Annotated in this window: 53 protein-coding genes (1 of these 53 running past the window's edge); 29 read left to right on the top strand and 24 right to left on the bottom strand. The window is 47.1% G+C overall.

Annotated features, from left to right (window positions below; translation table 11 throughout):
• The 3 genes in view from B2X00_RS09300 to B2X00_RS09290 are tightly spaced (at most 15 nt apart) and all read left to right on the top strand, a layout consistent with a single transcriptional unit that may run on beyond the window.
• Positions 1-1,520: the 3' portion of a prolyl oligopeptidase family serine peptidase gene (locus tag B2X00_RS09300; protein WP_290487280.1), read on the top strand. 658 nt of this gene lie to the left of the window's left edge; the window shows 1,520 of its 2,178 coding nt (coding positions 659-2,178); its start codon lies off the left edge, out of view; it ends in the stop codon at positions 1,518-1,520.
• 8 nt (positions 1,521-1,528) lie between these two features.
• Complete coding sequence (locus tag B2X00_RS09295; protein ID WP_290487279.1) at positions 1,529-1,816, top strand: PepSY domain-containing protein; 288 nt, start codon at positions 1,529-1,531, stop codon at positions 1,814-1,816.
• Positions 1,817-1,831: 15 nt separating this feature from the next.
• The gene (locus tag B2X00_RS09290) at positions 1,832-2,338 is read left to right on the top strand and encodes a cytochrome b/b6 domain-containing protein (protein WP_290487278.1); all 507 of its coding nucleotides are present in this window, start codon (positions 1,832-1,834) and stop codon (positions 2,336-2,338) included.
• Here the strand turns inward: B2X00_RS09290 and B2X00_RS09285 are convergent.
• The 9 genes from B2X00_RS09285 to B2X00_RS09245 all read right to left on the bottom strand — a co-directional run bounded on the left by B2X00_RS09285 (position 2,335) and on the right by B2X00_RS09245 (position 10,266).
• Positions 2,335-2,742 carry a SufE family protein gene (locus B2X00_RS09285; protein ID WP_006953982.1) on the bottom strand — a complete coding sequence of 136 codons (408 nt, stop codon included), beginning with the start codon at positions 2,740-2,742 and terminating at the stop codon, positions 2,335-2,337. The genes B2X00_RS09290 and B2X00_RS09285 overlap by 4 nt on opposite strands.
• 31 nt (positions 2,743-2,773) lie before the next feature.
• Positions 2,774-3,307: a putative Fe-S cluster assembly protein SufT gene (gene sufT / locus B2X00_RS09280; RefSeq protein ID WP_290487277.1), complete on the bottom strand. Its 534-nt coding sequence runs from the start codon at positions 3,305-3,307 to the stop codon at positions 2,774-2,776.
• 10 nt (positions 3,308-3,317) lie between these two features.
• Positions 3,318-3,677 carry a HesB/IscA family protein gene (locus B2X00_RS09275; RefSeq protein ID WP_006953979.1) on the bottom strand — a complete coding sequence of 120 codons (360 nt, stop codon included), beginning with the start codon at positions 3,675-3,677 and terminating at the stop codon, positions 3,318-3,320.
• Positions 3,678-3,693: 16 nt separating this feature from the next.
• Entirely contained in the window at positions 3,694-4,911 is a 1,218-nt protein-coding gene (locus B2X00_RS09270) for an aminotransferase class V-fold PLP-dependent enzyme (RefSeq protein WP_290487276.1), read from the bottom strand.
• Positions 4,908-6,155 (bottom strand): Fe-S cluster assembly protein SufD, encoded by a 1,248-nt coding sequence (gene sufD / locus B2X00_RS09265; RefSeq protein ID WP_290487275.1) that lies wholly within the window; start codon positions 6,153-6,155, stop codon positions 4,908-4,910. The genes B2X00_RS09270 and sufD overlap by 4 nt, the downstream gene beginning before the upstream one ends.
• Positions 6,152-6,913, bottom strand: a complete 762-nt coding sequence (gene sufC / locus B2X00_RS09260; RefSeq protein ID WP_290487274.1) for a Fe-S cluster assembly ATPase SufC — start codon at positions 6,911-6,913, stop codon at positions 6,152-6,154. The genes sufD and sufC overlap by 4 nt, the downstream gene beginning before the upstream one ends.
• A gap of 3 nt (positions 6,914-6,916) precedes the next feature.
• On the bottom strand, positions 6,917-8,353 hold the full coding sequence (sufB, locus tag B2X00_RS09255; RefSeq protein WP_290487273.1) for a Fe-S cluster assembly protein SufB: 1,437 nt from the start codon (positions 8,351-8,353) through the stop codon (positions 6,917-6,919).
• Positions 8,354-8,567: 214 nt separating this feature from the next.
• Entirely contained in the window at positions 8,568-9,200 is a 633-nt protein-coding gene (locus B2X00_RS09250; RefSeq protein WP_071462900.1) for a peroxiredoxin, read from the bottom strand.
• 16 nt (positions 9,201-9,216) lie between these two features.
• Complete coding sequence (locus B2X00_RS09245) at positions 9,217-10,266, bottom strand: isopenicillin N synthase family dioxygenase (RefSeq protein WP_290487272.1); 1,050 nt, start codon at positions 10,264-10,266, stop codon at positions 9,217-9,219.
• Positions 10,267-10,429: 163 nt separating this feature from the next.
• Between B2X00_RS09245 and B2X00_RS09240 the strand changes: the two genes are divergently transcribed.
• Entirely contained in the window at positions 10,430-12,076 is a 1,647-nt protein-coding gene (locus B2X00_RS09240; RefSeq protein ID WP_290487271.1) for a sensor domain-containing diguanylate cyclase, read from the top strand.
• Here B2X00_RS09240 and B2X00_RS09235 read toward each other — a convergent pair.
• Positions 12,073-12,882: a UDP-2,3-diacylglucosamine diphosphatase gene (locus B2X00_RS09235; RefSeq protein WP_290487270.1), complete on the bottom strand. Its 810-nt coding sequence runs from the start codon at positions 12,880-12,882 to the stop codon at positions 12,073-12,075. The genes B2X00_RS09240 and B2X00_RS09235 overlap by 4 nt on opposite strands.
• Before the next feature lie 160 nt (positions 12,883-13,042).
• Here B2X00_RS09235 and B2X00_RS09230 point away from each other — a divergent pair, with 160 nt between their 5' ends.
• The 5 genes from B2X00_RS09230 (at position 13,043) to B2X00_RS09210 (ending at position 20,034) form a co-directional block, all read left to right on the top strand.
• The gene (locus B2X00_RS09230; RefSeq protein WP_290487269.1) at positions 13,043-13,759 is read left to right on the top strand and encodes a YebC/PmpR family DNA-binding transcriptional regulator; all 717 of its coding nucleotides are present in this window, start codon (positions 13,043-13,045) and stop codon (positions 13,757-13,759) included.
• Positions 13,760-13,840: 81 nt separating this feature from the next.
• Positions 13,841-14,539 (top strand): OmpW/AlkL family protein, encoded by a 699-nt coding sequence (locus B2X00_RS09225; protein WP_290487268.1) that lies wholly within the window; start codon positions 13,841-13,843, stop codon positions 14,537-14,539.
• An 80-nt stretch (positions 14,540-14,619) separates the two neighbouring features.
• Complete coding sequence (gene ppk1 / locus B2X00_RS09220) at positions 14,620-16,686, top strand: polyphosphate kinase 1 (RefSeq protein WP_290487267.1); 2,067 nt, start codon at positions 14,620-14,622, stop codon at positions 16,684-16,686.
• Entirely contained in the window at positions 16,679-18,193 is a 1,515-nt protein-coding gene (locus B2X00_RS09215; RefSeq protein WP_290487266.1) for an exopolyphosphatase, read from the top strand. The genes ppk1 and B2X00_RS09215 overlap by 8 nt, the downstream gene beginning before the upstream one ends.
• 140 nt (positions 18,194-18,333) lie before the next feature.
• Complete coding sequence (locus tag B2X00_RS09210) at positions 18,334-20,034, top strand: bacteriohemerythrin (protein ID WP_290487265.1); 1,701 nt, start codon at positions 18,334-18,336, stop codon at positions 20,032-20,034.
• 24 nt (positions 20,035-20,058) lie between these two features.
• Here B2X00_RS09210 and B2X00_RS09205 read toward each other — a convergent pair whose 3' ends face one another.
• The 5 genes from B2X00_RS09205 to B2X00_RS09185 all read right to left on the bottom strand — a co-directional run bounded on the left by B2X00_RS09205 (position 20,059) and on the right by B2X00_RS09185 (position 24,489).
• Positions 20,059-21,231 (bottom strand): acyl-CoA dehydrogenase, encoded by a 1,173-nt coding sequence (locus B2X00_RS09205; RefSeq protein WP_290487264.1) that lies wholly within the window; start codon positions 21,229-21,231, stop codon positions 20,059-20,061.
• 17 nt (positions 21,232-21,248) lie between these two features.
• Complete coding sequence (locus tag B2X00_RS09200; RefSeq protein WP_253183604.1) at positions 21,249-21,938, bottom strand: helix-turn-helix domain-containing protein; 690 nt, start codon at positions 21,936-21,938, stop codon at positions 21,249-21,251.
• Positions 21,939-22,099: 161 nt separating this feature from the next.
• On the bottom strand, positions 22,100-23,455 hold the full coding sequence (hemN, locus tag B2X00_RS09195) for an oxygen-independent coproporphyrinogen III oxidase (protein WP_290487263.1): 1,356 nt from the start codon (positions 23,453-23,455) through the stop codon (positions 22,100-22,102).
• A 99-nt stretch (positions 23,456-23,554) separates the two neighbouring features.
• Positions 23,555-23,941 (bottom strand): YbaN family protein, encoded by a 387-nt coding sequence (locus tag B2X00_RS09190; protein WP_290487262.1) that lies wholly within the window; start codon positions 23,939-23,941, stop codon positions 23,555-23,557.
• A gap of 68 nt (positions 23,942-24,009) precedes the next feature.
• Positions 24,010-24,489 (bottom strand): DUF4870 domain-containing protein, encoded by a 480-nt coding sequence (locus B2X00_RS09185; protein WP_290487261.1) that lies wholly within the window; start codon positions 24,487-24,489, stop codon positions 24,010-24,012.
• Positions 24,490-24,579: 90 nt separating this feature from the next.
• Between B2X00_RS09185 and B2X00_RS09180 the strand changes: the two genes are divergently transcribed.
• From B2X00_RS09180 to B2X00_RS09155, 6 genes are read left to right on the top strand one after another with little or no spacing between them, the layout of a single operon-like run.
• On the top strand, positions 24,580-27,267 hold the full coding sequence (locus tag B2X00_RS09180; protein WP_290487260.1) for a M14 family zinc carboxypeptidase: 2,688 nt from the start codon (positions 24,580-24,582) through the stop codon (positions 27,265-27,267).
• A gap of 17 nt (positions 27,268-27,284) precedes the next feature.
• The gene (locus B2X00_RS09175) at positions 27,285-28,316 is read left to right on the top strand and encodes a GGDEF domain-containing protein (RefSeq protein ID WP_290487259.1); all 1,032 of its coding nucleotides are present in this window, start codon (positions 27,285-27,287) and stop codon (positions 28,314-28,316) included.
• Positions 28,316-28,969, top strand: a complete 654-nt coding sequence (locus tag B2X00_RS09170) for a potassium channel family protein (protein WP_071462912.1) — start codon at positions 28,316-28,318, stop codon at positions 28,967-28,969. Before B2X00_RS09175 ends, B2X00_RS09170 begins: the two co-directional genes overlap by 1 nt.
• A 1-nt stretch (position 28,970) precedes the next feature.
• Entirely contained in the window at positions 28,971-30,341 is a 1,371-nt protein-coding gene (locus B2X00_RS09165) for a TrkH family potassium uptake protein (RefSeq protein WP_290487258.1), read from the top strand.
• Between the two features lie 28 nt (positions 30,342-30,369).
• Positions 30,370-32,262 (top strand): methyl-accepting chemotaxis protein, encoded by a 1,893-nt coding sequence (locus B2X00_RS09160; protein WP_290487257.1) that lies wholly within the window; start codon positions 30,370-30,372, stop codon positions 32,260-32,262.
• A gap of 19 nt (positions 32,263-32,281) precedes the next feature.
• Entirely contained in the window at positions 32,282-32,719 is a 438-nt protein-coding gene (locus B2X00_RS09155) for a DUF4399 domain-containing protein (protein ID WP_071462915.1), read from the top strand.
• Here the strand turns inward: B2X00_RS09155 and dinB are convergent.
• Complete coding sequence (gene dinB, locus B2X00_RS09150; protein WP_290487309.1) at positions 32,716-33,777, bottom strand: DNA polymerase IV; 1,062 nt, start codon at positions 33,775-33,777, stop codon at positions 32,716-32,718. The genes B2X00_RS09155 and dinB overlap by 4 nt on opposite strands.
• A gap of 89 nt (positions 33,778-33,866) precedes the next feature.
• Here dinB and B2X00_RS09145 point away from each other — a divergent pair, with 89 nt between their 5' ends.
• Positions 33,867-34,292, top strand: a complete 426-nt coding sequence (locus B2X00_RS09145) for a c-type cytochrome (protein ID WP_083405040.1) — start codon at positions 33,867-33,869, stop codon at positions 34,290-34,292.
• Positions 34,293-34,484: 192 nt separating this feature from the next.
• Complete coding sequence (locus B2X00_RS09140; protein ID WP_290487256.1) at positions 34,485-37,085, top strand: sensor domain-containing phosphodiesterase; 2,601 nt, start codon at positions 34,485-34,487, stop codon at positions 37,083-37,085.
• On the opposite strand, the gene rep is transcribed toward B2X00_RS09140, so the two are convergent.
• Positions 37,082-39,103: a DNA helicase Rep gene (gene rep / locus B2X00_RS09135; RefSeq protein WP_370215638.1), complete on the bottom strand. Its 2,022-nt coding sequence runs from the start codon at positions 39,101-39,103 to the stop codon at positions 37,082-37,084. The genes B2X00_RS09140 and rep overlap by 4 nt on opposite strands.
• 95 nt (positions 39,104-39,198) lie before the next feature.
• Between rep and ubiK the strand changes: the two genes are divergently transcribed.
• The 3 genes from ubiK (at position 39,199) to B2X00_RS09120 (ending at position 41,826) form a co-directional block, all read left to right on the top strand.
• Positions 39,199-39,450 (top strand): ubiquinone biosynthesis accessory factor UbiK, encoded by a 252-nt coding sequence (ubiK, locus tag B2X00_RS09130; protein WP_290487254.1) that lies wholly within the window; start codon positions 39,199-39,201, stop codon positions 39,448-39,450.
• Between the two features lie 14 nt (positions 39,451-39,464).
• Positions 39,465-40,205, top strand: coding sequence for a ferredoxin--NADP reductase (locus tag B2X00_RS09125; RefSeq protein ID WP_290487253.1), 741 nt, complete (start codon positions 39,465-39,467; stop codon positions 40,203-40,205).
• A gap of 85 nt (positions 40,206-40,290) precedes the next feature.
• Complete coding sequence (locus B2X00_RS09120; RefSeq protein WP_290487252.1) at positions 40,291-41,826, top strand: YifB family Mg chelatase-like AAA ATPase; 1,536 nt, start codon at positions 40,291-40,293, stop codon at positions 41,824-41,826.
• Positions 41,827-41,835: 9 nt separating this feature from the next.
• Here B2X00_RS09120 and B2X00_RS09115 read toward each other — a convergent pair whose 3' ends face one another.
• The gene (locus B2X00_RS09115; RefSeq protein ID WP_290487251.1) at positions 41,836-44,259 is read right to left on the bottom strand and encodes an FtsX-like permease family protein; all 2,424 of its coding nucleotides are present in this window, start codon (positions 44,257-44,259) and stop codon (positions 41,836-41,838) included.
• Between the two features lies 1 nt (position 44,260).
• The gene (locus B2X00_RS09110) at positions 44,261-44,938 is read right to left on the bottom strand and encodes an ABC transporter ATP-binding protein (protein ID WP_290487250.1); all 678 of its coding nucleotides are present in this window, start codon (positions 44,936-44,938) and stop codon (positions 44,261-44,263) included.
• 178 nt (positions 44,939-45,116) lie between these two features.
• On the opposite strand from B2X00_RS09110, the gene B2X00_RS09105 reads away from it, so the two are divergent.
• Positions 45,117-45,824, top strand: coding sequence for a DUF5020 family protein (locus B2X00_RS09105; RefSeq protein WP_290487249.1), 708 nt, complete (start codon positions 45,117-45,119; stop codon positions 45,822-45,824).
• A 14-nt stretch (positions 45,825-45,838) separates the two neighbouring features.
• On the opposite strand, the gene B2X00_RS09100 is transcribed toward B2X00_RS09105, so the two are convergent.
• Together B2X00_RS09100 and ltaE are read right to left on the bottom strand one after the other, a co-directional pair.
• On the bottom strand, positions 45,839-47,755 hold the full coding sequence (locus B2X00_RS09100) for a methyl-accepting chemotaxis protein (protein WP_290487248.1): 1,917 nt from the start codon (positions 47,753-47,755) through the stop codon (positions 45,839-45,841).
• A 56-nt stretch (positions 47,756-47,811) separates the two neighbouring features.
• Positions 47,812-48,828, bottom strand: a complete 1,017-nt coding sequence (gene ltaE / locus B2X00_RS09095; protein ID WP_290487247.1) for a low-specificity L-threonine aldolase — start codon at positions 48,826-48,828, stop codon at positions 47,812-47,814.
• Positions 48,829-48,946: 118 nt separating this feature from the next.
• On the opposite strand from ltaE, the gene B2X00_RS09090 reads away from it, so the two are divergent.
• The 4 genes from B2X00_RS09090 (at position 48,947) to B2X00_RS09075 (ending at position 51,937) form a co-directional block, all read left to right on the top strand.
• Complete coding sequence (locus B2X00_RS09090; protein ID WP_290487246.1) at positions 48,947-49,912, top strand: cysteine synthase A; 966 nt, start codon at positions 48,947-48,949, stop codon at positions 49,910-49,912.
• A gap of 12 nt (positions 49,913-49,924) precedes the next feature.
• On the top strand, positions 49,925-51,097 hold the full coding sequence (locus tag B2X00_RS09085) for a trans-sulfuration enzyme family protein (RefSeq protein ID WP_290487245.1): 1,173 nt from the start codon (positions 49,925-49,927) through the stop codon (positions 51,095-51,097).
• A gap of 183 nt (positions 51,098-51,280) precedes the next feature.
• A complete protein-coding gene (locus B2X00_RS09080; protein ID WP_006953888.1) occupies positions 51,281-51,508 on the top strand; it encodes a hypothetical protein in 228 nt (75 codons plus the stop codon).
• Between the two features lie 6 nt (positions 51,509-51,514).
• Entirely contained in the window at positions 51,515-51,937 is a 423-nt protein-coding gene (locus B2X00_RS09075; RefSeq protein WP_286682204.1) for a VOC family protein, read from the top strand.
• Here B2X00_RS09075 and B2X00_RS09070 read toward each other — a convergent pair.
• Positions 51,934-52,881 carry a threonine ammonia-lyase gene (locus tag B2X00_RS09070; RefSeq protein WP_290487244.1) on the bottom strand — a complete coding sequence of 316 codons (948 nt, stop codon included), beginning with the start codon at positions 52,879-52,881 and terminating at the stop codon, positions 51,934-51,936. The genes B2X00_RS09075 and B2X00_RS09070 overlap by 4 nt on opposite strands.
• 34 nt (positions 52,882-52,915) lie before the next feature.
• Here B2X00_RS09070 and B2X00_RS09065 point away from each other — a divergent pair, with 34 nt between their 5' ends.
• Positions 52,916-53,527, top strand: a complete 612-nt coding sequence (locus B2X00_RS09065) for a YjaG family protein (RefSeq protein WP_290487243.1) — start codon at positions 52,916-52,918, stop codon at positions 53,525-53,527.
• On the opposite strand, the gene B2X00_RS09060 is transcribed toward B2X00_RS09065, so the two are convergent.
• On the bottom strand, positions 53,512-53,790 hold the full coding sequence (locus tag B2X00_RS09060; protein WP_006953882.1) for a DUF1145 domain-containing protein: 279 nt from the start codon (positions 53,788-53,790) through the stop codon (positions 53,512-53,514). The two genes, B2X00_RS09065 and B2X00_RS09060, sit on opposite strands and share 16 nt — an antisense overlap.
• A complete protein-coding gene (gene rsmD / locus B2X00_RS09055; protein WP_290487242.1) occupies positions 53,787-54,386 on the bottom strand; it encodes a 16S rRNA (guanine(966)-N(2))-methyltransferase RsmD in 600 nt (199 codons plus the stop codon). The genes B2X00_RS09060 and rsmD overlap by 4 nt, the downstream gene beginning before the upstream one ends.
• 109 nt (positions 54,387-54,495) lie before the next feature.
• On the opposite strand from rsmD, the gene ftsY reads away from it, so the two are divergent.
• The 3 genes from ftsY to ftsX are packed head-to-tail and all read left to right on the top strand — an operon-like array spanning position 54,496 to position 57,472.
• Entirely contained in the window at positions 54,496-55,788 is a 1,293-nt protein-coding gene (gene ftsY / locus B2X00_RS09050) for a signal recognition particle-docking protein FtsY (RefSeq protein ID WP_290487241.1), read from the top strand.
• A gap of 17 nt (positions 55,789-55,805) precedes the next feature.
• Complete coding sequence (ftsE, locus tag B2X00_RS09045; protein WP_290487240.1) at positions 55,806-56,483, top strand: cell division ATP-binding protein FtsE; 678 nt, start codon at positions 55,806-55,808, stop codon at positions 56,481-56,483.
• Positions 56,480-57,472 carry a permease-like cell division protein FtsX gene (ftsX, locus tag B2X00_RS09040; protein ID WP_006953878.1) on the top strand — a complete coding sequence of 331 codons (993 nt, stop codon included), beginning with the start codon at positions 56,480-56,482 and terminating at the stop codon, positions 57,470-57,472. Before ftsE ends, ftsX begins: the two co-directional genes overlap by 4 nt.
• Positions 57,473-57,671: the final 199 nt, after the last annotated feature.

Below are 57,671 nucleotides of genomic sequence, written 5' to 3'. Positions count from 1 at the left end.
GGTTCTACTATTCAAGCTATGATAAGCCGGAGGGTAGTGAGCTCTCGGCAAAAACTGACCAACATAAGCTGTATTACCACGAGTTAGGCACATCACAGAGCGATGACGAATTGGTATTTGGTGGTACGGACGCGCAGAAGCACCGCTATGTAGGTGGCTATGTGACAGACGACAATCAGTTTTTGGTGATCTCTGCCGCTAACTCAACATCAGGCAATAAACTCTTTATCAAAGACTTGAGCAAAGAGGATGCGCCTCTGGTCACTGTGGTTGACGACTATGACTCAGATGTGTCGGTGTTAGACAGTGAAGAAGGTAAACTCTTTATCGAGACCAATCGTGAGGCGCCTAACGGCCGTGTCGTAGTCGTTGATGCTGGAGCGCCACAAGAAGCGAATTGGAGCGACTTGATCCCTGAGACTGAGCACGTACTCAACCCAACCACCGGGGCAGGCTACATTTTCGCGGAATACATGGTGGACGCGGTCTCGCAAGTGAAGCAATTTGACTACCAAGGTAAAGAAATTCGTCAAATTGACTTACCGGGTGTCGGGAGTGCAGGTGGTTTTGGCGGTAAAGACGACGCTGAAACGTTGTACTACTCATTCACTAATTACAGCACGCCACAAACCATTTATGCTTTGAATCCAGATACGGGCGAATCAACCGTTTACGAAGAGTCCGGCGCGGATTTCGACTCCAGTAACTATGAGTCGAAGCAGGTGTTCTACACGTCTAAAGACGGTACTCAGGTGCCCATGATCATTACCTATAAAAAAGGTACGGAACTCGACGGTAGTAATCCAACGATTCTATATGGCTATGGTGGCTTTAATATCAGCTTAACGCCTTCGTTCAGCATCGCAAATGCGGCGTGGTTAGAAATGGGCGGTGTTTATGCCGTTGCTAACCTGCGCGGTGGTGGTGAGTATGGTAAGGCTTGGCACGACGCCGGTACGAAGATGCAAAAGCAGAACGTTTTTGACGACTTTATTGCTGCCGCAGAGTACTTGATTGATGAAGATTACACGTCAAAAGAAAAGCTTGCTATCCGTGGCGGTTCCAATGGTGGCTTGTTGGTTGGGGCAACGATGACACAACGTCCTGACTTGTTTGCGGTTGCTCTACCTGCCGTCGGCGTTTTGGATATGTTGCGTTATCATACCTTCACTGCTGGCGCAGGTTGGGCCTACGACTATGGTACAGCAGAGGACAGCAAAGAGATGTTCCAATACCTGCTGAACTACTCGCCCGTTCATAACGTAGAACAAGGTGTGGAGTATCCAGCAACATTGATTACTACAGGTGATCACGATGACCGTGTGGTACCTGCGCACTCATTTAAGTTTGCCGCAGAGTTGCAGGATAAAGCAGGTGGTAATGCACCGCAGCTGATCCGTATCGAAACAAACGCGGGACATGGTGCAGGCACGCCTGTATCGAAGACCATTGAGCAGTATTCGGATATTTTCGGCTTTACCCTATACCACATGGGTTATCAGTCGCTACCAAACGAATAGGAGGCGTAATGAGAGCAACATTGTTAGCTTCAATCGCTATCGCATCAGGCGCTTTATTATTAAGTGCCTGTAGTGCAGAAGAGTCACATACTCAGTGTACTTCTGCGCCACAGAGCGAATGGATGGACCAAGCTCAGTTTCAGCAAGGCCTGGAAGAGCAAGGTTATAAAATTAACGAGTTTAAAGTCACCGAAGGTCAGTGTTATGAGATCTATGGCTTTAACGCTGACGACCAAAAAGTAGAAATTTACTTTAATCCGGTTGATGGCAGCATCGTTAAACAAGAAATGGAATAAGGTACAGAGAGCGTTATGCAAATTTGGGACATCGGTATTCGTTTGTTTCATTGGAGCATAGCGCTCGTTTTTGTACTGAACTATTTCTTACTCGAGCCGGGTGAAACAGCCCATCAAATAGCTGGTTATTACGCATTTGCTTGGCTTATTTTCCGCGTTGTCTGGGGCTTTTTAGGGCCTCAACGAGCGAGGTTTAGTGACTTTCTTCCAACGCCCTCGCGCATTAAAACTCACTTCACACATTTAAAACAACGTCAGTTACCTCGAGACGCCGGGCACAATCCTCTAGGTGGAGTCGTTATCTTTCTGATGATGGTGTTATTGGCGTATCAAGCGACGACAGGATTTATGCTTGAGGAAGTGGACGCTTTTTATGGTAGTAGTGCGCTAGAGTATTTACACGAGCTGGGTGCGCACACTTTGTTTGCTTTAGTCTGTTTGCACGTCGTTGCTGTTATCTTTATACAATGGTGGGGGCGCATTCAATTAATACGCCCAATGATCACAGGTCGGCGCGACTAAGCGTTCTGTGCTATTGACTGAATCTTAGCGACAATCGCTTTAAGCCCATTACCACGGGTCGGCGTAATGTGATTTTCTAAATCCAGTTCTTTGAAGTAACCATCAATATCAAACGCTAAAATTTGCTCAGGTGTCTTATTGTGAAATGCCGCTAATACGAGTGTCAGTAAGCCTTGTACGATGACTGCGTCACTGTCCACTTGAAACAGTAAACGGCCGTCTTTTTGCTCAGCAATGAGCCACACGTTACTTTGACAACCCCGCACGATAAACTCGTCTTTACGAAGCGCCTCTGGGAGACCCGGCAAGCCCTTACCGAGGTCGATAATATACTGGTAGCGTTGCTCCCAATCATCTAAAAACTCGAGATCTTCAATGATTTCGTCAGTGCTGGGTAGATTCATCTTCAAGTCGACCTTTATTGATTGCAAACAATTAAAAGAATACGCCTGCTTCAAGCTGTGCTTCTTCGGACATCATGTCGCGCGACCACGGTGGATCAAATACCAAATTGACTTCAACTTTCTTCACATGGGGCACTAAACTTAGGCGATACTCGACATCACCGACGAGCACTGGGCCCATACCGCAACCGGGCGCCGTTAGCGTCATATCAATATCAATGCGTTGCGCATCTTGATCGATGTTGACGGCATAAATCAGCCCTAATGAGACTAAATTGATAGGGATCTCTGGATCGAAAATAGTCTCGAGTGCTTCCCATACTTGGGACTCACTAATCTGGCCATCAGCAGGCGGTTCGAAGTTAAGCGTCTGCGGCTTACGACCAATCGCATCGGCGTCTGTGCCGTCAATGCGCAACATGTTACCCATCCAAGTCACGGTGTAGTTGCCACCCAAGTCTTGGGTTATGTTGACGAATTCGCCTTTAGGAATAACCTTAATTTCGCCCGAGGGTACTTTGCGACATTTGACTTCGCGTTGGGTGGTGACCATTTTTTGTTGCATGAATCAGTACCTATTCCTGCACGCTGAAGCTTTCACCACAGCCACACTCATTAACCACATTGGGATTATTGAACTTCACCACACCATTAATGCCTTCTTTAACGTAATCAATTTCGGTATTACGAAGGACATCAACGGCATCTTTAGCAATCGCCACGGTGAGTGTGTCGTTAACTTGCACCAGTTCATCATCAGCCTCAGCTTCAGGAACCGCATTCAACACGTATGCATAGCCAGTACAACCGCTCATCTTGGTCGACAAGCGCAGTATCGCGCCAGGTTGATCAGCTAGTTTGCCCTCAAAATGCTTAATAGCGGTTGGGGTCATGCTAATGAGTTGTTGATTAGGTACAAAAGATTCGACAGACATAATTTACCTCCTGTCGTTACGCTAACATCATTTGTGCTTTTTTGATTGCACTAAACAAGCGATCGATGTCAGCTCGCGTATTATATATTGAGAACGATGCCCGCGCGGTGCCTGGCACGCCTAGCCGTTTCATCAAAGGCTGTGCACAGTGATCGCCGGTACGGATCGCCACGCCTTGTTTATCGAGGATAAATCCAACATCCGCTGGATGAGTGCCCTCTAGCACAAAACTCATCACGCCAATTTTATTTTTCGCGGTACCGATTAAGCGCATACCCTCAATGGTACTCGCACATTCGGTGGCGTAGGTCAGCAAATCTTGCTCATGCGCTAAAATCACATCAGCATCGAACTGCTGTAACCAACGCAAAGCAGCGGCAAGACCGATAACGCCAGCGATATTGGGGGTGCCAGCTTCCAACCGATTGGGTAATTCACCCCAGGTCGCATCTTGATAGGTGACTGTGGCAATCATCTCGCCACCGACCAACCACACAGGCCAGTCTTGTAGTAATTCGTAACGGCCCCACAGCGCGCCAACACCGGTTGGACCAAATACTTTATGACCTGAGAATACGTAAAAGTCGCAGCCGATTGCCTGCACGTCAACGGCGCCATGAGCAACCCCTTGAGCCCCATCAACTAACACCAATGCGTCTACCGCCTTGGCGATTTGGGTCAGCTCTTGAACAGAATTAATGGTGCCCAACGCATTAGAAATATGCGGGAACGCCACAAACGCTGTGCGCTCAGTGACGAGACCTTTAAATGCCGTGATATCAAGTTCGCCTGTATCATTAATTGGAGCGACCTTAAGTGTGGCTCCTGCCTTTTTACAAGCTTGCTGCCAGGTGACAAGGTTGGCATGGTGTTCCATTTCGGTCACCACCACTTCATCATCGGCTTTTAAGCGCTGTGCAACGCCGTTAGCAATCAAATTAATGCCTTCGGTGGTGCCTGAAGTCCAAATGACCTCTTCGGTACGTGAAGCGTTGAGATATTGCGCAACCACTTGACGCGCTTCCTCATAACGACGCGTCGCTTTATCCGATAAAAAATGCGCGCCACGGTGAACATTCGAATTATAGGTCGAATAGTATTCAACCAATGCATCGATAACCGCCTGCGGCTTTTGCGTGGTCGCTGCGTTATCGAGATACACTAACGGCTGACCATTAGCTTGTTCTTGCAGCACCGGAAACTGGGCACGAATTTGCTCCACATTCAGGCTCATGAGCGCTCCATCATGTCTTCAAAGCGCTGCTTCAGAATAGGCTGTAACCATTCGGCTAACGCTTCATTTGGCATGTCGAAAACCATCTCTTGCACGAAACCAAAGTTGAGCATCACCAAGGCTTTTTGCTTATCAATACCACGCGTTAACAAGTAGTACAGTGCTTCTTCATCTATTTCTGCGACGGTTGCACCGTGAGCACATTGCACGTCATCGGCGTAGATTTCGAGCTCGGGCTTGGTATTAATTTGCGCTCCGCGCGATAGCAGTAGGTTGCGGTTATTCAGCTCTGCTAGTGTTTTTTGCGCATCGCGATGAATGTGGATACGACCGTTAAATACAGCTTTCGCTTTATCGCCGATGATGCCGCGCGCATTTTCTTCAGTGGTACCATTAGGCATCGCGTGCTCAATGGTACTGTGTAGATCAAAATGCTCTTTCGGTGCTAACAAGTACGCGTTATTAAATTTCGCGTGCGCATGCTCACCTGCGTGAATAATATCCACGTCTAAGCGCGTAAGTTGCGAACCATAGCCAATCAACGTGCTGTTTAAACGGCTTTTGTTCGCGAGCTTAAAGTGACTGCCGCCGACATGAATCGCTTCACCCTGATGCAGTGCAAAACGATAATGCTCTAAACGTGCATTATCAGCAATATCATACTCAGCAAAGGCGGTATTCAAGCTATGACCTGTACCACTTCCGTGCTCGATTACCGTTGCTTTAGCATTCTCGCCTAAGCGAACCAGTACACGTGTGTGCGACTCAACGTTGTCGGTTGCAAAGTTCACAACACGGATAGGGCGCTCAATGGTTGCATTAGGCGCTACGTCGATAACGATTCCCTGTGTCGCGAGTACGTCATTAACCAGCCCAAATAAATGATGGCTCGGTTTTACCTGAGTAAAGACTTGTTCAGCGGTATCCGACTTATCCCTCAACGAGCGAATGGCTAAGCCTTCAGGTAGGTCCAACGTCGCCAAATCGCTGGTTAAGCGTCCGTCAACAAATACTAAATCGAGTGCATCGAGTCCTGCAATCGCGGGAGCTTCTGCTTGCGCACTGCTCTCGGTAGACAACGACAGGTCTTCCACAGCGTGCAACGATGTGTATCGCCACGCTTCAGTGCGACGTCCAGGCCAAGATTGTTCTTTCAGCTTGGCCAGTGCCTCCGCACGTACTGGTGATAACCAATCATCAACGGCGGCGGCACGTTCAATTACGTGGGCTAACCATTGACTCATGCTTCTTCTCCCTCATCTGCTTGACCGAGCCAAGCGTAACCCGATGCTTCAACCTCTTTGGCAAGCTCTGGGCCGCCACTCTTAACGATTTTACCCTGTGCCAAAATATGCACGTAGTCGGGTTCGATGAAATCAAGTAGGCGCTGATAGTGAGTTACAACGATGAAGCTACGTTCGCCGTCACGTTGGCTATTGACGCCGTTAGCGACCACTTGTAATGCGTCAACGTCGAGTCCCGAGTCTGATTCATCGAGAATCGCCAACTTGGGCTCTAGCATGATTAACTGCATGATTTCATTGCGTTTCTTCTCACCGCCGGAAAAACCTTCGTTGACACCACGCTTGAGGAAATCGAGCGGCAAGTTGACTTGTTTGCACGCTTCTTTCGCTTTCTTCAAAAACTCCGCCGAACTCAGTTCGTCTTCGCCACGCGCTTTACGCATTGCGTTAACAGACTCTTTCATGAACTCCATGTTGCTCACGCCAGGAATCTCGACAGGGTACTGAAATGCTAAGAAGAGACCTGCTTGGGCACGTTCTTCGACTTCCATCTCGAGCAGGTTTGCGCCTTTGAAGGTCACCTCACCTTGTTCCACTTCATAGCCATCACGACCCGACAATACGTAGCCTAATGTACTTTTACCAGCACCGTTGGGGCCCATGATTGCGTGCACTTCACCTGGTTTAATCTCTAAATTAAGCCCTTTGATAATGGTTTTTTCTTCGACGCGTGCATGTAGATCTTTGATCGTAAGCATTTATTACCCCACTGAACCTTCAAGACTGATTTCAAGCAACTTACCGGCTTCCACGGCGAACTCCATCGGAAGCTCGCGGAATACTTCTTTACAGAAGCCATTCACAATCATTGAGACTGCTTTTTCAGGGTCAAGGCCTCGTTGCTGACATAAAAAGAGTTGGTCATCGCTGACCTTAGATGTTGTTGCTTCGTGTTCAACAATCGCACTCGGATTGCTGCTTTCGATATACGGGAATGTATGCGCGCCGCACTTATCGCCAATGAGTAGCGAGTCACATTCAGTGAAGTTTCGTGCGCCTTCGGCACCTGGACCCATCCGTACCAAACCACGATAAGCATTGTTACTGTAGCCTGCTGAAATACCCTTAGAGATGATGGTCGACTTGGTGTTTTTACCCAAGTGAATCATCTTAGTGCCGGTATCGGCTTGTTGTTTGCCGCGAGTGAGCGCCACTGAATAGAATTCACCGACACTGTTATCACCTTTAAGGATACAACTTGGATATTTCCACGTGACAGCAGAACCTGTTTCAACTTGCGTCCAAGAGATCTTGGCATTTTTCTCGCACAGACCACGCTTGGTAACGAAGTTGTAGATGCCGCCTTTACCGTTTTCATCGCCTGGATACCAGTTTTGTACCGTTGAATATTTGATTTCGGCATCGTCTAAGGCGACCAGCTCTACTACTGCAGCGTGCAACTGATTCTCGTCGCGTTGCGGTGCCGTGCAACCTTCGAGGTAGCTCACATAACTGCCTTCTTCGGCAACGATCAACGTACGTTCAAATTGACCTGTATTTTGCTCGTTGATGCGGAAATACGTTGAGAGCTCCATCGGGCAACGAACGCCTTTCGGGATGTACACGAAGGAACCATCGGTAAATACGGCGCTGTTGAGTGCAGCGAAGTAGTTATCGCCACGCGGTACTACAGTGCCAAGATATTTTTTTACCAAGTCGGGATACTTGTGCAGTGCTTCGGAAATTGGGCAGAAGATAACACCGGCTTCCTCGAGTTTCTCGCGGAAGGTGGTGACCACGGAAACAGAATCAAACACAGCATCAACGGCCACGCCCGCAAGCATCTCTTGCTCATGCAAAGGAATCCCGAGTTTTTCATAGGTACGCAATAACTCAGGGTCTACTTCGTCCAATGATTTCGGTTTGTCTTTCATCGACTTAGGCGCTGAGTAATAGGAAATATCTTGATAGTCGATCTTTGGATAATCCACGTGCGCCCACTCGGGCTCAGTTAGTTTGAGCCAAGTTCGGTAGGCTTTTAATCGCCACTCAAGCATCCACTCAGGTTCACCTTTAATGGCCGACAGGCGGCGGATGACGTCCTCATCCAACCCTGCGGGAAAGGTTTCTGATTCGACTTCTGAGACAAAGCCCGCATCGTATTTCCGTGCGAGTGCCTGATCAATTTGTTCGCTCATGCTTACCACCTTGCTGAACTTAAGATACCTTTATTATAAAATACCCGAGTAAAACACTCAACTTTAAACCGCCGTTCGGGCGCGTATTATATGCTTTTTTAATGCACAAGTCTTTGCTGGGATCAGTGGATGATCGTGAAAGGATCGATTGTGGTGAGAGAAGACACAAAAAAGCCGGCGAAAGTGCCGGCTTTGTTTCGATATTTTAAATAAGTTACTTATTGATATCCGTTAAGCGTAGATATGGACGCAGTGTTTCATAGCCTTGCGGAAATTTCTTCTGAGCGTCTTCTTCCGATACCGTCGGACGGATAATCACGCGGTCGCCAGGCACCCAATCAGCGGGGCATGCGACTTCTTGTGAGTCAGTGGTCTGTAATGCGTCGATGACACGCAGAATTTCCGCAAAATTACGGCCTACCGTCATCGGGTAAGTCATGGTTAGACGAATTTTCTGCTCAGGATCGATAATAAATACTGAACGAACTGTTGCTGTTTGGCTTTCACCAGGATGGATCATATCGTAAAGTTCAGCCACTTTACGCTCTTGGTCTGCAACGATAGGAAACTCCAACAAGGTGTTTTGTGTATCGTTGACGTCGTTAATCCAGCCGTTATGGGCCTCAACTGTATCGGTTGAGAGGCCAAGAGGCTTGACGTTGCGCTTGGCAAATTCAGGCGCAAGCTGTGACGTGCGACCCATTTCGGTCGTACACACTGGAGTGTAGTCCGCCGGATGACTGAAGAAGAATACCCAAGAGCCTTTTGCCCAATCGTGAAAATCGATTTTGCCTTGGGTGGTTTCAATCTCAAAATTTGGAGCTTTATCGCCAATTCGTAAACCCATCTCTATTCTCCTTACGTTAAATGGTGCATTCACTACAAATATCGTTGATCGGTAGTTGTGCAAAGCTATTGGCCAGCAATGTTCGCGCAGTTTGTTGGCAGTAATAGCGACGTGTCACATGTGTGTGTGAGCGTAAACGCCCTTTAAGTACATTATTACCGACATCGGTCAATAACGGATTGTTGGGATCCGCAGATGGTCCTGATGCGCGTGCTTTCAGTTCGTCAGGTAATGATAGTACAGGCACAGTGGCAGATAACTGAGCGGCCATAAAAAAAGCAATTGAATAACGCTCGACACCTTGCTTTGGACTTTCAACTTTGTGATTAGTTGCCTTTAAAAAGCCATTAGATGCAAGTTCTAGTAGTTCACCAATATTAACCACGAAGGCACCGGGAATAGGCGCCACATCAACCCACTGAGCGTCATGCTCTACTTTGAGCCCGCTTTGGGCATCTTGCATGACCAATGTTAGGTAACCTGGGTCCTTGTGCGCTCCCACACCTTGTTGCGGATTTTGCTGACCAGGATAGCGTATGAGCTTGGCATGGGTGTATGGTTGCGTACCAATGGTATGGTCCAACGCATTAGCATCAACCCCTAGCGATAAACATAATTTCTGCAACAGGTTTACGGTGATATCACTTAATCGGTGTTGCAGTGTTGTCAGAGTCGGTTTTAACGCCGGCATACTGGTTGGCCATAGATTAGGCCCAATCAGCTTTTGCCAAGGTTGCGACAATGCAGATTCAGGAATTGCCTGTTCTTCGTTCATCCAGTCAAACTGCTCACGCGCATCGAGTCGACCCGCAGTCATCTCACTGCCCATCGCGTTATAGCCACGAAAATGCGGTGAGTGAATCATATCGACTGCCTGTTTGTGTTGCGCAGAGAGTTGAAAAAACTCACGGCTTAGCCGCAAATAGTTTTGCTGACTCTCGTGACTGATACCGTGATCAACTAAATAAAAGAATCCTACATCGCTTGCCGCGCGCCGGAGTTGGGCTAAACCGGCTGCAGATTCGAGCTGAGTCATTGATATGATAGGTAAAGTGGCTGCAGTCATAAGCGCCTCCCTGAAACTTGATGACGCTCAATATATGACGCACGGTATACTTTATAAACTAACGAATGTTTCTATATTAGATTGAAACGCTATATTCGCTGCTATATTCTGCTTAAGTGAATACCAAATAAAATAGTTATCAGTAAAAGGAACGAGCGTTCTGATGTATACCTCGCCAAAGCCACCTGAATCGCTGTACGTGAAAAAGCTATTGTCGATGATTGAAGCGACGCAGGCTGGCACGTGGGAGTGGAACGTACAAACCGGCGAATGCCGCTTTAACGAGCGTTGGGCAGAGATTATCGGTTATCAACTGGATGAGCTGACACCGAGTATCGACAGTTGGCTCCAACACTCGCATCCAGAAGACCTCGTTTTATCCAATCAGCGACTTGAAGAGCACTTTGCAGGTCGCTCGCCATTTTATGAGTGTGAAGCGCGAATGCGCCACAAGGATGGGCATTGGGTTTGGGTTCGTGATTCGGGACGGTGTGAAACGTGGACTGCCGATGGTAAGCCTGAGTGGGTCATAGGAAGCCATATTGAAATTACCCACCTGGTTGAGTTGCGTCATCGCTTTTCGACGATTGCTTCGTTAATTCCAGGTGTCGTTTATGAGTTTCAGCAGTTCGAAGATGGTCGGACACGGTTCCCATACGCCAGCGCAGGCATTAAAGAAATTTACGGTGTCGACCCCGAGCACGTCATCGAGGATGCATCAGCCGTGTTTGAAACGCTTCACCCTGATGATATGCCTCACATTATGGAAACTATCGCACAATCGCGTGCCAATATGAGCGACTGGGTCTGTGAATACCGCGTGGTTGTCAATGGCAAGGAGCGTTGGGTATTTGGCCACGCTCGACCGGTGTATAAAACGAACGATTCGATTAGCTGGTACGGCATGATTGTCGATATTTCTGAGCGCAAAATGATGGAGCTTGAGCTCGAGCGCAGTCGGCGTAATTTAAAACAAGCGCAAGCATTAACTAAACTCGGTCACTGGGAAGCCAACCTGAATAATAGAACAATCTACTGGTCAGATATGATCTATACCATCTTAGGTTGGCGCGAAAAGCCAGACAGTGGCGACTTTCACTTTTTTCGAGACAGAACCCACCCCGATGACCTCGATCAAATTATAATAGCCGAACGTGAATTAAAACCGGGCCACACTGTCGATATTCAGCATCGCGTTCAACACATGGATGGACACTATTTGTGGGTGAGGCAGATCGTGGAAATGGAAGCTAACGGTGAAATGGTTTTAGGCACACTAAGGGATATTACCGAAGAAAAAGAACTCGAGTTGAGACTGAAAGAACAAGCAGAACGTGACCCACTCACCGGCGCTTATAATCGACGCTTCTTTACCGAGGCTTTAGAAACGCTGGTGTATCGAAGTGAGCGCTATGAAGAATCCTTGGCGATCGTCACGTTTGATATCGATCATTTTAAGCGAATTAATGATAACTTTGGTCACGAAGCAGGTGACCGTGTATTAATTGAGCTGGTGCAGACGCTCGGCCGACTGGTACGAGAAAGCGATATCTTTGCGCGTACTGGCGGTGAGGAGTTTTCGCTGTTGTTACCCAATCAGACGTTGCAACAAGCAACTCATACGGCTGAGCGATTCCGCGCCGCTTTAGAGGCGTTAGTGATTCGATCTGAGGGCAATGAAATTAAAATTACAGCGTCGTTTGGCGTTGCCATTCATCGCAACGGCGCGACGCATAATGAAGTACTGCGCCACGCTGACAAAGCGCTGTACGCCGCTAAAAGTTGCGGACGTAACTGTGTGATGAGTTAAGCTACACGGGGTTTGAGTTGTTTGATGCTCGCCTGACTATTAAGCCATGAAGGTACGTCTAATAGCTCCCAGTCGCCATTTTCGTGTTCAACGATAGCGCTACAGGAATCTTGCCAGTCACCGGTATTTAAATAATGCGTATTATTAAAATGACGATCGGCGGGTACATGGATATGTCCGCATATGACACCGTCATAACCCTTACGCTCAGCGTAGGCGGTGGCAGCAAGTTGGTAACGGTGAACATATTTCAATGCTTGCGAAGAACGCGACTTCACTGCTTTGGCTAAGCTCCAATAGACGTAACCCTTGCGAGAGCGCCAACGATTAAAGCGACGGTTAATTTTAAGCAAGCCCTCATAGATGGTATCACCAACCCAATTGAGCAGGCGATGGCCTCGTACTTGATTATCAAACTGATCACCGTGCATTACAATGTAGCGGCTACCGTTAAGTGCCCAGTAATCATAGGTATTGGTCAGTTGGATATTAACGATGCCCTTATCAAACGGGTAGTCATCGAGCAGTTGGCGTAAACCGCCATCGTGATTGCCGGTAATATAAACAACCTGCACGCCTTCTTGCGCCTGCTTGAGCAGTTTGCGAATCACTTTAATATGCGATTCATCTAATCCTTGGCCTTTGCTACGAATCGCCCATAAATCAATAATATCACCCACTAAAACTAGCTTCTTAAAGCGAACATGCTTTAAAAACTCGAGCAGCAGCTCACAATGACTGGTGGATGAACCTAGGTGAATATCAGAAAGAAACAGCGTGTTGACCGATGGCTTGTGTTTGCTCATGTTCAGCCTCCCGATGATGAACGCTGAAAAAATAGCCCGTAAAGATGACAACCCGTTTAATAGCTCATGACAAATCTGTGAATAAAATAGACCGTTCAGCTCTGGCTGTGTAAAATCTGGTGCGTTTTATGAACTGATTTGTAAGGTAAGAGAGACTATTATGGGCCGCGCCTATCAAAACCGAAAAGAATCCATTGCAAAAACAGCGACCGCAAAGAGCCGCGTATACAGTCGCTTTGGTCGCGAAATTTATGTCTGTGCAAAACAAAGTGGGCCCGACCCTGATGCGAATTTGGCATTGCGGAGCTTGATTGATCGCGCCAAAAAGGAGCAGGTCCCGTCTCACGTGATTGATAAAGCGCTTGATAAAGCGCAGGGTGGTGCGGGTGAGGACTTCTCACCGGCTCGCTACGAGGGATATGGCCCCAGTAACTGTATGGTTATTGTCGAGTGTCTTACGGATAATCCGAACCGCACGTTTGGTGAGGTGCGCAATTGCTTCACTAAAAGCAAATGTAAGATCGGCGAACAGGGCAGTGTCATGCACTCGTTTGAACATTGTGCGATTTTTGCGTTCAAGCATGATAACGAAGATGACGTACTCGAGGCATTGATGGACGCTGATGTCGATGTAGGCGACGTGGAGTTTGATGACGGTGTTGTTACCGTGTTCGCTCCGCATACTGAGTATGCAGCTGCGCGGCAGGCATTAACCGCAGCCTTTGCGGATATTGACTTTGATACGGACGAAATTCAATTTGTCCCCCATGTCACCACCGCAATTGCGGAAGATGATATGCCGATGTTTGAGCGTTTGATGGATATGCTTAACGACTGTGATGATGTGCAAAACATCTATCACAATGCTGAGGTATAGAAGACTCTGTTGATACAGGTCAAGCCTCGCTGATCTCAAACTCGTTATGCTTCATGGGTCATCTAAAAGTAGGAGTGACTCATGAAGCGTTTAACTTCCGCCGTTGCACTTGCAACACTGTTCGCCGCATCGTTTGCCCAAGCGCAAGACTTCTCAATTAATGTGGGTGCTATTTCAGTGATTCCTGATGATAGTAGCAGCTCATTAAACACGGTAGAGCAAGTAGCTGGACTACCTGCTAATTCAACCGGTGTCGCCGTAAACACCAACACCCAACTCGGTCTCACTTTTGACTATCAGTGGGAAAATGGTTGGGGGCTTGAATTGGTGGCAGCGACGCCGTTCTCTCACGATATTTACGGTTCGGGCACTTTGAGCGGCTTATCTATCGGTAAGACCAAACATTTACCGCCAACGTTATTTGTTCAATATCATTGGGATACGGGTGTTCAAGGACTTGAGCCCTTTGTTGGCTTAGGTGTTAACTACACCACGTTTTTCGATGATCAGGCATCGAGCGAGCTAACCCAAACGTTACAAACACTCGGCGTAGCGAGCGCTGATGACTCCGTAGATTTGGCGTTATCCAATTCTTGGGGCGCGGCAATACAAGCGGGTGTGAACTGGCAGATCTCAGAGCGTTGGGGTGCGCAGTTAATGGTGAGCCATATCGACATTGATACTACAGCGTCAGTTCGTTTAAACGGCAGTACAATTGAGCAGACGGATGTAGCAATTGACCCCTACGTGGCGATGATTGCTCTACGTTATACCTTCTAGTTGTCATTTTACTGTCATACTGTAATCGCTTGGTCGCGCTATTCTGTATATTAAATAGATAAGCGGCCAGGCGTTTTTGTATGAAGTTCTATTTTAAAGAGTTGAGTTGGCTTTCGTTTAACGAGCGCGTGCTTCAAGAAGCCAATGACGAGGAAGTGCCCGTTATTGAACGAGTAAGATTCCTCGGTATATTTTCCTCTAACATGGACGAGTTTTTTCAGGTCCGTGTCGCCGATGTGCGCCGACGAATTTTCTTTGCACAAACCGATGCACAGCGAAAAGACAGCGAGCGATTACTGCATCTCATCCAACAAAAAGTAGTGCAGTTACAGGAACAGTTCGAGCTGATTCACCGTAAAGTGATAAAAGCGTTGCGGGCTGAAAACATTATTTGGGCTTCGGGTGAGCAGGTTACAGAAGACGAAAAGGCAGGCTTACGGGAATATTTTGATAACAAAATAAAGCCGCAAATTGTGCCTATCCTCATCAATGATACGACCGATTTGGTTAAAGTCATAAACGAAGATAAAACTTACTTATTGGCGCAATTGCAACAGTCAGGTCAACGTAAGTACGCTGCGGTGCAAATCCCCTCTCATGAATTATCGCGTTTTGTTATTTTGCCTAAAAAGCGTGATAGCAAGCTACGTAAAGTACTATTCCTTGATGATGTTGTATTACTCAATTTGGCCAGCCTATTTAAAGGTATCGTGCCGTTTCAGTCTATTATTGCCTTTTCTTTCAAAATGACGCGTGATGCAGAGTACCGTCCCTCTGATGATATTGAGCAGAGCTTACTTGAACGTATGGAAGAAGGCTTAAAACAGCGGGAAAAAGCCGACCCGGTAAGGCTTGTGTATGATCGGGCAATGCCGATTCACATGTTGAACCTGTTGAGTAAGAAACTACATCTTAATCAGTACGATGCCATGGTTGCGGGCGGGCGCTATCGCAATACGAAAGACTTTTTAAGCTTTAAAAACTTAGGCGGTAAAAAGCTCGAGCATCCACCAATTCCTGCACTCAAGCATCCTCGTTTTGAGTTGGCGGATAATGTATTTGATGCGATTAAGCGTAACGACATTTTGCTCTATTATCCGTATCACCGGTTTGCCCACTTTACTGAGGTGATCCGGCAGTCCTGTTATGACCCCCATGTATTAAAAATTCATATGTGTATTTACCGTGTCGCGCCTAATTCTCGGATTATTCATTCATTGATGGATGCGGTGCAAAACGGAAAGAAAGTCACCGTGATGGTGGAGTTGCAAGCGCGCTTTGATGAAGAGGCGAATATAGAATGGGCGAAGGAGCTGACTGAATCCGGTGTGAAAGTGATTTTCGGTCTACAAGGACTCAAGGTTCATTCGAAGTTATTGTTGATACATCGGCAGGAGGAGCATGCTATTCGTCGTTATGGTGTTATTGGGACGGGGAATTTTCATGAAAAAACAGCAAAACTCTATACCGACTTTAGCTTATTTACGTGTCACCCTGAAATCTGCTCAGATATTGAGAATGTGTTTAACTACCTTGAGCAACCGTATCGTTTTTACCCGTGGCATCAGTTACTAGTGGCGCCTAATAATTTGCGTACGCGAATTAATGAACTCATTGAGCGGGAAATTAATCATGCGAAAAATGGTAGACCTGCGGAAATTTTCCTAAAGCTGAACAATCTGGTTGATAATGCGCTGATCGTACAACTATACCGAGCGAGTCGTGCAGGCGTAAAAATTCGTTGCATTGTGCGCGGAATGTGTACGTTACGACCCAATGTACCTCAGCTCAGCGAAAATATCGAAGTGATCAGTATTATTGATCGGTTTTTAGAGCATGCGCGTGTGTATATCTTTGGCAATGATGGTGATACAAAGGTCTTTATTTCGTCGGCTGATTTGATGACACGTAACGTTGATCATCGGGTTGAGGTCGCATGCCCAATATACGATCACGCTGCACAACAGGATATACTGGCTATTATGGATATGCAGTGGAACGACAATATCAAAGCGCGTCGTATCGATGCCGAACAAGTAAATGAATATGTCACGCCAGTGTCTGAGCGCGACCAGATCCCTCGTCGTAAGCGGTTAAGGTCACAACTAAAAATACATGAATACTTCAAACGAAGAACTTATGACTGAAACTACTCACTCTGATTGGTTGAAATCAGATAACCGTGAGCACTTGGCAGCGCTTGATTTGGGCTCTAACAGCTTTCACTTGATCATTGGTCGGGTAATTGAAGGACAAATACAACCGATACATAAGTTCAAGCAACGTGTGTCTTTGGCTGAAGGATTAGTGAATAAAGGCATTAGCGTTGAGGCATTTGAGCGTGGTTTAGATGCGCTGTCTCAATTTGCCATGCATTTGAGGGACTTCAGTCCGGAGCGGGTGCGTGTTGTGGCGACTCACACCTTACGTGAAGCAAACAATCGTAAAAAGTTTATTCATGCTGCACGACAGTTATTGCCGTTTCCGATCGAAGTCATTTCAGGTCGTGAAGAAGCCCGTCTTATCTATTTGGGCGTGGCGCAAGCGGTTCCGTTTCGTGGCGTACGGCTGATTATTGATATTGGCGGTGGTAGTACTGAATTTGCCGTCGGTCAGGGTGAGATACCCGAGATATTGCTATCAAAAAGTTTTGGTAGTTTAGTGGTTTCGGAGCGTTTTTTTGCGAAAGGCAAGATTACTGAAAAGCGCTTTCACAAAGCGATTCTTAGCGTTAAACAAGAGCTTGAGCCATTTAGTAAGCAGCTCAAGCGTGCTCACACAGAACAAGTGTTGGGCACTTCTGGTACCATCAAGGCGCTAGCCAAGTGGATTAACCCAAATGCCGATGGCGATTTAACGATAACACTGCACCAGTTGCATCAGTTGCGCGACAAGTTGCTGTCGTTAAAAAATGTAGCACAGATCGATCCGACAGAGGTCGAGGCACAACGGATACCGTCAATTGTCGGTGGGTTAGCGGTACTGATAGCCGTGTGTGAAGAACTTAATATTGACCGCTTAAGTCCAGTGGATGCGGCACTCCGTGAAGGCGTGTTATTTGAACTCGCAGAACAGGCGGTTTTTCACAAAGACATTCGTTATAAAACTATTCAAAGTATGGCTGCGCGCTATCAAGTGGATGATGCTCAAGCGCAACGAGTATGGGCTTCGGTCGAATGCATTTTGCAGGGACTCGGTAAAGCCTGGCAACTGAATACACCTGACATCAAACTTTTGCTCGCTGGCGCGAGTGGCTTGCATGAGGTGGGCATGAACATAAGCTCAAGCGGTATTCAAAAGCACTCGGGCTATATTCTCTCGAACGCTTATATGCCAGGCTTTAGCTCAGATGAGCAGCGCGTGCTCGCCTTGTTGTGTCGCTATTTCCGTAAGAAGATTATTGTCGATGACTTGTCCGAATTTGCTCAGTTTGACCACCTTACCGTTGCTCGCATGATTGTGGTGGTTCGATTGGCGGTATTACTCAACGCGAGTCGACAGACGCATAACGTGTTGCACTCGGTCAAGTTAAAAGGCTCGACATTATTATTGAAGCTACAAGGACCGTTGGCAAAAAGCGCGATACTGGAAGCGGATATCGCTCGCGAGAATAAATATTTAAGTGTGCTCGGGTATCAGTTGAGCACTGACTAATGCCGCTTTGGTTCATGGGGCAGATCAAGTCTTTAGGCAAGACTTGATCCTGATCAACTCATTAGCGTCATAAATTAGATAACGTGCATTCAGAAATGCTACCAGTAGGGTAGTTATGTAAGCCAATTTTCGGAGGGCTTGTGCACGCACTCGTTTCAGTCACCAAACCAATCCAACTTTTCTTTAATGGCCTGCGTTTCAGGAATAAATTTATTGTCACCGGCAGCTTGTTGTTTTTGCCTGTTATCGTGCTCAGTTTATTAATGATGTGGGACTCTTACCAACGCCAGCAAGCGGCGCTTAATGGTCATGCGATCGATGTGAGTGATCCCACACAAGTTATTTTATGGAATGCGGTTATGCTCGCTGGCATGGTTTTGGTACAACTCATTATCTTCACGGCCATGTATACCGGAATTAAACGCTCGCTGGGCGAGGCTAACCGAATATCAAGCGCATTGGCCAATGGCGATCTTAATAATACCGCACAACTTAAGGGCAGTGACGAACTGGCGTGGCTAACTGAGCGACTTAACACAATCTCTGTTGAGACAAGTTACTCGGTTCACGCAATTCGCACAGCCAGCGATGGTTTGAATCGACTCGGTACCGCTAATTATGATGCCAATAAAGCGTTAGCAGAGAAAACTAAGCAACAAGCCGATACGATGTATCAAGTTTCTTCTGCCGCTGAACAAATGACCGCTGCCATCAATGAAGTGTCTGAATCGACTCAAAGAGCGGCTACCAGCGCTCATGAAAGCCTTAATGCAGCGAGTAGTGGGCGGGAGCGCGTACAGCAATTAGCAAAACACAACATCACTTTGAGTGAGGAGATCTTGCACTCGCAATCGGTGATAAATAGTCTGTCTGAAGATAGCAAAGCCATTGGCACTATCTTGACGACCATCAATGACATTGCTGAACAAACCAATTTACTTGCGCTTAACGCGGCCATAGAGGCAGCGCGAGCGGGCGAGACAGGACGTGGCTTTGCGGTAGTCGCTGATGAAGTGCGTAAGCTTGCTCATCGAGTACAAACATCAACGGGCGAGATCCAAAGTGTGGTGGAACGTTTGGAGCAAAACACCCAACAAGCGGTGAGTAGTCTTAACAATAATGCGCAGCAAGCAGAGCGAGCGAAACTCTCCGCCGAAGAGGCTGAGGCGGCGCTCGATACCATCGTAACCTTTACTCATCAAATTACTGACCTTAATACTCAAGTGGCCTCTGCCACCGAGCAACAGGCGATGACTACCACGACCATTAAAGAAGCGATTACCACGGCAACCGATGCAGCGAAAGAAGTTGATAGCTATTCACAACATGCACTTGAAAGTGCAGCGCAGCTAACGACGCTTGGCGGTGAGATTCAATCGTTAGGTGATCGCTATTCAGTCGACGCCCAGATAATCGAGTCGCGTCTGGCGCAGCAAGAAAAGCTCATTGAATGGTCACCACAGTTTGATGTTGGTATTGAGGAGATTAACCGTCAGCACCAGCGGTTGATTTACATTGCTAATGAGTTGTACCGAATACAGCAGCGAGGTGGCGACCGCCAGGCGGTCGAACGGCTGTTGAGCTCGTTGATTAACTACACTGCGACTCATTTTAGTTACGAAGAATTGTTGATGGAGCGCCACGACTACCCCGACCTGGATGCACATAAACACAAGCATCAGCAGTTGGTGCAGCAAGTCGTTGATTTTCGGAGTCGTATCGAGCGGGGCGACCAAGTGGTAGGTGAGTTGCTCGAATTTGTGAAGCGTTGGCTATTGCAGCACATTCAGCACAGTGACAAAGCCTATCAAGCCCATCTGAATGACCGAGGGGTTCATTAACCCCTCGTCAATCTATCTACGTGGTTAAAAAGCGCTGATGCCTGTTTGACCACGGCCCAATATCAGCGCATGCACATCATGGGTACCCTCGTAGGTGTTAACTGACTCGAGGTTCATAACATGCCTTATCACGTGATACTCATCGGAAATACCATTGCCGCCGTGCATATCACGCGATTGACGAGCGATATCCAGCGCTTTACCACAATTATTACGTTTAATAAGCGATATAGCCGTTGGATTAAGTGCGTCTAAATCGAGTTGACGACCCGCTTGGAGCGCTGCGAGTAAGCCCAAGCTTATCTCCGTTTGCATGTCAGCTAATTTCTTTTGAATCAGCTGATTGGCGGCCAGCGGACGCCCAAACTGCTCACGGTCCAAGGTGTATTGACGTGCTGCATGCCAACAAAACTCGGCAGCACCCATGGCTCCCCAAGCGATACCGTATCGCGCCTTGTTGAGGCAACTGAACGGCCCCTTAAGACCGCTCACGTTGGGGAGTCGTTGCTCCTCGCTGACTTCAACATCATCCATTACAATCTCACCGGTAATCGATGCGCGTAATGAAAACTTACCTTCAATTTCGGGCGTGGATAAGCCCTTCATGCCGCGTTCTAAAATGAAGCCGACAATATCGCCGTCGCATTTAGCCCAGACAACAAACACATCAGCGATAGGTGAGTTAGTTATCCACATCTTTGAACCCGTGATGCGGTAACCGGCCTCGGTTTTTATCGCTTTAGTTCGCATACTTGCGGGATCAGAGCCCGCGTCGGGTTCAGTGAGGCCAAAACTACCGACCCATTCACCGGTTGCCAATTTGGGTAGGTATTTTTGACGTTGCTTTTCGCTGCCGAATGCGTGAATAGGGTGCATGACTAAAGATGATTGAACACTCATCGCACTGCGGTAACCGCTATCGACGCGCTCGATTTCCCGTGCGATTAAGCCATAACTGACGTGATTTACACCGGCACCGCCGTATGCTTCTGGAATGGTCGCGCCGAGTAAGCCTAACTGCCCGAGCTCTTGCATGATTTCACGGTCAAAGCGTTCTTCGCGAAATGCAGATTGGACGCGGGGCATCAGCTTAGCTTGGGCGTATTGATGAGCTGTTTTTTGTATTAACAGCTCTTCTTCAGTCAGTTGGTGGCGTAGGTTAAGTGGATCTGACCAATCAAACGCAGGTTGCGGCATGATACCTCTCTTAAATTTTAGCTCGCCATCTGTTTAAGTTCAGCTGGCGCTTGGATAAATAAAATCGACTGTTTGGTGTCGATAATATCCTTTTGTTTTAGCGAGGAAAACACGCGACTCACAGTTTCTACAGCTAAACCAAGATAGTTAGCAATGTCAGTGCGTGTCATGGGAAGTTTGAACTCATGACGCGAGAAACCGTGTTCATATAAATGATCAGATAGACCCATAATAAAGGACGCCACACGTTGCTCAGCCGTGGTGTTAACCACGTTTAGATAGTGCGTATTGCGTTGGCCAATACGGTGACTGAGGAGTCTGAGTAGGTTTTTATCAACACCTGTGAAGTTTTGTGCGAACAATCGATTTAGCTTTATTTCGCACAGCATTGAGGTTTCCATTGCCTCACAGTAGGTTACAGCAGCACCGTTGGAAATAGACTCCATGCCAATGATATCACCGGTTAAATGGAAACTGGTGATTTGTTGTTTACCCTCGCTATCGATGGTGTAGCATTTCACCGAACCACTCTTAACTGCAAATAATGAATTGAGTGGCTGGTCAGGGCTGTAAACCATGTCACGTTTGCTATAAACGTGCGGTTCACGGCTACTTTTGTCCAATTTATCAATCTCACTTGAGACAAGACCCGCAGGTACACAGATAGACTGCATACTGCATTGGTTACATTGAATTGGATTTCTCATACCTGACTCGCTTCGACGGTGATTCATGCGGCACATCTGACGTCCCCTTAACACCTGATGGTGTTGATATAGATCAGTATTAATCGTGATGCAGAGCGTAGCAAATGCCTGCTTTGCAAAACTTGATCTAGATCAAGCTGGTTATAAATTATCCGCTATCTTTATATTACACGAGAATACCGCATTTGATGAGTATTTAAATACTCATCGAAACTGCTAGCAATTGTCCTTACCAGAAGCTTACCTGCCGAGGTGATCATTAATTGATCTGCGGTGAGTTTGACTAAGCCGTCGTCAATGAAGGGTTGTAAGCGTTTGATCTCTTCATCAAAGTAACAAGCAAAGTTATCAATTGACCATTGTGTAGTGAAGGCATGAAGGTTAACTTTAAACTCACACAGTAACTTTTTAATTAAATCGCCGCGAATCTTATCCTCGAACGTTGAGTGATAGCCTTTGACAATAGGCAGTTGCTGCTTAACAAGCGCATCGTAATAATCTTTTAAGCCCTTTTCATTTTGCCAAAAATGACCGTCGATGTGAGAGATTGAAGATACGCCGAGTCCCAACACTGCGCTTTGATCTTGAGTGACATAGCCTTGAAAATTGCGGGTCAGAGTGCCCTCGCGCTGAGCGATGGCAAGCGAATCTGTTGGCTTAGCAAAGTGGTCCATGCCAATAAATTGATAATCGAGCCCAGTTAGATGCTCAATGGCTTGCTTGAACAAGGCGAGCTTTTGCTCAGCCTTGGGTAGCCAACTCGTTTTAATTTTTCGTTGCGCCGCAAAGCGCTCCGGTAAATGCGCATAATTAAAGAGCGATACACGATCGGGATTCAAACGCTCGACTAGCGCAAGCGTGTGAGCAAACCGAGTTTCGGTTTGTAGCGGCAGACCATAAATGAGATCAAAGCTAATAGACTCAAAGCCGAGAGAACGCGCATGACTGACTTGCTCTGCTACGAGCTCGAAGGACTGAGTGCGATGAATTGCGACTTGAACGTCGTTATCGAAATCTTGAATACCAAAACTTAAGCGATTAAAGCCTAAAGCACGTAATACACTGAGTTTTTCATTATCACATTGACGTGGATCGACCTCGATACTTAGCTCCTTGATGTTTTGATTCGAACTGACATCTTTGAGCAAAGCCATCAAACGTCTCAGTTGAGCTGTATTTAAAAATGTCGGTGTGCCGCCCCCGAGGTGGACGCTCGCAATATGCTTGTTAACTAATACATTACGGTAGAGCTCTAACTCCGTGCCTAGTGCATCTAGATATTCATCGGCTTTATACTGATGGCGAGTAATAATCTTGTTGCAACCGCAGTAATAGCAAAGCGAGGCGCAGAAAGGTAAATGGATATAGAGCGAAATCGGCTTTTTATAATCCGCAACAACCTTTTGACAAGTGATTGTGTCGACCTGTTCATGGAAGCTTAAAGCCGTTGGATATGAAGTATATCTGGGCCCGTGAATATTGTACTTTTTCAGCCAGTTCCAGTCCCACTGCTGCATGTTAAACCTCCGATTATCGTGATACGGCGGAAGTTTAGCAGTTAAGCACGCTCGGTATGTTTTAGCTTTTGACTTGAATCAAGGGGGGCTTAAAAACGCTCAGTGATTACTTTTGGGCTCTTCATATTCATCTAAACATGCCAGCCATACCGCGACAATTAGCAAGATACTTCCTACGGTGATTCGAAGCCACAATGGTAACGGAACCAACCAAGAAATCAGATAGCCACTCGCCATCATGATAATCGCGATAATTTTATTGCGGCGACGTATTTGTCGATGTTCGCGCCAAGCAATCAGATCGGGACCGTATTTAGGGTGGTTTAATAACCATGTTTCGAGTTGCGGCCATCCTTTACTTGCGGCCCATAACGCGACGATTAGGAAAGGAACGGTTGGCATGACCGGTAGTGCAAGACCGATAATGCCAAGCATAACAAATAGAACGGCAATACAACGCCAAATTGTGATATACATCCACTTCATGAATACGACCCAAGCGCTATGGTCGCTCGAGTGTACGCAAATCTAAAGGGCTTCACCAGCTTTCACTATCACAAAAACCGAATTGATAGCGGATAATTTTTGATAACACCCTCTTTAGCGTTCATCGCCCCGAGAATAACAAAAATGATCGAGAGTATGCCGAGAATAAATAACGGTATAAACGATAAGCCAAAGGTAATAAAACCGAGTAAAAATAGCACGATTGAGTATATTAAAGCGCTTAAAAGCCAATTAAAAATGATTCGGCCATGGGCATCAATGTATGAGTCCTCGCGCTTGAGGATCCACATTACAATGGGCACTAAAAGGCCTATGACGGGTAATACAAAGCTACAAAATTGTGCAAGGTGCATGAAGAACGCATAGGTTTTTTCATCTTCAGTGAGCTTACGCAACCCGTCAAACTCCGACTTAGACCCAAGCTCACTTTCATTATTAAGTTTCTCGCGCTGTCGGTTGTACTCATCCTCCGAGATACTGCCCTCTTCCTTTAACTGATTGAGTACCCGTAATTTTTCGTAATCCATGCTTTATCCTCATGGGTTAAAAAGGACGTTAAATATCTATCCAATACTAAAAAAAGTCGGTAAGCTAATTGCTTAAAAAAGGTACGGAAAATGCTGAAACTGACTCGTTTATCTCACCCAAAGCGCCAATCAATGTGTGGCATTATATTAGCTACGTTATTTGCTGGCCCAGCGTTTGTTAACGCAAAAGCAACAGTCAATCAGTATGATTACCAAGACTCTGTTTCAACTGTCAAGGATGTTTTAGGTTATGAAATTGGCACTAAAATCTCTTCGCCCGATGCCATATATCAGTATTTTAGAGCGCTGAGTGACAGTCATAGTGACCGTGTTAGGTTAATCGAGTACGGGCACTCATGGGAGGGACGTCCTCTCTATTTTGTTGCCGTATCGGCCCCCCAACATATTGCTGAGCTTGATAACTATGCTGCACGTATGAGCGCACTCGGTGACCCGCGTAAAACCTCTTCACGTGAGGCAGAGCAGTCGGCAAAGGGCATACCGAGTAGTGTTTGGTTATCTTATGGCGTACATGGAAACGAGATTTCATCTCCTGAAGCTGCCATGATGACGCTGTATCATCTGTTAGCAGATACATCAGCTGACACAAAAAACTGGTTAGAAAATACTGTCGTGTTTATCGATCCGTTACAAAACCCCGATGGTCGGGCTCGGTTTGTTAGTCGTTATTACGCAACTGTTGGCTTAACTCATGATGCAGACCGACGAAGTGCCGAACACAATGAACCTTGGCCACAAGGACGCTCCAACCACTACCTTTTTGATCTTAACCGTGACTGGATTGCGCTTACGCAGCCAGAAATTAAAGGTCACGTGGCGGCATTAAAAGATTATCCACCGTTGCTGTTTGTTGATTTACACGAAATGGGTGGAGACTCGAGTTACTACTTTACACCTGAAGCGCGCCCCTATAACCCCTACATCACTGAGTCACAACGCGAAATATTACATTGGGTGGGGCGCAATAACGCAGAGTGGTTCGATGATGCCGGTTATGACTACTACACTCGCGAGATATTTGATGCCTTTTACCCAGGCTATGGTGCAAGCTGGCCGCTTTATTCCGGTTCGGTGGCGATGACGTACGAAATGGCCTCGGCACGTGGTCATCGTTTTGCGCGCGAGGATGGTACGATACTGACCTATCTTGATGGCGTTGAACGCCACTTTACCAGTAGTTTGGCGACTATTGAGACAGCCAGCGTTCGTCGCGAGGCATTATTAAATCGATATCGCGATTATCGTGCGAGCGCTGTCGAACAAGGTCGGGCGAGTGACCGTAGGACCGTGGCTATTGCTGATCCAAAGAACCCGGCGGGGCAACAGCGGCTTGCAGCTTTACTGCAGGAACACGGTATTGAGGTGATGCGCAGTGAAAAGGCGCTAGAGGTGTGTGACGTAAACTACCCTAAAGGTAGTTACTTTGTTGACATGGCACAGCCGAACTATCGTTTGATTCGGGTGTTGCTAGACGAACAAATCGATATGGCTGATGATTTTGTTGAACAACAGAAGCAGCGCAAAGCTAATTTATTAGATGATCAGATTTATGACGTAACCGGCTGGTCGCTCCCGCTTATGTTTAATGTCGATGTTGCTTACTGTGATGAAGCGGTGCAATCACCCGTGGTACAGGAAGCTATTGAGCCAATAGCACCTGGGCGACTAACTAATGCAGACGCTCAGATCGGTTATATTGTGAAAGCGGGTGATATGAACTCAAGCCGGTTTATTGCTGCCGCGCTGCGCGCGGGCTTAGCGATTAAACAAAGCGAACTGGCTTTTACCCATGAGAAGGCAGGTGAATTTCCAGCCGGCAGTGTCATCTTAACGCGAGCTGAGAACGCCACGAGCGATCTAGTTACCACCCTGCAACGTTTAGCTGTTGAAACAGGCGCTCATATCATCGGGGTTGATACGAGCTGGGTGGTTAAGGGACCTAATTTTGGTTCGGAAAATGTTCAGTCGTTAACCGCGCCAAAGATTGCAATGGCATGGGATGAGCCGGTTTCATCATTAAGTGCTGGTCACACGCGTTTTGTAATTGAACGGCAAATCGGTTATCCGGTCACAGCAATACGTACGACGCAGTTAGTAAGTACCAACCTAGCAGGCATTGATGTGTTGATCCTGCCAGAGGCTCAGGCGAGCTATGCGAACTATTTTTCGCCAACAGGTCTCACGAATTTGCAAAATTGGGTCGAAAACGGTGGCGTTCTTATCACTTTGGGTAACGCAACAGGGTGGGCTGTAGAGGCTGACTTACTGTCGACACATATGGAATATGCCGCGGATTCGGCTGAGGCAGACAACGCTGATGAAAAAGCGCTTAGACCTGCCAAGGTAATCGAGTCTGCCGCGGTGTTTAAGGAGCATATCAAAGCATCCGAAAAGATGCCTGACTACGTGCCGGGCGCCTTGGTTAATGTTGAAGTCGATCAGAATCATTGGCTAACTGCAGGAATACAGAGTGAACTGGTTGCTACATTTACGGGTAATCAAGTGTTCGCTCCCCTGAGTATTGACGATGGCCGTAATTTAGCTTGGTTCGCTAACGCTGAGGCCGTATTGGCAAGTGGTCTGTTGTGGCCAGATATAAAGCAACAACTTCCGTTTAAGCCGCAATTAATGGTCGAGTCTATTGGCAAAGGGATGCTGATAGCTTATGCGCAATCGCCTACTTATCGCGCTTATATGGATGGCTGGGTTCCGTTGCTGACAAACAGTCTGTTTTTGGCACCTGCTAAAACGAAATAACGAGGTCATGGTTTAACATGGATTTGAGAAAGGTCAGCGATACGCCAAACGATTCGGCGGACGACGTTGTTAGCCAGTTTACCGGAAAAGTAGCCCATCGAATTTATTGGGGTGCCGTACTGGTAACGTTGCCGCTGACCATCATCCAAGCACTTGAGGGTAAGTGGTTAATGCTCGCCTGGCTGTGTGCATTCTTGTGCTACACATCTATAACAGCGTTGCGCGTTAAACGATTGAGTAAGCGGCGCGGGCGTCACATTATCTTTATCACGTTGTTGTGTGCAGCGGTGATGTACTCGACACTGGTTAACGGAATTCATGGCTTGTTATGGGCCTACCCGGTCATGGCGTCGATCGCATTCTTGCTCTCGTGGCGACTGGCGATCGTCGTTGCTGTCACATTCGTAATCTTATTAACCAGTGTGAGTCTATACACGATTGAACCTGATGTAGCTTGGCGCTCATTAGTGTCGCTGTTAGTGCTAATGATCCTCACGTTAACACTCGTAAGGTTGCTGACTCGTATGCAGCGACACTTCACAGAACTGGCTGTCACCGATACATTAACGGGCGTTTATAATCGCAAGCAACTGCAGACTGATCTTGAGCAGCTAGTTGCTTTAAAAGCGCGCCATGGGCGGGCCATCTCTGCAGCCCTATGTGATATTGACTACTTTAAAGATGTGAATGATAAGTATGGTCACTTTGATGGCGATCGACTACTCATCCAAGCTGCGCAACTTATTAAGTCTAACTTTAGGGCTTCTGATAAAGTGTTCCGAGTCGGTGGTGAGGAATTTGTTATTTTAATGCCTGACACGAGCCTCGCGGGCGCTACTCAGGCAGCAGAAAAGTTGCGCGAAAACTTCGCAAAGACTGACTTTGAGCTCAAGCAAGATCCGGTCAATATGACGATTTCTATTGGCGTGAGTGAGCTAGGAAAAGATGAAACTTGGCTCGACTGGTTAGAGCGCGCGGATAAATTGCTTTACCACGCAAAAGACATGGGACGAAACCAAGTCCGCAATACAGTGCAGGAGATAGCGTAATGGCACAATTTGGTGTAGTCGGCTTAGGTCGATTTGGTGCGAGAACTTCGCTCGAGTTACTGAATTTAGGGCATGAGGTGATTGGTGTTGACTCCGACGAGAAGCGCGTCGATGCGCTTGCTGATCAACTAACCCATGCAGCCATCGCGGATGTGACAGATGAGCAAGCGTTACGAGAACTCAACTTAGAAAGTTGTGACACCGTGTTGGTTGCGATCGGTGAGGACTTACAGGCCAGTCTTTTGACGGTTTTACACCTAAAAAGTATTGGTGTTGAGACGATTTGGGCAAAAGCAACGTCTAAAGAGCATCATCAAATACTGTCAAAATTAGGTGTTTCGCGGATTGTCCACCCAGAGGAAGAAATGGGTATTCGAGTCGCGCAGTCGTTGAATTACCCGATGGTCAATGAATATATGTCGCTAGGGCATAATTGGTTCTGCGTTGAAATCGCTGTCAGTGAGAACTTAGAAGGTAAAACAATTAATGATATTTTGCCTGATGATGTCGAAAACTTTCACGTTCTGTTGTTAAAGCGTCGCGACGAAGTCGTTGCCAGCCCGGACTTTTCTAGCGAATTGCAGGGTAACGAGACCATGGTTATTGCGGGTAGTTTAAAAGCGCTAAAATCCATGGCGCCTAAGTTGAAATAATATGAAACTGTGGAAGCCGTCTCTCGCATTTTTATATAAAACCTCCGCACGCACGCAGAGCAAAGCGTTTAAAGCCAGCCCCCCAGTTGTTTTAGCGACGGGCTTTGCAGTGTTAATTATACTGGGTACTTTAGCGTTGAAGTTACCCTTTGCCACGCTAGAGCCTATTACTTGGTTGCAGGCGATCTTTACGGCGACTTCTGCGGTAACTGTGACTGGCTTAGTGGTAGCAGACACGGGTGGCGACTTTACGTTGTTTGGTACCAGCGTGATAGCCGTGTTGATTCAATTAGGCGGTATTGGCTTTATGACGTTTGCCATTCTGGCAGTATCTTCATTGGGCGGTAAGATATCGATTCAACAACGGTTACTGGCTAAAGAAGCAATGAACCAAACGAGCCTAATGAATATCGTTAAAACGGCAAAGGCGGTATTGCTACTTGCCATTATCTGCGAACTGGTCGCCGCATTGGCACTGACTTTTTTGTGGTGGCCCGAAATGCCGCTACTCACAGCGTTTGGTCATGGTATATTTTACGCCATATCCGCATTTAATAACGCGGGCTTTGGACTTTCGCCAGACAGTCTTATTCCTTATGCGAGCAATTTACCCGTTAACTTAATTATCTCGTTTTTATTTATAGTGGGTGGCCTAGGCTTTTCTGTGATCACCAATATGTATGAAGGTCGACGTTGGCGTAATTTCTCGGTATATACCAAGAGTATTTTGATGACCACATTGGTGATCAATGTAGTGTCAATGTTTGTGATTTATGGATTAGAACATAACAACCCCAAAACATTGGGAGGGCTTGATGAGCTGGGTCAATGGACAGCGGCTTGGTTTCAAGCAGTCACGCCGCGTACAGCCGGCTTTAACAGCGTGGATATTGGCTCTTTGACTGATGCAAGTGCAGTATATATGTTGCTGCTCATGTTTATCGGGGGTGGGTCGATGAGTACCGCAGGCGGAATTAAGCTGGGTACTTTTATCATTTTAATGTTAGCAACTTACACCTTCATTCGTCGCCGTGAACACGTAACTCTGATGGAACGTTCTGTATCACAGGATGCGGTGATGAAAGCGCTCGCGGTCACCATGGTGACCATAGCAATGTTATTTATTGGCATATTTGTACTAATGATTCTCAACAATCTGCCGTTTATAGATATAGCGTTCGAAGTTTTATCGGCTTCAGCAACGGTAGGATTATCCAGAGGCATTACGGAGGACCTGACACCCATCAGTCAGTGCATCGTCATGTTATTGATGTTCGCGGGTCGTGTCGGACCATTGACGCTGGTGTACTTCCTGACCACGCCTAATAAGCGCAGAATTCGCTATCCACAGACCACCATACAGGTTGGTTAACAAAGAGTGGGATTGAGAGATCGTAAACATGTTGAAATCATTGAAGTTTACTCAAAAAGTTATTATTGCTGCTTCGGCTATTTTGGTACTGGTTTTAGGTATTTTTACAGCGACTAATTTTTGGCAGATGTCTGACCAAATTCGCTCTGATTTACGCACTCAAATTAATGCGATGTCAGGCTCGGTGTCGAATAATATCTCTCAATGGCTCAATGACCGCATGCGCATTGTGCGGGCCACTGCCGAGTCCTATGATCCTGATGATGAGACCGAAGAGGCTTTGCGTAAAGTCCAACAGGCGAAACGGTCGGGCGATTTTAAGAATGTTTATTATGGTCTTACCGATGGCCAGTTTATTCTCGATGATACGAGTATTGACTTACCTGACGATTACGATGCGCGCCAACGGCCATGGTATCAATTAGCTATCGAGCAAAAGCAACCGACCTACACTCAGCCGTATATTGATGTCACCACCAACGAGTTAACGATTTCAGCGGTGGTCCCTATGACGGAAAATGGTCAGCTACTGGGGGTCGCCGGTGGCGACATGATGCTTGATACCGTTTCGGCAATCGTCAATAACACTGATTTTATGGGGTTGGGCTTTGCGTTTTTGGTGAATCAACAGGGTAAAATATTAAGCCATCCGGAAACTGCGAACGTCGATAAAACGATTTCCCAGTATCTTGGTAGTAACGCACAAATTACTAAAGCGTTTGTTGACTACCCGATAAATGACCGCGAGTACATGCTTACTTTTCAACCTGTTGAAGGGATTGATGGAGTTAACTGGTACTTGGCGGTGGCTATCGATACTGAAAAAGCGTATGCCGATGTTGCCTCATTTGCGTGGTCTGCAGTCATTTACTTAGTGATCGGCATTGCTGCAGTCATTTTACTGCTTAATGCACTGCTCTCTGTGTTACTCAAGCCATTGCGTCAGCTTAATTATGCCGTTACTGACCTGGCGCGAGGAGAGGGCGACCTAACGCAACGTATTTCTGTCAAAAGTGAGGATGAATTTGGCGTAGTCGCCTCGCGCATGAATGAATTCATTGAAAAAATTCAGGTAGCGATTCTTGATGTGCGTAAGGCATCTAAACAGCTTGAAGCCAATGTTACGCAAATGGTTTCAGCCAATAACGAGTCCGTCGCGCTCGGTGATGAACAGTCGGCGCGCACCAATACGGTCGTTACTGCTATTAATGAGTTAGGCGCAAGCTCAAGTGATATATCATCTAGTGCAGGGAGCGCCTCCGAAAAAGCCACTCGGGCGACAGAGATTTCTGTGTCTGCGCGCGAGGCGCTTAAGTTCAATATGCAACAAATTACCGATTTATCGAAGCGTATGAAAGACTCAGTCGATGCCATCCATAGCCTTGATGAGAATACTCAAAACATCGGTAAGATCGTTGAAGTGATTATGGGCATCACTGAGCAAACCAACTTACTCGCACTCAACGCAGCTATCGAAGCTGCTCGTGCCGGTGAAGCAGGACGAGGCTTTGCGGTGGTAGCAGATGAGGTTCGTAGCCTCGCGCAACGCACATCGCAGTCTGCTGGGGAAATCGAGACAATGATTTCTCAAGTGCGTGAGGGCACACGCACGGTGGTGGAAATTATTAATGACAGTCAGGAAACCAGCGAGGCGTGCGTGGCAAGTGCGGACGAATCAACGCGGCATATGACAGAAATTGATGAAGTGATTGCACAAATTGATGATATGAATCATTCTGTTGCATCTGCGACACAGCAGCAAAGCCAGGTGATTCGAACACTTGACCGCGATGTAACAGATATTAATGAAATGAACGAACGCAGTCAGCAAAACTTGAAGAAAACACACCAAGCCTGTCAGACCTTGCAAGGTGAGTTTGATCGTTTAGAGTCCTTGGTAAGTAAGTTTAAATTGTCGTAACTAATTTAGGAGAAGGATTATGAAACGCGCATGGTTAATTGGCGCCCTCGCCATGTTTGGTGGCTCAGTAGTTGCCACTGCACAAGCTCAAGAAATGGCTCAGAGCGAAGCTCCACAAGACGCACAGGCTTATATCATTTCACCGCAAGATGGCGAAGTGGTTAATTCAACCTTCAAGGTTAAATTCGGCTTGTCAGGTATGGGCGTAGCGCCTGCGGGTGTTGACGTAAAAAATACGGGGCACCATCACCTATTAGTGGATATGGATTCGCTTCCGCCAATGGATCAACCTATGGGTGGCGATATCATTCACTTTGGCGGCGGTCAGACCGAAACAACGCTGACACTTGAGCCAGGCGAACACACCTTGCAAATCATTCTTGGCGATAAGAATCACGTACCACACAACCCCGCGGTTGTTTCTAAGAAAATTACTATCACTGTCAAAGGTGACTAATCAAGCTCTAGCTCTAGCTGGGTTTGTTGGTTGGGATCAGGTAAGGTTACGCTGATCCCAACTAATCTTACATGCTTACCCGCACCTCGCTGCCAAGCCTCTTCAGCTAGTTGATAAAACAAACTGGGTGAGACGAATCCATTCGCTTTAGATACTGTGGTTTGATTAAAATCAGAGAACTTAAGCTTTAAGGTTTGCGTTTTTATCGCTCGTTCACGCCAATGCTCGACTTGTAAGCGTTTTTTTAGCTGAGGTAGCAACTGCTGCTGAATATAGTCCTGTACCGTCGTTAGCTGTTGAATATCCGCTGGTAGCGTTTGTTCGACTCCAACGCTTTTACGGGTTCTATCGGTTGTAACCGGGCGCGGATCAATGCCTTGGCAACGTTGAAATAGTAGCCAGCCAGCCTTTTCTCCTAATATTTGTTGCAGTTGCGATGTGTTGGCCGTCTGAATGTGATGTCCATGAGTTAATCCATAGCGTGCAAGTGTTTCCTGACTCTTAGGTCCAACACCTGGAATTCGCTTAAGCGGTAAAGCGGCTAAATAGTCAAACACCTGCTCTGGTGGCACCACTTTCTGGCCGTTGGGCTTATTATCATCGCTGGCAATTTTTGCGACCATCTTCTGATTGGATATACCAGCAGAGCCAGTGATTCCAAGTTGGCTAATTTCCTTTCTAATAGCTTCAACAGTCAAGCTAGCGCTACCTTTAAAGGCATCGTTGTCGGTTAAATCAAGATAAAATTCGTCGATAGAAGCGGGTTCGACTAGCGGTGTATATCTCGCGAGAATCTCACGCACCTGATACGAAAGTGCCTTATATTCGGCGAAGTTTGGCTTAACAAAGATCAATTGAGGACATAGCTGTCGCGCTCGGTGTCCAGACATGGCGCTATGCACGCCGAAGCGACGGGCTAAATAATTAGCTGTCGCGACCACACCGCGATCGCCGCCACCGCCTACCGCAAAGGGTTTATTCTTGAGGCTGGGATCGCGCAGTACCTCAACAGCAGCGAAGAAAGCGTCAAGATCCAATAACGCTATTTTACGAGTCACTTCGTTCAAGTGTTTATCCTTTGAGCTTTTGTGGGTATAATCTCCGAGTACTGGGTATAGTGTACCAGCCAGATTCTTAGGAGACACTCGTGAAACGATTGACGACACTTGCACTGAAGAGCCTTTCATTCGGCTTGGCCGCCATGATCAGTTTTGGCGCCTCTGCCGCTGTTCAAGATGACATGTCAAAGGACGCTATTGCAAAACGTATTGAGCCGATTGGTAAAATCCGCGTAGCAGGCGAGAGCGCAGCTAGCGAAGCCGCGGCGAGTGGACCTCGCTCTGGTGAAGCTGTGTTCGGTCAGTATTGTACAGCGTGTCACACTTCAGGCGTGATGGGTGCGCCAAAAATTAATAATGCGGACGATTGGGAACCACGTCTTGCCCAAGGCATGGATACCGTTTTAAAACACGCGATCAATGGTTTTAACGCAATGCCTCCAAAAGGTACATGTGCTGATTGCTCTGATGATGAAATCAAAGCAGCCATTGAGTATATGACTGCAGAAATCTAATCAATTACGTGCAGTGATAAAAGAATATGAGCCATCGCAATTAGCGGTGGCTTTTTTGTATATATAAGCGGCAATTTCTTGCAACCCACTGGTTATAGTTTATACTTTACGTTTGTTAATAATTGTAACAACCCGATAAGTAAAACAATAAATAACTATAATTAGAAGTGATGGTTAGGGAGTCCCCGCATCATGGCGGCATCTAGTGGGCCGAACAATAATCAAACAGAGCTTGCTCGCGAAAACCAAAAGCTCACCAAGGTTATTGAACGCCTAAAACGGCTTACATACAGTTATCGTTCAGCAGAAGTGGTGCAGAAGGCACTCTTCCGTATTTCTGAGCTTGCAGCCTCTGCGCGCAGCATGGATAACTTTTATCAATCAGTGCACGCCATCATCGGCGAGCTAATGTATGCTCGCAACTTTTATGTTTGCTTTTACGAGCCTGAAAAGAAAGTCGTCAGCTTCGCTTACTTCGTTGATGAGTTCGACGAAAAACAAGCAATAGAGCAAATGCCAATGGAGTCTTTGGCGCGCGGGCTGACCGGCTATGTCATGCGTACGGGTCAGTCATTGCTATGCCCTCCGGAAGTGTTTCAGCAGCTAATCCAGCAAGGTGAAGTTGAAGAAATGGGATCGGCTCCTGTTGACTGGTTAGGTGTGCCGCTTATTTCAGGTAGTAATGTTATCGGTGCCATGGTGGTGCAAAGTTACCACGATAATCATCGATATGATGAAAACGATAAAGATCTTCTCACCTTCGTATCGCAACATGTCGTCAATGCACTTGAACGATTAAAGCAGAAAGAAATTCTACAAAACGAGATTGCTCACCAAACAGCTGAACTGCGCCACGCTAATGAAAGCTTGATGAAAGAGATCACGGTGCGGGAGAAGGTCGAGCAGCAAACCTCCGTACTATTCGCAATTTCTGAGCTGACCAATACATCAGAAGATATGGTGACTTTCTACGAGGCTCTGCATAACCAAATCGCGACATTGATTCATGCTGATAATTTCTACGTTGCTTTAGTTTCGCCTGATAATAAGTATATTCGCTTTCCGTACCATAAAGATGAACGCGACAATAAGGCTGAACGTCGACGTATGGGGAAGGGGCTCACAGAATACGTGATGCGTAAAGCGGAGCCTGCGTTTATTGATGCCAATGAACGCGCACTGTTAACTGAGAATAAAGAGATCAAACTGACTGAAGATACCGGCAGCGTAGCAAAGCAATGGCTGGGTAGTCCGCTTGTTTTGGATGGTAAAGCATTTGGTGTAATTGCTGTACAGACCTATGATGACGAGTTTTTATATAAACACGAAGACTTAGAGCTGTTGAACTTTGTTTCTCAGCACGTCGCTGTTGCTATCGAACGGCGCCGGGCGAATGAGGAAATTCAAAGAGTTAACCAATTTCTAGAGAAAAAAGTAGAAGAACGCACCGAAGAGCTCGTTTCTGAGATCGAACGACGCAAGAAAATTGAGGCGCGTTTATTCCACGATGCTCACCACGACAGTCTAACCGGTTTACCCAATAGGGCTTTGTTTACTGAGAGTTTGCAGCAAGCATTGGCTCATCAGCGACGTCATCCAGAACACTTTTTTGCAGTCTTATTTCTCGACCTCGATCGGTTTAAAACCATTAACGACACATTAGGTCACTCGGCGGGTGACGAGTTTCTATTGGACGTGAGTAAGCGTATCCAAACATGTGTGCGAGAAAATGACCTGGTTGCGAGACTGGGTGGCGATGAGTTTGTCATTTTATTAGACACGATGTCATCGGTTGATGACGCGCGCGAGATCGCAAAGCGAATTATCTCAAGTTTAAATGAGCCCTTTATTTTGAACGGTCACGAACATTACTCCGGAGCGAGTATTGGTATCGCTATGTGTGATGATTCGCAAGACTCGGTAGAGCGTCTACTCCGTGATGCTGATGCTGCGATGTATGAGGCTAAATCACAAGGGCGTGGGCGCTATGTGGTATTTGATAATACCATGCACCGTACGTTGGTTGAGTCGGTTAAACGTGAACGAGCGCTACGTCACGCACGCATCGACCAAGACTTTTTTGTCGAGTTTGAGACAATTGCAGACATTGCGGGTCGCCAGCAGCATGCGTCGGAAGCCTTTTTACAGTGGAATATTGAAAGTAATCGCGTTAAAACGTCAGATTACTTGGCGCTCGCCGAAAAGACGGGGCTCATTGTTAAGTTGGATCAATACCTATTGAAACGTTGTTGCGAGCACTTACTTAACTCAGGTCAAAGCGAAGAGCGTATTCATCTCAATCTATCGGTAAGGCATCTACTTAAGTCGGGTTATATTCGACAGCTCTTGAATATTGTCGAGCGATATAAAGTAAACCCCTCGCAACTGGTGTTGGAGTTTTCTGAGACTGCACTTACGCAGAATGATAAACGCTCAGTAGCGAGTTTAAGACGCCTATCACAGGCCGGTTTTAAGCTTGTGATTGATCACTTTGGTCGTGGCGCAGGACCACTACAGTTTTTATATAATTATCCATTTTCTAAACTCAAGCTCGATCAAGATTATGTCATGCGGCTAGAATCCAGTAGTCGAGCGCGTGCCATGTTGCGCCACGTTGCCACGCTCTGCGAAGAGTTAGAGATCGAATTGTATGCAGCTGGGGTTAAAACGGAATCTTTAGCGAATATATTACGTGAGTTGGGTGTTGAGTATGGGCAAGGGGCGTACGTAACAAAGTGCCTCAAATCGCCTCAACCCAAATCACGCTCGACCGTTAATGGCACGTTAAACTAAGAGGGTTTATTTAGCGCATTCTTCAGCATTTCTAGCCCTCGTTGACGAGAAGTCTCACGTTCCTCTTCACTTGGTTTATGTTTGTCGTGCTCCCAGGCAATGTCATCCTGAGGGAGTTCAAGTAAAAAGCGGCTGGGTTGTGGCTGGAAAACCTCACCAAATTGGCGCCTCTCCTTAGCCAAGGTAAAGACCAAACGCTGCTGAGCACGGGTTATTCCTACATAAGCTAAACGGCGTTCTTCCTCAATATCGTTACCATCAATACTGCTTTGGTGGGGGAGTAATCCTTCTTCCATGCCGACTAAAAAGACAAAGGGAAACTCAAGTCCTTTTGATGCATGTAAAGTCATCAGCTGTACCTGATCAAATTGCTCATCGTCCTCATTGCGGGACATCATGTCGCGTAAACACAGCTTAGCGACCGCCTGCTCAAGCGAAATGGGCTCGTATTCATCGTTACCCGCTAACATATCGGACACCCACTTATGCAACTCATAAACGTTTTTAACACGCATTTCCGCCGCCTTTGCGCTAGGACTGCTTTCAAATAGCCAGTCGTCGTAGCCAATATCTGCGAGTAAAGTGCGCACGGCAACGGCAGCACTGTCGTTATGATCGGCGTCCCGTGCAGCCTTCTTAATCATCTGTGCAAAGGTATCGACCGCATTAAAGGTTTGCGTATTCAATAAGGTTTTTAAGTGAATCGAGTCGCAAGCTTCTAATAGGCTGCAACCGAGTTGCTTAGAGAGTTCGCCAATACGCTGTACGGTTTGTGGACCAATACCTCGGCGTGGGACATTTATAATACGCAGAAACGCCGTGTCGTCGGCGGGATTTACCAACAGGCGCAGATAGGCCATGATGTCTTTGACTTCCGCCCGCGCAAAAAACGACTGCCCACCGGTGATTTTGTATGGAATTCGGTTGTTCATCAGCGCTTTCTCAAACAACCGGGATTGATGGTTGCCTCGATATAAAATCGCAAAATGATGATAAGGTGTCTTGCTTAAAAAGCGTTGCTTTACGATTTCGGCGACTACACGCTCTGCCTCATGTTCCTCGTTGCGGCCAAAAATAACCCGCAGGGATTCACCGTACTCTTTATCTGAAAATAATTTTTTCTCAAATACGTGAGGGTTATTTTCTATCAGAATATTCGCCGCTTTTAGAATACGACCGTGGGAGCGGTAATTTTGCTCCAACTTCACTACCTTCAAAGTGGGGAAGTCTTGCTGCAAAAGCGCAAGATTTTGTGGTTGCGCACCGCGCCATGAGTAAATTGACTGATCGTCGTCGCCAACCACGGTAAAGCGCGCGCGCTCACCGACCAGTAGTTTGACCAAAAGATACTGGCTTGTATTGGTGTCTTGGTACTCATCAACGAGCAAGTAGCGAAATTTCTTTTGCCAGCGAGCGCGAACGTGCTCGTTACGTTGTAATAATTGACTCGGTAAGCGAATGAGGTCATCGAAATCGACTGCATTGCATGCGAGCAAGTGTTTCTCGTATTGTGCAAAGACCGTCGCAAATTGTCGGTCATCTTCCGTCGAAGCTTGCTGCAGTGCTTGCTCTGGCGATGTCATGGCGTTTTTCCATTGACCGATACGGTGCTGACATTTTTGAATGACCGATTTATCGCCTTCCCACGCATCTTCTGTAAGACCATTGAGTAGCGCATAGGTGTCTTGATCATCGAACAAAGAAAATCCAGGCTTTAGACCGAGTGCGCTGAGCTCGCGTCGGATAATATTCAGGCCGAGCGTGTGAAACGTGGACACTGTTAAGCCGCGTGCACCACCAGCCCCCATGGTTTGGTTAACACGCTCACGCATTTCGCGCGCGGCTTTATTGGTAAACGTGACGGCAGCGATTTGACGAGCAGTGTAAATATTTTCGCGGATAAGATAAGCGATTTTTTCGGTAATTACGCGCGTTTTACCACTGCCTGCGCCCGCTAAAACGAGTAAAGGACCTTGCACATAGTGAACGGCTTGTCGCTGTCGATCGTTTAACATTATTAAGGCTCGGTTAGGAGTGGTACAATAAATCAAGAGCGGCGATTTTAGCGTACTTTTGTCTGAGCCCAAACGGTTAAATTAATTAAGGACCCCTTATGGACAACAAGACCATTGAAAACATTGCTAAACAAATTAGCGAAAGCATGCCATCGGGCGTTAAAGAATTAGCAGGTAATGTTGAGCAGCGTGTTAAGCAAACCCTGCAATCGCAACTTGCTAAACTTGATTTGGTCACTCGTGAAGAGATGGATGTTCAGCAACAACTGTTGCTGCGTCTGCGCGAGCGAGTAGAGCAATTAGAACAGCAAGTCGCTGAACAGAATAAGCAAAACGATAAGCAAGGGTAAGGGTACTGAATACGATGATTCAATGGATTAGCGGTAAAGTCGTTGAGAACTTTCAATGGAGTGACAGTGTTTTTAGCCTACGCGTAATCACTGAATCATTTGACTTTAAAGCCGGTCAGTTTGTGCGACTCGGCTTAAATGTGGGTGGCGAGCAGGTTCTACGTGCGTATTCGGTCGCCAGTGCCCCGGGCGAATCGATTCTTGATTTTGTGATCGCAAGGGTCGAAGGAGGGTTATTAAGCCCGTTGCTAGCAGAGCTTAAGCCAGGCGATGAAGTCAATATCACTCAGCCGGCAGGGGGCTTTTTTACGCTGGATGAGGTACCCGACGGCGATGATCTTTGGATGCTCTCAACAGGCACCGGTATTGGTCCCTTTATTTCAATGCTGCGCACCGAACAGCCATGGCGTCGGTTTAAACGCATTGTGCTCGTGCAAGGCGTCCGTGAAGCACAAGACCTGACCTATCGCGAATTTATCAATGAGTGTCAGCAACGTTATCCAGGGCAGCTCGTGTACCAGCCGATCGTATCTCGCGAGGCGCTACCGGAAGCATTGGCCGGCCGTATTCCTGATTTAATTGCGAGCAGTGAACTACAAGAGGCCTGTGGCATCAACTTTACCGAGCATAGTCAGGTTATGCTGTGCGGTAATCCCGATATGATTCAGTCGTCGCGTGAACAACTAAAAGCACTCGGTTTAGAAAAAAATACGCGCCGTAAACCAGGCCAAGTAACCTCAGAAAACTATTGGTAATCGTCTCGTCGACAACAAATTCTGATTAAGCTGACAGTTAAGTTACTGTTGCATCGCTATGCTCTCCTAATTTGCGAGAGAGAGCATGGCTACTGCAACTGTTTTTACCCGCGCCAGTATTGGTATTGAAGCCCCAGAAGTACGTGTAGAAGTTGATCTCGCCCGCGGATTACCGACATTCACGATTGTTGGAATGCCTGCGACATCGGTAAGAGAAGCAAGAGATCGTGTTAAATCAGCTATTCTCAATGTAGGTCTCGAATTCCCCGCGGCAACGCGTATTATCGTCAACTTAGCGCCCGCTGAAATTCCCAAGCAGGGTGCTCGTTTCGACCTGGCGATAGCCGTAGGTATTCTTGCCGCCTCGGACCAACTCGATGCTGGGCAATTAGCACAATTTGAATTCTACGGAGAACTCGCGCTAGCGGGCAATTCTCAAGCTGTGTCGGGTTTGATTCCCGCATTGATAGCCGCTAGGCAGGCACAAAGAACCGTGTTTGTTCCCTCGGCCAATGAGGCGGAAGCGGGATATGCAGCGCGGGGCAACCATTTTCTGGTACCTGATTTAGCAGCTTTGTTCGAACACTTGCAAGGACATAACACGTTAGCGCATGCGCAAACCGAGGATCAGCCAACCGATGCCGCCAACAATCTCGGCGACCTAGCTGATATTATTGGACAGGCGCAAGCAAAAAGGGCGCTGCTGATTGCCGCAGCCGGTCGTCATCATCTGCTCTTTGTCGGGCCGCCTGGAACGGGAAAAACGATGCTCGCTCAGCGCTTCTTAACTATCTTACCCGCCCCTACACACCATGAAGGCATGCAAATCGCCAGCATCAAATCATTGGTTGAGACACACCTGACCCCTCAGCAGCTTACTCAACGAAACTTGCGTATGCCTCATCATACATGCTCGGCTGCGGCGCTGGTCGGTGGCGGATCGCCGCCCAAGCCGGGTGAAGTGAGCCTTGCGCATCATGGTGTATTATTTCTTGATGAGCTGGCTGAGTTTTCTCGCTATGTACTTGATTCATTACGTGAGCCATTACAATCGGGCGAAGTCACCATAAGTCGAGCTGGGTATCAAACGACTTATCCTGCTCGCTTTCAATTAGTCGCGGCGCTTAACCCTTCGCCTTGTGGTCAATTTGATGGAACGTTAGATAGCTGCCGCTCGACACCTGACCAAATTCTTAAATATCTGAATAAATTATCGGGCCCATTGCTTGACCGGATAGATCTTCAAGTCGAGGTGCCACGAGAGACAGAGTCGCTTAGGCAGCTCGATGGGCAGCATAAGCCGACACCTACTTCACCTCAAATTCGCAAGCAAGTTGTTGAATGTCATCAACGACAAAGGCAACGACAAGGTTGTTTGAACGGTGAGTTAGCAGCACAAGGTGTATTAGAACATAGCCAACTTGGCAAGGATGACCATAGGTTTTTAGTTGAGGTGGTAGAAAAGTTGGGGCTTTCACATCGAGCATTTTATCGCACCTTGAGGCTGGCGCGCACGATTGCCGACCTCGACGATAAGGCGTCGGTGGGACGACGTCATATCGCTGAGGCGTTAAGCTATCGTTCGCTTGACCGCTTGCTAGAGCAATTAAGAAAACTCTAATTCTATTGTCTACTCATCGCGTAAAATACGTTGTATCGGGAGTGATAACTGGCGCCAAATAGCCGGAATATAACTCAGTAACACCAAAAGTAGAATCGCGACGAGGCTTAACACGAGATAATGAACCGTGAATAACTCGGCATGAAATTGTTGGAAAAACCAACTATTGATGGCAGCGATGATTATTACACCTAGAATCAAACCCGATAGCAGTTTTGTGGCCAACATGCGCGATATACTTTTAGCGACGTCGCTGACTTGGGCGCCGACCGCTTGCATAACTGCGTACAGTCGACTGCGTTGAATGACATAGGCAACGATTTGTTGATATAAACTGGTCGCGGCTAAAGCGCAAATCAATAAGGTTAAGCCAAGCAATAGTTGCGCAAGTACGAACCACTCCTCATCCTGTTGCTTTAATAGCTGTAGCAATGCGCCGTCGTTGTTAACATTGTACATATTCTCACGGCTCGCAGCTTGTTGTTGCATCAATTCAACAACCGCATCGACGTTAGTTGGTTGCGCGTACAGATATATTTCGCGCAGTAATTGGCCACTTTCTCTTAGCAGGTTATAAATCATTGGCTGAGCATTTTGATTGAGGCTCGAGTGGGGTAAGTCTTTACTCACTCCGACAATGATAATGGGTTCATCCTCAGTAAACTGATAACTCGAAGCATCTTTAACAAATAGAGTTTGTTGGAGCGCCTGTTTCGGTTGTTTGAAGCCCAGCTCGCGTGCGGCCGTTTCGTTGATAATAACCTGATTAACTTCGGCTGGATTTCGATCGCCCACAACAGGGACAGCCTCTAAAACGTTAAAATAATTATCAGAAACTGACATTATCTGAATAGGAATAGCAGAAGGTGAATCTAAGCCTTCAGTGCTTGCCTGCGTAGCACTTGGATTAGAATCAATAAAGTTATCGACGCTCATGGCGACATCAAATGGTTGATTAGCGAGCTTACTTTTCCATTCATTGAGGTTAATGACAGGGTCGGAGCTGGTTTCTCCTTGTTTATAGCTTAGTTGAATGATGTCGGTATTGACCGAAACTTGCTCAAGCTGCTGCTCTTGCGTTAGCCAAAGGCTGATAGAGCACGTAATAGCAACCAGAGCTAATGCAATCTGCACTGTCATATTGCCAGCGTTGAGCCAACGCTGTAGTCGCCCTTGTCCGTTACTTTTACTGCGCGAAAATCGGGCTTGTCGGTTGAGAGAAAGAAACGGCAGTAATCCAACTAAAATAACTACAGTCACCGTTAACAAAACGCTTAATGCAACCCCTGTGACCTTTATTTCACTACTGAGCAATGAGACCAGTACGAGCTCGGCTTCTACATGCTTTAGAATATACCAACTTAAAGCAACACCAAGCACCACCGATACGAATCCCAAAAGTGAGTTTTCAGTTAACAGTTGGCGGATTAGATCCTTGTTGGATGCGCCCACGGCTTTCCGTGTTTGAAACTCTTGCTCTCGTTGTAAATATTCAGAGAAATTGGAAGTGAGAAGATTAAATAAGCCAATAAGGAGGAAGCCAAGCGTAAGACCCAACAACATCTGCCATTGATCGATTAGCCTTTGGCGCTGTTGAGGATGAAACTGGAGGCCTTCAATTACCTTAGGGGTCCAACTCGCAGTGCCTGAAAGTAAAACAACACTACCATCGCTCGCTTCTTCTTTAGCTAACGTAATAGCCGATACATCCTCAGGCTCGTATCCGGGCTTTAACTCAGCAACGCCGTAGCGAAATGCAACCGATTCGACCAGTTGATTAATTATTTTATCTACATATTCATCAGGTGGCTTATTGGCACCAAAATTAATACCAAAGGTTGAAGCCACTTGTTGATCGGTTAAAACGATGTCTGAGACGATACCTTGAAATAACCTAAATCCTTTAGGTAAGACGCCCGCGACAGGTAGTTGCGCACCGGTAAGGCTGGCATTAATAACAAGCTCTTCAATCGGCTTAGCACCTAATGACTGCCAATATTGATAAGACAAAATGACACGTGTATCCGAGAGCTTTTTCATTACTGGGGGAAGTTCGTCCGCAAAACGATCGATAAACGATGGGGGAAGATACACCGCACCCGCATCGTCGATAGCAACGCCACTCTGATCCTTCAAACCTCGGAGTGTCCGGTTGGTCAGCGTCATCAATTCACCAATAGCTGGCGACTGTGTGAATTTATCTAAGTTGGTCTTATCGATCGGATTGAATTTACCGCTATGGGATTCTAAACCGATGGTGATATACGGCGTTGAACCAGACATCCATGGCTGTCTATCGTTAAATAACGCAGGTGCTGTAGCGATTAAATTGGCGGTAAAAGCACAAAACAGGCTGAGACATAAAATTAACGTTAGCGTCTGAAATTTACGTTTCTGCCACTGCCTGAGGGTGTAACGCAAGTTGAATAACATGTTATGCGCTCCACTGACCGTCTCTTAATTGCAAGCGGCGCTTACAACGCGCGGCGACTTTCGCATCATGGGTCACAATCAGGATTGTGGAGCCTTGTTCATGCAATGACTCAAGTACCGCTAAAATTTGCTCAGCGGTAACGCTATCGAGGTTACCTGTGGGCTCATCCGCAAGAATGAGGCTAGGGTTAGTTACTAACGCACGAGCAATAGCCACTCGTTGCTGTTGACCGCCTGATAGTTGCGTTGGGTAATTGTCTGCTTTATTTGCTATTTCAACTTGTGTTAAAGCCTTCATGGCACGTTCTTTATACTGGTGCTTATTGATCGACGGATGATAACGGAGTGGGAGCATGACGTTTTCTAAAACGGTCATGTCATTAACGAGGTTAAAGTTTTGAAAAATCCACCCCACGTGTTGATTACGCAGTGAGGCGCGTTGATATGCCGATAACGTATGGACGGGATGACCTGCTAAAGAGTATTCACCGTTGCTTTGCACGTCGAGTAAACCAATGATTGAAAGCAAGGTGGACTTACCGCTGCCCGAGGGCCCCTCCAGGGCAACAAATTCACCCTTATTGATAACCAAATCGATATTTTTTAATGCCTCAAACTGCGTCTTACCCGAGCCAAACACTTTACTCATTGCCGATGTTTCTATTAACGCCTCAGCCATTCCCGCCTCACTTATTATTTTTGTTCTAGCAACGACAAACTATGATTGTTGTCATAGTTGTTTATATCAATTATTGAGAACAATTAACAGGCGCTTCAATAATGTACTTTTCGATAGGGCACTGGCATAATCCGCGGCTTGTTTTAAGTCGCCTTTAGTTAGAACGGAAATGAGCACTATGTCGCGCAATCTTATCTCGATAGCGAGCCTTGCACTGTTGGGTTTAACCACAAGCAAGGTATCCGCAGAACAATATTGGTCGGACGCGAGCCTGACTTATTTAGATGGCCATCACTATGAAGTCGGCGATCCTGACCGACAGGTTTTGACCTTCGAGTATGTTGCGGGTTATGACTGGGGCAAACTATTTAGTTTTGCCGACCGGTTAGAATCGAGTGATGGGTTTAAGGAAACCTACATCGAAATTTCGCCTGAGTACTATATTGCTGAATTCGAAAATAGCTGGATTAAAAACCTTAGCGTATCGGGTACAGCAGAAGTGGGAGATGGATTTACTCACTATCTTTACGGTTTAGGCGTGGCATTTGATGTTCCAGGCTTTGATTTTTTAGAGCTTGATGCTTATAAGCGTAATAATGACGGATTACCTAACAACTACCAACTAACCGCATCGTGGGGAGCGCGCTTTGCCATCGCCGATACGCAATGGTTGTACGACGGCTTTATCGACTATGCTTCAGGTATCTCAGGTGTGGGGCCTGCTAATTTGAACTTTACCTCACAGCTCAAACTGGATTTAGCGCCGTATTTTAATCTCGACTCGCCGCTGTATATCGGTGTCGAATATGTGTACTGGCGCAATAAATTCTATATTGATGGTGTTAACGAACATAATCCGAATTTACTGGTTAAGTGGCACTTCTAGTGCCACTTGAATTATTAGCGTGTTTTAAATTGTGAGAGTAACTCGGCGAGGTGGCGAGCCATCTCGTTCATGTGTTGGCAATCACTATGACTGGTGCCCACAGCCGCACTGACTTCGCGTGAGAAGTCTGCAATCGACTGAATGTTTTTCGCCACATCTTGGCTGACAGAGGCCTGCTGTTCAGTCGCTGTGGCAATCTGCGTGCTCATATCTGCGGTTTGTTGGATCAACGCCACTAACGACATAAGCTGGCTGGCCGAATCGGCCACGTGCTCACTGGTAGAGAGTGCATCACCTCGACTGTGCTGCATGCGTTTGACGGCATCCGCAGCCGATTGCCGTAGTTCAGCCATTTGTTCGCGCACGCGCTCTGTGGATTCATTCGTTTTGCGTGCGAGAGTACGCACCTCATCTGCGACGACCGCAAACCCACGTCCGGCTTCACCCGCGCGAGCAGACTCAATCGCCGCATTGAGCGCAAGTAAATTAGTTTGCTCTGAAATCGCCTCAATGGTTTCGATAACGGATGATATGCCCTGTACCTTATCAGCCAATTCAGACACCGTCTGAGAGGCATGGTCGATCTCATTGGAAAGCGATTGCATGCGCTGCTCAGCCTGTTGTAACTTAGTGCGATTTTGTTGTGTGCTCTCATTCGCTGTTGCTGCCCCCGTTGCTGTTTCATTGGCATTATGGGCAATTTCTTTAACTGTGGTTTCCATTTCACTCATCGCCACAGCCACTTGGTCGGTTTTATCTTCTTGATCACTGGACAGTCGATTAATTTGCGACATTGAACGGTCGATTTCGTCCACTTTGAGATTAAGCTGCTCGTTAGTTTGACGCACCGTATCAATGATATTCCCGAGGTTATTAACAAACGCATTAAAGCCCGATGCTAATTCGCCTAATTCATCATTGGTTGCCACCTCAAGACGTTGGGTCAAATCACCGCCCTCCTGAGCCATCGAGGTGAGCCGTTGTGCAACATGTTTGATGGGCTTTACGATACGTCGCGCATAAAATGCCATGGCTAGCACGAATGACGCGCCAACTAATAGCGAAACAATAATTAGCGTCACGAGCGTGGTATAAAGCTCCCCGAAAACCTCTTGCTCGGGGAGTTCAACAATGATGCGCCATTGGGTATTGGGGAGCTCAGTACTTGCAACGATGAACGATTCACCGTTGCGCTCGGTAATCGAATGATGGAACTCACCCGGTTTGAGTAATTCATTTGCGACGGCGTCACCGACCACGTTAGCCAGTGCAACTTGCTGCGTTAAACTTGAATGAATTTGGATGTTACCCTGCTGGTTGACCAAATACGCAGTTCCATTTTCACCCACCTTATAATCAGTGATGGCCTGAGTCAGCTTTTCTAGCGACTTACCAATACCCGCAACGGCGACGACGCGATCGCCATTAACGACTTTGACATTGACAAAAATCGTCGGAATACCGGTATTCTCATCAACATCGAAATTGAGCTCAACAGAATGATTGCCATTTAAAAAGTTATAAAACCATTGATCACGGTCGTTGCTTTGGCTGACTTGTTTAAGTAGACCATCGGCGGTGTAATAGTTACTGCTCAAGTCGGATACTAAGAAGGCAGCGCTTGCCTGATTATTATTGAGCACTGAGTCGAGATGATTAACGATAGCTTGTTGTGACTCCTGAGATTCACCATTTTCCAGTGCTTCAATAAGAAAAGTGTTCTGAGCTAAGGCGGTCGATGCTTGAATTGGCTGACTAATGAGCGCTCCAATCTCGCCTCTTACTTCGCCGAGTGTGGCGGGTAATTCTTGCTCAATCACGCGTTTATTGAGCATCGTTGATATCATCAAGCCGGTTATCGTGAGATTGATGACCAACAAGGTCATCATCGCAATAGCGATGCCCAAAGTTAATTTTGACTGTAAACGCATGTGAACCCTCCTCAGCTTATGAAGGGTTTATCGGCTAGTTTAAGTCGCGCTTTAGTCTATTGTGTTTTTAGAAACTCTTCAAAAAGCTCTGCAAAGCGCTCAAGGTCGCGTCGTGTAATATCTAAATGAGTGACTAACCTCAATTTTTTTGCCGCGCCTATTTTTACTTTATTTTTCTCCATAAACCGCTGGAGAGAGCCAGCAAATTCTACTGAAGGCAAGGTCAAATACACCATATTTGTGCGTGCATCACTCACACCAATATGTGTATTAACACAGGCTTTTTGAAGGGCAACCGCAAGCCATTTGGCGTTCTCATGATCCTCCTGAATACGTTCAATATGATGATCTAAAGCGTGATCAATAGCGGCTGCCAAAATGCCGGCTTGGCGCATTCCGCCTCCGACCATCTTACGCCAGCGTCTTGCGCGTGCAATATAATCGGTTGGACCGACAAGTAACGAGCCAACCGGAGCGCCTAAACCTTTCGAGCAGCACACTGAGACAGAATCGAATGGTGCAGCTAGCTCGGCGGCAGTCAACTGGGTTGCTGCCATTGCGTTAACTAATCGAGCGCCGTCGAGGTGCATCTTTAAATCGTGCTGTTCAGCGAGGGTACGCGCTTGGTCGAAGTAGTCTTGAGAAATCACCTGACCGGCATGCGTGTTCTCAAATGCGAGTAGTCGGGTAATTGGAAAATGAGGATCATTTGGCTTGATGCGTTCGGCGATAGTGTCTAAAGACAGAGTACCATCGGCTTCGACTTCGATGGTTTGTGGCACGATGCCTCCGAGCACCGCAGCGCCGCCTGCCTCATAGCGATAGGTGTGATATTCCTGACCCACGATATATTCTTCACCGTTACGACAATGACTGAGCAAACCTAATAAGTTACTTTGTGTGCCGGAACTGCAGAAAAGCGCATCCTCTTTACCTAACCACTGGGCAACGCGCTGCTCTAACGCGTTAATTGTGGCATCTTCACCATACACATCGTCACCCACATCAGCACGAATCATCGCATCACGCATGGCAGATGTTGGCTGGGTCACTGTATCGCTTCTTAAATCCATTTGCGTCTCGCTTAACTAGTTATTGTTTTGAACAAAGCGTTCTAAGGCGGTGGTTGTTAAGTGGTCAAAGTATAGGGATAATGAACCGCATTGAACAGATGAGAAAAAGCGACGCGATATGAAAGTATATGACAACGTATTGGAAATGATCGGCAACACGCCGTTGGTAAAAGTGAACAACATCGATACAGGTCCCTGCGATTTGTATCTTAAGTTAGAGCTGCAAAACCCGGGTGGGTCTATCAAGGACCGCATCGCCGTTGAGATGATTAATGCGGCTGAGCGTGATGGCAAATTGAAGCCAGGCGATACCATCATCGAGGCGACTGCAGGCAATACAGGCTTGGGCTTGGCGTTAGTTGCGGCGAGTAAGGGCTACCCCTTGATGATCGTAATGCCTGATAAAATGAGCCAAGAGAAAGTCAACAATTTGCGTGCGATGGGGGCGACTGTCAAACAGACTCGCTCAGATGTACAAAAAGGTCACCCTGAATACTACCAAGATATGGCCGCTCGCTTAGCCGAAGAAAACGGCTGGTTCTATGTAAACCAATTTGAAAACCCTGCCAACGTAGAAGCGCATTACAAAACCACGGGTCCAGAGATTTGGCAACAAACGGATGGCGACATTGATGCCTTCGTTTGTGGTGTCGGTTCAGGCGGCACCTTAACAGGTATTGGGCGCTATCTCCGTGAGCAAAAGTCCGATGTTGATTTAGTGCTTGCCGATCCTACTGGCTCAATTTTGGAACCATTAGTGAATCGTGGAGAGCATGTCGAAGCGGGCAGCTGGTTGGCCGAGGGTATTGGCGAGGATTTCGTTCCAAAAATCTGCGAAATTGAATTAGCCAATAAAGCCTACGCGATTTCAGATAAAGAAGGTATGCAGATGGCGCGTCAGGTGCTTGAGAAAGAGGGTGTTATGGTGGGCTCTTCGAGCGGCACCTTAATCGCTGCTGCAGTGCGTTATTGCCAAGATCAAACCGAGAAAAAGCAAGTGGTGACACTTGCGTGTGATACGGGTAATCGCTACTTATCGAAGTTATTCAACGATGAGTGGATGCGTGAAAATAATTTGCTGTAAGGAGTTGTAATAATGGCATCAAATAAACCAATGAAATTTGCGACACGCACCATTCATGGTGGTCAGTCACCCGAGCCGGTTACCGGGGCTGTCATGCCTCCGATTTTTACCAGCTCAACCTATGCGCAAGAGAGTCCGGGCGAACATAAAGGCTTTGAGTATTCTCGTTCGCACAATCCAACGCGTTTCGCATGGGAGCGCGCCGTCGCGAATTTGGAAGGGGGCACACAAGGTCTTGCCTTTGCTTCGGGCATGGCGGCGACCTCTACAATTTTAGAGTTGCTTGATAGTGGCGATCACGTGGTCGCTATGGATGACTTATACGGTGGCAGTTTCCGTTTGTTCGATAAGGTACGTGGGCGTTCAGCGGGACTTAAGTTCTCATACGTTGACCTTGCCGACATTAAGCAAGTCGAACAGGCGCTGACCTCAGAAACACGTATGATTTGGGTTGAAACACCCAGCAACCCTATGTTGAAACTGGTTGATATTGAAGCCATTGTGAAAACCGCAAAGGCACACAACCCAGACATCATCGTGGTAGTGGATAACACCTTTGCGACGCCTTTCAATCAACGCCCGATTGAGCTCGGTGCTGATATCGTTATGCACTCGGCGACTAAGTATCTAAATGGTCACTCCGATATGGTGGGTGGTATCGCCGTTGTAGGTGATAACCAAGACCTAGTCGAACAGATGCTATTCTTGCAAAATTCGGTCGGTGCTGTTGCGGGTCCGTTTGACTCCTATTTAGCGCTCCGTGGTGTTAAAACGTTAGCGCTGCGTATGCGTCATCACAACCAAGCAGCGCTCGAGTTGGCGCAATGGCTCGAGCAACATCCGAAAGTCGAGAAGGTGATCTACCCAGGTCTTGAAAGCCATCCACAACACGCGCTTGCGAAGCGTCAGATGTCCGGTTTTGGCGGCATGATCTCAATTTTACTGAAAGGCGATTTGGCAGCTGCTCGTAAGTTCTTAGAGTCGGTCGAAATCTTTGCGTTGGCAGAAAGTTTAGGTGGGGTTGAATCGTTAATCGAACACCCTGCGATTATGACACATGCTTCAGTACCCAAAGAAAATCGTGAGAAACTAGGTATCTTAGACAACTTTGTTCGTGTGTCGGTGGGTATTGAAGATCTGGACGATCTTAAAGCCGATCTCGATGCGGCTTTAAACGCGTTCTAAACGATATTATCGATTAAAAGTAAAGCTATACAACTTAAAAACCGGTCGCGAGACCGGTTTTTTTATATATAAATCAGTGGTTTATACATTATTTTACAGTTTCGTCATAATTGATTAGGCTTAGGAATAACAAAAAACTGCAGTTTGCAGTGACAAAAATGTTCGCTAAAGAAGGAAAGAATTATGCTATTGAGCCTACTGTTACTTCAGGGACTCGTAGCCGCGTTATTGTTTTACGGCTTAGTCGGTCAGTATCAATCTAAACCGCTTTGGAGTTTATTAGCGGTATTGACCGCAGGGTTTATTCCTCCACTTAACTGGGGTCTGTTGCTTGCAGCGATCGGGCACCGCATGTGGAAGCGTTCTCCAGCGATGCGTCAGTCTATTCACGAACCTCAAGCACGGATGTAATTGCCAATGTCAGCAGTACGTCCGTTTCATTTAGCCTTACCCGTAAAGTCCCTCGACAACGCCCGCAAGTTCTATGGTGAGATCCTGGGGCTGGAACAAGGTCGTAGTAGTGACGATTGGATCGACTGGAACTTCTTTGGTCATCAATTTGTGACGCATGTGGCACCTGAAATAGCGGGTGTTAAAAACCACAGCGGCGTCGATGGTCACAATGTGCCCGTGCCTCACTTCGGTGTCGTGTTATTACGCGAAGATTGGGACGATGTGGCGCGTAAGATTGCTGACTCTGATATTGAGTTTGTCATCGAGCCTTATATTCGTTTTCAAGGCAAACCGGGCGAGCAAGGCACGATGTTTTTCTACGATTACTGCGGCAACGCGCTTGAATTCAAAACGTTCAAAAGCGATGACGATATCTTCGCAACTTAAACCTTGAGCGGCTGACTGGGCTCGGCCGCGATATTCCCACCACTTAATATAATCCCAACCCGTTTCCCGGCGAATCGACTTCGCTCTTGCTTCAGCGCCGCCAGCGTGATCGCTGAGGATGGTTCTATAATGATTTTAAGACGCTGCCAGATCAGTTCCATGGCCGCTTTTGTGTCTTTATCTTCAACGACAAGCACAGCACTTACGTGGCGTTTTAATATTTCGAAATTATATTCACCCAATTGCGTCAGTAAGCCATCGCAAATACTACGAGGTGGTTTAGCGGGTTGCCGGATACCCGTGCTGAGTGACTCAAACCCATCATTAGCGAGCACCGGTTCAGCGCCATAAACTTCGAGTCCTCGTGCCGCTAGGCAGGCGCCTGCAAGCAGGCCGCCGCCACCTAAAGGGGTGATGACAGCGTCTAAATCTTCAACTTGTTTGAGTAGCTCCAGCGTAGCCGTCCCTTGTCCCGCGATAATATCGGGGTGATCGTAGGGTGGAATAAATGTCTCACCGGTATGCGCTCGTTCTGCTGCGAACCGCTCTCGCGCTTCCATACCCGGCTCTATCGTGACTATTGTGGCACCGCTGGCTTCAATATTGTTGCGTTTTATAGCAGGCGCGTTATTGGGCACCGCGACCGTAACGGAGATGCCTAAACGTGCTCCAGCATAGCCTAGCGCTGCACCGTGATTACCGGATGATACGGTAAATACACCGGCTTTACGCTGTTGCTCTGACAGAGATAGCAAGGCATTGCTGGCGCCGCGATACTTAAACGCCCCGGATTTCTGAAGGTTTTCGCACTTAAAGAAAACCTCACAGTCAAGGGCATCATTGAGCTCCGAACATGTGAGCACCGGTGTGTGCTTAATAAAACCTTCCAAGCGATTGGCAGCTAATACAATGTCATCGTAGCGAGGCAAGCTTATTTTAGGCATAATACGGGTCCTTCAGCGAAAACGAGGATTGCTTGTGGGTCAATTAAATACGTTTCAACGCATCCGCGCGATGGAAACCGAAAAACAATCATTGTTTGCATTGTATCTGTGCGAGCGGATGCTGCCAAATTATGAATTTTTTCATCAGCTCACGGGGTTCGGTGAACTCAAACCGTTACGTGGTGCACTCAACGCGCTATGGGACCGTCATGCAAATCCTAAACACAGCAAAATCAACGCAGAGCGTTGGCAAGAGAAAGTCGATGAAGTGACGCCGAGTGAATACGGTCATGACATGCTCGGAGTTTATCCTGCGATGGATGCCTGTACTGCTATCAGCACCTTGCTACAGGGCGTGCTTGATAAAGACGCAAAAAACTTTGTCGATGTGGCAAAAGTATCACAAGCCTCGGTGGCTAAATTCATAGAGCTCAATATTGCCGATGAGGTGCCCGCCGAGCAGTTACGAGAGGTGGTTAATCAACACGAGCTGTATCAGTATGAAGTTGAAATGCAGCAGGCGATGCTCAATTACCTCGAAGCGCAACCAACCGTCACTAAGGCACTGGTTAATCAGCTGAAGCAAATGGTGGCCGATGAAGGTATTTCTAACATCGGCCTTGAAGTGAATCAGTCATCAGACTGACGTGCGTAGATCGTTAGCCATCCGAAAATGCCGAAGATAAGAATCTGCCAGCCATCTCCCTTTTTCCAAGGGAGCTGAGCTTTCATCGTGGCAACAAAAATCCCCAGCAATAACAAATGCATAATCACAAGTACGCCGAGTAACATAGCAATCAGACCATAAGCTTGGGTGCTCATGTCGACGACTAAACCCGATAAAAGCGCAAGCAAAGCAATCCATATAATGGCAAAAATCGCTTTGCCGAGAAGTAAAATCATATTCATACGTGTGTTGTCTCTTCAGTTGATGGAGTGAGCAACCTAAAGCTGACTTGACCGTGATGCTTCTCTCGGAGGATATCAAAGTCATTGAAGACTTCAGGCGGCAAGTTGTGCTCACTTTCGACATAAATCAGCGAGTCCGAATGTAACCACTCACCTCGTTTCAGCGCTTCAAGCGTCGGACTGACGAGTGATTTATTAAACGGTGGATCGATAAATACGATGTCTAGTTTAGTGGGTTGAGTTGACTCCGCGTTTAGCCAATCGAGCGCGCTTTGTTGTATCACATTAATTTGTGGTGCCGATAAGCGACTGACATTTTGATTCAATTGCCGCGCCGCCGCCTTGTCCATTTCTATCAGAGTTACCTGTTGGGCGCCTCTCGATGCGGCTTCAAAGCCTAAGCTACCGCTGCCAGCAAACAAATCGACAACCTGAGCGCCTTGAATATCAAATTGCAGCCAATTAAATAACGTCTCTCGTACGCGGTCCGTGGTAGGGCGAAGCCCCTCGGCTGTTAGTATGGGCAGCTTGCGCCCGCGCCATTGCCCGGCAATAAGGCGCAACTCTCCTGTTTTCTTGTTGCTTTGTTTTCTCACAATATAATTGGCCTGGTTAATTATCTGGGTGCGTCGTCAGTTTCGCTACAGCGTGGTAAACTATCACTAGTTTAACGATTTAATGGTTGTAGTTCCAAGGTATTCAATTATGGCAAAAGGTTTGTTTTCTATGTTTCGACGCAATAAATCGTCGAAACAAGATGAGAAAGAAATAAAACAAGATGAGCAAGAGCAGCAGTCGACCCCACGTGATGCTGATGCAACGGAAGACTGTGCGCAAGTGACGGCCGATTCTGCCGCAGGAAAGCCGTTACCTGAGGTCGAGCCGGAACCTCCTAAGCAGTCTGAACCCGAACCTGAGCTCGACCCAGAACCTGAGGTTGTCTCTGCAGAGGGGACAAGATCTGAGTCTAACATTGAGCCTGAGCCTGAGCCTGAGCCCGAGCCTGAAGCCGCTCCAGCAATAGAACCTGAAGTTGAATCAACACCCGAAGCGGCACCCGCTAAGAAGAAGGGGCTTTGGGCTCGCCTGACCGAGGGACTCAAGCGGACATCGGGCAGTATTGGTTCGGGCTTATTCGGCGTCTTTAAAGGTAAGAAGATCGATGACGATCTGTTTGAAGAACTTGAAACTCAATTATTAATGGCTGATTTAGGCGTAAAAACGACCACAAAAATCATCGATAATCTGACGCAACAAGCGGATCGCAAACAACTTAAAGATGCCGAAGCACTATATGAATTGCTGCAAGAGCAGATGGAAGCCTTGCTCGAGCCGGTCGATAAGCCGCTCGCGATTGATACCAGTAAAACGCCGTATGTCATTTTGATGACCGGTGTAAATGGAGTGGGTAAAACCACCACCATTGGTAAGCTCGCTAAACAGTTCAAACGTGAGGGCAAGTCAGTCATGCTCGCAGCCGGGGACACGTTCCGCGCCGCTGCCGTAGAACAGTTACAGATCTGGGGCGAACGCAACGAAATTCCTGTTATTGCACAACAGACCGGTTCTGATAGTGCATCAGTATTGTTCGATGCGATGCAGGCCGCTAAAGCGCGGGGTATCGACGTACTGATTGCCGATACAGCAGGCCGCTTGCAGAATAAATCGAATTTAATGGAAGAGCTAAAGAAAATTGTGCGGGTAATGAAAAAGCAGGATCCGCAAGCGCCACACGAAGTGATGCTGACGTTAGACGCGGGCACTGGCCAAAATGCAATCTCGCAAGCCAAACTGTTCACCGAAGCTGTCGGAGTGAGCGGAATTGTAATGACGAAATTGGATGGTACCGCTAAAGGCGGTGTGATTTTTGCCGTAGCCGATGAATTTAAAATTCCTATTCGATACATCGGTGTGGGCGAGCAATTAGATGATTTACGACCATTTATCGCGCGAGACTTTATTCAGGCGTTATTTGACCGTAAGCTAGACCAAGAATAAAGCAACCTTAAGACACTATGATACGCTTCGAGCAAGTCAGTAAAACCTATCCTGGGGGTCACCAAGCCCTCAGTCATGTTGATTTTCATGTTAAACCCGGCGAGATGGCGTTTCTGACAGGGCACTCCGGCGCGGGTAAAAGCACCTTACTCAAGTTAATCAGTGTGATGGAGCGCCCGACTGCTGGTAGAGTGCGTATCAATGGCCATGACCTCAATACGATTAAGCCGAAACAGGTTCCTTTTGTACGTCGCGATATCGGTATGATATTTCAAGATCACCGATTGTTAATGGACAAGTCAGTGTTCGATAACGTCGCGCTCCCCTTGATCATTGAAGGTTACAGCGTTCAGGAGGCACGCAAGCGGGTACTTGCGGCCCTTGAAAAGGTTGGCTTGGCCGACAAATACCGGCATTTTCCTATGATGCTCTCGGGTGGTGAACAACAGCGTGTCGGTATTGCACGCGCTATCGTAACAAAGCCACCGCTATTACTAGCAGACGAACCGACGGGTAATTTAGACCCTAAGCTCTCAATGGACATTATTCGGCTATTTGAGGAGTTTAACCAAGTCGGTGTATCGGTACTCATTGCTACGCATGATTTAGGTCTCATTGCGCGGTTAAAATATCGGACGTTGACCTTAAAAGAAGGGCGGCTCATTAATGATGGCCTAGAGGAGCAACCGGCATGAGCTTATTGTTCCGCAACCGAGTCGTCGAAAAAGGTGCTCAACAACAAACCAGCTTGCCGTTTTGGCGGCGTATTTTGATGATCCCGGTGCATCATTTGCAACAGGCGGTCAGTAGTCTAGGGGAGTTGTGGCGTAATCCTATTGCGAGCTTAATGACTGTTGCTGTACTTGGTTTGAGCTTAACGCTACCTAGCGCACTCTATGTGATGGTAAAAAACACCTCCCAAATTGCTGGACAGTGGCAGCAAGCCTCTGAAATTTCTTTGTTTCTGCGTACCGATGCAAGCCAGCAATCGGTTGCTACATTAAAGCAGCAGATAAGTATCCGTAATGACGTCGAATCGGTTCAGTGGGTTACCAAACAAGAAGGGTTTGAGCAGTTTAAAGCGACTTCTGGTTTTGGTGAAACATTGGATTATTTTGACAGTAACCCGCTTCCCGATGTACTGGTTGTAACACCAGCGCAACAAGCACGCACACCTGCGCGGGCGCAGGCATTGCTTGAAGAACTACAACAGGCTCGCGAAGTGCAGATGGGTAAACTCGATGTTGATTGGCTGTCTCGTCTGCAAGCGATTGTTGATTTAATTCAGGATGTATTGGCCGCATTAGCGCTGCTTTTATGTATCTCTGTCATTCTGATCGTGAGCAATACAATCCGACTGAATATACTCAGTAAACGTGATGAAATCGTGATTATGAAACTCGTCGGAGCCACTGATGCATTCATTCAACGGCCGTTTCTGTATACCGGTGTTTGGTATGGTGTGGCAGGCGGTGTGATTGCATGGTTGGCAACCCAGTTATTGATCTGGTGGATTGGTTCTGCCGTAACCAATGTAACTGAATTATATCAGTCACAGTTCTCGCTTTCAGGATTGACTGTCGGAGAGATGTTAATGGTCTGGTTGGTTGCCGTTGCGCTGGGTTTAATCGGTAGTTTTTTAGCGGTGCGAAAGCACATAAAAAGTATCGAACCCGAGGCATGATCGAAAACGATCGCAAGACTTGCGTTGACAAACATGCGCGTTATACTGAGATTCTTGGCGATTGTTTTTTCGGGTCCAGCAATGACGACCTGTTGCGCTGAACGGAACTTGTGTGTAAAAAAACGGTCATACGGATAGGCTATGCTAGTCGATACATGTAGTGAGTAATTAGAGGTTGTTAAATGAGCACTGAATTAAA

Source organism: Idiomarina sp. UBA3162 (genome assembly GCF_002364475.1).
GTDB lineage: Bacteria > Pseudomonadota > Gammaproteobacteria > Enterobacterales > Alteromonadaceae > Idiomarina.
This window is presented reverse-complemented; position numbering and strand designations above follow the sequence as displayed.

Coding starts and splice junctions, on each gene's coding strand:
- hemN (WP_290487263.1), bottom strand. CDS start 23,455: ATGCAGCAGTGGGACTGGAACTGGCTGAAAAAGTACAATATTCACGGG.
- B2X00_RS09205 (WP_290487264.1), bottom strand. CDS start 21,231: ATGCCGCAACCTGCGTTTGATTGGTCAGATCCACTTAACCTACGCCAC.
- B2X00_RS09140 (WP_290487256.1), top strand. CDS start 34,485: ATGGCGGCATCTAGTGGGCCGAACAATAATCAAACAGAGCTTGCTCGC.
- ftsY (WP_290487241.1), top strand. CDS start 54,496: ATGGCAAAAGGTTTGTTTTCTATGTTTCGACGCAATAAATCGTCGAAA.
- B2X00_RS09170 (WP_071462912.1), top strand. CDS start 28,316: ATGGCACAATTTGGTGTAGTCGGCTTAGGTCGATTTGGTGCGAGAACT.
- B2X00_RS09240 (WP_290487271.1), top strand. CDS start 10,430: ATGTATACCTCGCCAAAGCCACCTGAATCGCTGTACGTGAAAAAGCTA.
- sufC (WP_290487274.1), bottom strand. CDS start 6,913: ATGCTTACGATCAAAGATCTACATGCACGCGTCGAAGAAAAAACCATT.
- B2X00_RS09285 (WP_006953982.1), bottom strand. CDS start 2,742: ATGAATCTACCCAGCACTGACGAAATCATTGAAGATCTCGAGTTTTTA.
- B2X00_RS09215 (WP_290487266.1), top strand. CDS start 16,679: ATGACTGAAACTACTCACTCTGATTGGTTGAAATCAGATAACCGTGAG.
- B2X00_RS09295 (WP_290487279.1), top strand. CDS start 1,529: ATGAGAGCAACATTGTTAGCTTCAATCGCTATCGCATCAGGCGCTTTA.
- sufB (WP_290487273.1), bottom strand. CDS start 8,353: ATGAGCGAACAAATTGATCAGGCACTCGCACGGAAATACGATGCGGGC.
- B2X00_RS09250 (WP_071462900.1), bottom strand. CDS start 9,200: ATGGGTTTACGAATTGGCGATAAAGCTCCAAATTTTGAGATTGAAACC.
- B2X00_RS09075 (WP_286682204.1), top strand. CDS start 51,515: ATGTCAGCAGTACGTCCGTTTCATTTAGCCTTACCCGTAAAGTCCCTC.
- ubiK (WP_290487254.1), top strand. CDS start 39,199: ATGGACAACAAGACCATTGAAAACATTGCTAAACAAATTAGCGAAAGC.
- ftsX (WP_006953878.1), top strand. CDS start 56,480: ATGAGCTTATTGTTCCGCAACCGAGTCGTCGAAAAAGGTGCTCAACAA.
- ftsE (WP_290487240.1), top strand. CDS start 55,806: ATGATACGCTTCGAGCAAGTCAGTAAAACCTATCCTGGGGGTCACCAA.
- B2X00_RS09120 (WP_290487252.1), top strand. CDS start 40,291: ATGGCTACTGCAACTGTTTTTACCCGCGCCAGTATTGGTATTGAAGCC.
- B2X00_RS09185 (WP_290487261.1), bottom strand. CDS start 24,489: ATGGATTACGAAAAATTACGGGTACTCAATCAGTTAAAGGAAGAGGGC.
- ltaE (WP_290487247.1), bottom strand. CDS start 48,828: ATGGATTTAAGAAGCGATACAGTGACCCAGCCAACATCTGCCATGCGT.
- sufD (WP_290487275.1), bottom strand. CDS start 6,155: ATGAGTCAATGGTTAGCCCACGTAATTGAACGTGCCGCCGCCGTTGAT.
- B2X00_RS09290 (WP_290487278.1), top strand. CDS start 1,832: ATGCAAATTTGGGACATCGGTATTCGTTTGTTTCATTGGAGCATAGCG.
- B2X00_RS09115 (WP_290487251.1), bottom strand. CDS start 44,259: ATGTTATTCAACTTGCGTTACACCCTCAGGCAGTGGCAGAAACGTAAA.
- B2X00_RS09160 (WP_290487257.1), top strand. CDS start 30,370: ATGTTGAAATCATTGAAGTTTACTCAAAAAGTTATTATTGCTGCTTCG.
- B2X00_RS09275 (WP_006953979.1), bottom strand. CDS start 3,677: ATGTCTGTCGAATCTTTTGTACCTAATCAACAACTCATTAGCATGACC.
- B2X00_RS09125 (WP_290487253.1), top strand. CDS start 39,465: ATGATTCAATGGATTAGCGGTAAAGTCGTTGAGAACTTTCAATGGAGT.
- B2X00_RS09270 (WP_290487276.1), bottom strand. CDS start 4,911: ATGAGCCTGAATGTGGAGCAAATTCGTGCCCAGTTTCCGGTGCTGCAA.
- sufT (WP_290487277.1), bottom strand. CDS start 3,307: ATGCAACAAAAAATGGTCACCACCCAACGCGAAGTCAAATGTCGCAAA.
- B2X00_RS09225 (WP_290487268.1), top strand. CDS start 13,841: ATGAAGCGTTTAACTTCCGCCGTTGCACTTGCAACACTGTTCGCCGCA.
- B2X00_RS09200 (WP_253183604.1), bottom strand. CDS start 21,938: ATGAGAAATCCAATTCAATGTAACCAATGCAGTATGCAGTCTATCTGT.
- B2X00_RS09080 (WP_006953888.1), top strand. CDS start 51,281: ATGCTATTGAGCCTACTGTTACTTCAGGGACTCGTAGCCGCGTTATTG.
- B2X00_RS09245 (WP_290487272.1), bottom strand. CDS start 10,266: ATGACTGCAGCCACTTTACCTATCATATCAATGACTCAGCTCGAATCT.
- B2X00_RS09155 (WP_071462915.1), top strand. CDS start 32,282: ATGAAACGCGCATGGTTAATTGGCGCCCTCGCCATGTTTGGTGGCTCA.
- B2X00_RS09060 (WP_006953882.1), bottom strand. CDS start 53,790: ATGAATATGATTTTACTTCTCGGCAAAGCGATTTTTGCCATTATATGG.
- B2X00_RS09085 (WP_290487245.1), top strand. CDS start 49,925: ATGGCATCAAATAAACCAATGAAATTTGCGACACGCACCATTCATGGT.
- B2X00_RS09190 (WP_290487262.1), bottom strand. CDS start 23,941: ATGAAGTGGATGTATATCACAATTTGGCGTTGTATTGCCGTTCTATTT.
- B2X00_RS09100 (WP_290487248.1), bottom strand. CDS start 47,755: ATGCGTTTACAGTCAAAATTAACTTTGGGCATCGCTATTGCGATGATG.
- B2X00_RS09090 (WP_290487246.1), top strand. CDS start 48,947: ATGAAAGTATATGACAACGTATTGGAAATGATCGGCAACACGCCGTTG.
- B2X00_RS09070 (WP_290487244.1), bottom strand. CDS start 52,881: ATGCCTAAAATAAGCTTGCCTCGCTACGATGACATTGTATTAGCTGCC.
- B2X00_RS09235 (WP_290487270.1), bottom strand. CDS start 12,882: ATGAGCAAACACAAGCCATCGGTCAACACGCTGTTTCTTTCTGATATT.
- B2X00_RS09180 (WP_290487260.1), top strand. CDS start 24,580: ATGCTGAAACTGACTCGTTTATCTCACCCAAAGCGCCAATCAATGTGT.
- B2X00_RS09165 (WP_290487258.1), top strand. CDS start 28,971: ATGAAACTGTGGAAGCCGTCTCTCGCATTTTTATATAAAACCTCCGCA.
- B2X00_RS09230 (WP_290487269.1), top strand. CDS start 13,043: ATGGGCCGCGCCTATCAAAACCGAAAAGAATCCATTGCAAAAACAGCG.
- B2X00_RS09175 (WP_290487259.1), top strand. CDS start 27,285: ATGGATTTGAGAAAGGTCAGCGATACGCCAAACGATTCGGCGGACGAC.
- ppk1 (WP_290487267.1), top strand. CDS start 14,620: ATGAAGTTCTATTTTAAAGAGTTGAGTTGGCTTTCGTTTAACGAGCGC.
- B2X00_RS09105 (WP_290487249.1), top strand. CDS start 45,117: ATGTCGCGCAATCTTATCTCGATAGCGAGCCTTGCACTGTTGGGTTTA.
- B2X00_RS09110 (WP_290487250.1), bottom strand. CDS start 44,938: ATGGCTGAGGCGTTAATAGAAACATCGGCAATGAGTAAAGTGTTTGGC.